At 33.1% G+C, this 56,003-nt stretch carries 62 protein-coding genes and 3 tRNA genes (2 of these 65 running past the window's edge); 40 read left to right on the forward strand and 25 right to left on the reverse strand.

The annotated features are described in order from the left end of the window. The 5 genes from ACZ0AH_RS21400 to ACZ0AH_RS21420 all read left to right on the forward strand — a co-directional run. Positions 1–330, forward strand: partial view of an alpha-amylase family glycosyl hydrolase gene (locus tag ACZ0AH_RS21400; protein WP_463477768.1) — the 3' portion only. The gene continues 1,260 nt to the left of window position 1, outside the view; only the last 330 of its 1,590 coding nucleotides appear in the window; its start codon lies beyond the left edge, outside the window; its stop codon occupies positions 328–330. Between the two features lie 214 nt (positions 331–544). Further along, entirely contained in the window at positions 545–1,222 is a 678-nt protein-coding gene (locus ACZ0AH_RS21405) for a glycerophosphodiester phosphodiesterase (RefSeq protein WP_463477769.1), read from the forward strand. A gap of 84 nt (positions 1,223–1,306) precedes the next feature. Next, the gene (locus tag ACZ0AH_RS21410; RefSeq protein ID WP_463477770.1) at positions 1,307–2,515 is read left to right on the forward strand and encodes a BaiN/RdsA family NAD(P)/FAD-dependent oxidoreductase; all 1,209 of its coding nucleotides are present in this window, start codon (positions 1,307–1,309) and stop codon (positions 2,513–2,515) included. Positions 2,516–2,523: 8 nt separating this feature from the next. Beyond that, positions 2,524–3,096 (forward strand): Crp/Fnr family transcriptional regulator, encoded by a 573-nt coding sequence (locus ACZ0AH_RS21415; protein WP_463477771.1) that lies wholly within the window; start codon positions 2,524–2,526, stop codon positions 3,094–3,096. 60 nt (positions 3,097–3,156) lie between these two features. Further along, a complete protein-coding gene (locus ACZ0AH_RS21420) occupies positions 3,157–3,822 on the forward strand; it encodes an MBL fold metallo-hydrolase (protein ID WP_463477772.1) in 666 nt (221 codons plus the stop codon). Positions 3,823–3,946: 124 nt separating this feature from the next. On the opposite strand, the gene ACZ0AH_RS21425 is transcribed toward ACZ0AH_RS21420, so the two are convergent. Then, complete coding sequence (locus tag ACZ0AH_RS21425) at positions 3,947–4,912, reverse strand: tetratricopeptide repeat protein (RefSeq protein WP_463477773.1); 966 nt, start codon at positions 4,910–4,912, stop codon at positions 3,947–3,949. A gap of 61 nt (positions 4,913–4,973) precedes the next feature. Further along, complete coding sequence (locus tag ACZ0AH_RS21430) at positions 4,974–5,450, reverse strand: TspO/MBR family protein (RefSeq protein WP_463478127.1); 477 nt, start codon at positions 5,448–5,450, stop codon at positions 4,974–4,976. 163 nt (positions 5,451–5,613) lie between these two features. Here ACZ0AH_RS21430 and ACZ0AH_RS21435 point away from each other — a divergent pair, with 163 nt between their 5' ends. From ACZ0AH_RS21435 to ACZ0AH_RS21460, 6 genes are all read left to right on the forward strand, one after another. Further along, a complete protein-coding gene (locus ACZ0AH_RS21435) occupies positions 5,614–6,717 on the forward strand; it encodes a diphosphomevalonate decarboxylase (RefSeq protein WP_463477774.1) in 1,104 nt (367 codons plus the stop codon). A 45-nt stretch (positions 6,718–6,762) separates the two neighbouring features. After that, positions 6,763–7,017: a hypothetical protein gene (locus tag ACZ0AH_RS21440; protein ID WP_463477775.1), complete on the forward strand. Its 255-nt coding sequence runs from the start codon at positions 6,763–6,765 to the stop codon at positions 7,015–7,017. A gap of 159 nt (positions 7,018–7,176) precedes the next feature. Next, on the forward strand, positions 7,177–8,115 hold the full coding sequence (locus tag ACZ0AH_RS21445) for a mevalonate kinase family protein (RefSeq protein WP_463477776.1): 939 nt from the start codon (positions 7,177–7,179) through the stop codon (positions 8,113–8,115). A gap of 72 nt (positions 8,116–8,187) precedes the next feature. Further along, positions 8,188–8,778 carry a DUF502 domain-containing protein gene (locus tag ACZ0AH_RS21450; RefSeq protein ID WP_463477777.1) on the forward strand — a complete coding sequence of 197 codons (591 nt, stop codon included), beginning with the start codon at positions 8,188–8,190 and terminating at the stop codon, positions 8,776–8,778. 64 nt (positions 8,779–8,842) lie between these two features. Then, entirely contained in the window at positions 8,843–9,802 is a 960-nt protein-coding gene (locus ACZ0AH_RS21455; protein ID WP_463477778.1) for a geranylgeranylglycerol-phosphate geranylgeranyltransferase, read from the forward strand. 454 nt (positions 9,803–10,256) lie between these two features. Continuing rightward, entirely contained in the window at positions 10,257–11,165 is a 909-nt protein-coding gene (locus ACZ0AH_RS21460) for a pseudouridine synthase (protein WP_316635176.1), read from the forward strand. Positions 11,166–11,231: 66 nt separating this feature from the next. On the opposite strand, the gene ACZ0AH_RS21465 is transcribed toward ACZ0AH_RS21460, so the two are convergent. Further along, positions 11,232–11,834: a DUF937 domain-containing protein gene (locus ACZ0AH_RS21465; RefSeq protein ID WP_463477779.1), complete on the reverse strand. Its 603-nt coding sequence runs from the start codon at positions 11,832–11,834 to the stop codon at positions 11,232–11,234. A 283-nt stretch (positions 11,835–12,117) separates the two neighbouring features. Continuing rightward, positions 12,118–12,618 (reverse strand): DUF456 domain-containing protein, encoded by a 501-nt coding sequence (locus tag ACZ0AH_RS21470; protein WP_463477780.1) that lies wholly within the window; start codon positions 12,616–12,618, stop codon positions 12,118–12,120. Between the two features lie 46 nt (positions 12,619–12,664). Between ACZ0AH_RS21470 and ACZ0AH_RS21475 the strand changes: the two genes are divergently transcribed. After that, a complete protein-coding gene (locus ACZ0AH_RS21475) occupies positions 12,665–13,048 on the forward strand; it encodes a hypothetical protein (protein ID WP_463477781.1) in 384 nt (127 codons plus the stop codon). Positions 13,049–13,095: 47 nt separating this feature from the next. Next, the gene (locus tag ACZ0AH_RS21480) at positions 13,096–13,581 is read left to right on the forward strand and encodes a hypothetical protein (RefSeq protein WP_463477782.1); all 486 of its coding nucleotides are present in this window, start codon (positions 13,096–13,098) and stop codon (positions 13,579–13,581) included. A gap of 189 nt (positions 13,582–13,770) precedes the next feature. Here the strand turns inward: ACZ0AH_RS21480 and ACZ0AH_RS21485 are convergent, their stop codons facing one another. Both ACZ0AH_RS21485 and ACZ0AH_RS21490 read right to left on the reverse strand, forming a co-directional pair. Then, the gene (locus tag ACZ0AH_RS21485) at positions 13,771–14,874 is read right to left on the reverse strand and encodes a glycosyltransferase family 2 protein (RefSeq protein WP_463477783.1); all 1,104 of its coding nucleotides are present in this window, start codon (positions 14,872–14,874) and stop codon (positions 13,771–13,773) included. Then, positions 14,871–15,797, reverse strand: a complete 927-nt coding sequence (locus tag ACZ0AH_RS21490; protein WP_463477784.1) for a hypothetical protein — start codon at positions 15,795–15,797, stop codon at positions 14,871–14,873. Before ACZ0AH_RS21490 ends, ACZ0AH_RS21485 begins: the two co-directional genes overlap by 4 nt. Before the next feature lie 104 nt (positions 15,798–15,901). On the opposite strand from ACZ0AH_RS21490, the gene ruvC reads away from it, so the two are divergent. The 8 genes from ruvC (at position 15,902) to ACZ0AH_RS21530 (ending at position 21,085) form a co-directional block, all read left to right on the forward strand. Continuing rightward, positions 15,902–16,456, forward strand: a complete 555-nt coding sequence (gene ruvC / locus ACZ0AH_RS21495) for a crossover junction endodeoxyribonuclease RuvC (RefSeq protein ID WP_463477785.1) — start codon at positions 15,902–15,904, stop codon at positions 16,454–16,456. 89 nt (positions 16,457–16,545) lie between these two features. Then, positions 16,546–17,700 carry a radical SAM family heme chaperone HemW gene (gene hemW / locus ACZ0AH_RS21500; RefSeq protein WP_463477786.1) on the forward strand — a complete coding sequence of 385 codons (1,155 nt, stop codon included), beginning with the start codon at positions 16,546–16,548 and terminating at the stop codon, positions 17,698–17,700. A 131-nt stretch (positions 17,701–17,831) separates the two neighbouring features. After that, positions 17,832–18,209, forward strand: coding sequence for a GxxExxY protein (locus tag ACZ0AH_RS21505; protein WP_463477787.1), 378 nt, complete (start codon positions 17,832–17,834; stop codon positions 18,207–18,209). 77 nt (positions 18,210–18,286) lie between these two features. Next, positions 18,287–19,066 carry a cyclase family protein gene (locus tag ACZ0AH_RS21510; RefSeq protein ID WP_463477788.1) on the forward strand — a complete coding sequence of 260 codons (780 nt, stop codon included), beginning with the start codon at positions 18,287–18,289 and terminating at the stop codon, positions 19,064–19,066. Positions 19,067–19,168: 102 nt separating this feature from the next. Continuing rightward, the gene (locus ACZ0AH_RS21515) at positions 19,169–19,567 is read left to right on the forward strand and encodes a GNAT family N-acetyltransferase (protein ID WP_463477789.1); all 399 of its coding nucleotides are present in this window, start codon (positions 19,169–19,171) and stop codon (positions 19,565–19,567) included. Further along, positions 19,567–19,917, forward strand: a complete 351-nt coding sequence (locus ACZ0AH_RS21520) for a DUF4260 domain-containing protein (RefSeq protein WP_463478128.1) — start codon at positions 19,567–19,569, stop codon at positions 19,915–19,917. The genes ACZ0AH_RS21515 and ACZ0AH_RS21520 overlap by 1 nt, the downstream gene beginning before the upstream one ends. Positions 19,918–19,925: 8 nt before the next feature. After that, positions 19,926–20,297, forward strand: a complete 372-nt coding sequence (locus ACZ0AH_RS21525) for an MmcQ/YjbR family DNA-binding protein (protein WP_463477790.1) — start codon at positions 19,926–19,928, stop codon at positions 20,295–20,297. A gap of 71 nt (positions 20,298–20,368) precedes the next feature. Further along, positions 20,369–21,085, forward strand: coding sequence for a PH domain-containing protein (locus tag ACZ0AH_RS21530; RefSeq protein WP_463477791.1), 717 nt, complete (start codon positions 20,369–20,371; stop codon positions 21,083–21,085). A gap of 124 nt (positions 21,086–21,209) precedes the next feature. Here ACZ0AH_RS21530 and ACZ0AH_RS21535 read toward each other — a convergent pair whose 3' ends face one another. The 3 genes from ACZ0AH_RS21535 to ACZ0AH_RS21545 form a co-directional block, all read right to left on the reverse strand. Next, a complete protein-coding gene (locus ACZ0AH_RS21535) occupies positions 21,210–22,310 on the reverse strand; it encodes a DUF4407 domain-containing protein (protein ID WP_463477792.1) in 1,101 nt (366 codons plus the stop codon). Between the two features lie 310 nt (positions 22,311–22,620). Further along, complete coding sequence (gene pckA / locus ACZ0AH_RS21540; RefSeq protein ID WP_463477793.1) at positions 22,621–24,225, reverse strand: phosphoenolpyruvate carboxykinase (ATP); 1,605 nt, start codon at positions 24,223–24,225, stop codon at positions 22,621–22,623. Positions 24,226–24,525: 300 nt separating this feature from the next. After that, positions 24,526–24,912: a DUF423 domain-containing protein gene (locus tag ACZ0AH_RS21545; RefSeq protein ID WP_463477794.1), complete on the reverse strand. Its 387-nt coding sequence runs from the start codon at positions 24,910–24,912 to the stop codon at positions 24,526–24,528. 193 nt (positions 24,913–25,105) lie between these two features. Between ACZ0AH_RS21545 and ACZ0AH_RS21550 the strand changes: the two genes are divergently transcribed. Then, positions 25,106–26,470 (forward strand): saccharopine dehydrogenase family protein, encoded by a 1,365-nt coding sequence (locus tag ACZ0AH_RS21550; protein ID WP_463477795.1) that lies wholly within the window; start codon positions 25,106–25,108, stop codon positions 26,468–26,470. Positions 26,471–26,931: 461 nt separating this feature from the next. Here ACZ0AH_RS21550 and ACZ0AH_RS21555 read toward each other — a convergent pair whose 3' ends face one another. After that, positions 26,932–28,320, reverse strand: coding sequence for a dipeptidase (locus ACZ0AH_RS21555; protein ID WP_463477796.1), 1,389 nt, complete (start codon positions 28,318–28,320; stop codon positions 26,932–26,934). Between the two features lie 109 nt (positions 28,321–28,429). On the opposite strand from ACZ0AH_RS21555, the gene ACZ0AH_RS21560 reads away from it, so the two are divergent. From ACZ0AH_RS21560 to ACZ0AH_RS21570, 3 genes are all read left to right on the forward strand, one after another. After that, positions 28,430–28,511 (forward strand) — tRNA-Leu (locus tag ACZ0AH_RS21560). A 172-nt stretch (positions 28,512–28,683) separates the two neighbouring features. Then, positions 28,684–29,421 carry a hypothetical protein gene (locus tag ACZ0AH_RS21565; RefSeq protein WP_463477797.1) on the forward strand — a complete coding sequence of 246 codons (738 nt, stop codon included), beginning with the start codon at positions 28,684–28,686 and terminating at the stop codon, positions 29,419–29,421. Between the two features lie 30 nt (positions 29,422–29,451). After that, positions 29,452–29,733, forward strand: a complete 282-nt coding sequence (locus tag ACZ0AH_RS21570) for a hypothetical protein (protein ID WP_463477798.1) — start codon at positions 29,452–29,454, stop codon at positions 29,731–29,733. 209 nt (positions 29,734–29,942) lie between these two features. Here ACZ0AH_RS21570 and ACZ0AH_RS21575 read toward each other — a convergent pair whose 3' ends face one another. Next, a complete protein-coding gene (locus ACZ0AH_RS21575; protein ID WP_463477799.1) occupies positions 29,943–30,179 on the reverse strand; it encodes a hypothetical protein in 237 nt (78 codons plus the stop codon). Between the two features lie 86 nt (positions 30,180–30,265). Here ACZ0AH_RS21575 and ACZ0AH_RS21580 point away from each other — a divergent pair, with 86 nt between their 5' ends. From ACZ0AH_RS21580 to ACZ0AH_RS21590, 3 genes are read left to right on the forward strand one after another with little or no spacing between them, the layout of a single operon-like run. Next, the gene (locus tag ACZ0AH_RS21580; protein ID WP_463477800.1) at positions 30,266–30,505 is read left to right on the forward strand and encodes a helix-turn-helix domain-containing protein; all 240 of its coding nucleotides are present in this window, start codon (positions 30,266–30,268) and stop codon (positions 30,503–30,505) included. 21 nt (positions 30,506–30,526) lie between these two features. Next, positions 30,527–31,000 (forward strand): YcxB family protein, encoded by a 474-nt coding sequence (locus tag ACZ0AH_RS21585; protein WP_463477801.1) that lies wholly within the window; start codon positions 30,527–30,529, stop codon positions 30,998–31,000. Positions 31,001–31,042: 42 nt separating this feature from the next. Beyond that, entirely contained in the window at positions 31,043–31,465 is a 423-nt protein-coding gene (locus ACZ0AH_RS21590; RefSeq protein WP_463477802.1) for a hypothetical protein, read from the forward strand. A 186-nt stretch (positions 31,466–31,651) separates the two neighbouring features. Here the strand turns inward: ACZ0AH_RS21590 and ACZ0AH_RS21595 are convergent, their stop codons facing one another. From ACZ0AH_RS21595 to ACZ0AH_RS21620, 6 genes are all read right to left on the reverse strand, one after another. After that, the gene (locus tag ACZ0AH_RS21595; RefSeq protein ID WP_463477803.1) at positions 31,652–32,317 is read right to left on the reverse strand and encodes an HAD family hydrolase; all 666 of its coding nucleotides are present in this window, start codon (positions 32,315–32,317) and stop codon (positions 31,652–31,654) included. Positions 32,318–32,770: 453 nt separating this feature from the next. After that, positions 32,771–32,844: transfer RNA gene (locus tag ACZ0AH_RS21600), tRNA-Asp, on the reverse strand. 558 nt (positions 32,845–33,402) lie between these two features. Beyond that, positions 33,403–33,476 (reverse strand) — tRNA-Asp (locus ACZ0AH_RS21605). An 86-nt stretch (positions 33,477–33,562) separates the two neighbouring features. Next, positions 33,563–34,489, reverse strand: coding sequence for a DUF58 domain-containing protein (locus tag ACZ0AH_RS21610; protein ID WP_463477804.1), 927 nt, complete (start codon positions 34,487–34,489; stop codon positions 33,563–33,565). Between the two features lie 138 nt (positions 34,490–34,627). Beyond that, on the reverse strand, positions 34,628–35,218 hold the full coding sequence (locus ACZ0AH_RS21615) for a hypothetical protein (RefSeq protein ID WP_463477805.1): 591 nt from the start codon (positions 35,216–35,218) through the stop codon (positions 34,628–34,630). A 79-nt stretch (positions 35,219–35,297) separates the two neighbouring features. Then, positions 35,298–35,852: a hypothetical protein gene (locus ACZ0AH_RS21620; RefSeq protein ID WP_463477806.1), complete on the reverse strand. Its 555-nt coding sequence runs from the start codon at positions 35,850–35,852 to the stop codon at positions 35,298–35,300. A 201-nt stretch (positions 35,853–36,053) separates the two neighbouring features. Between ACZ0AH_RS21620 and ACZ0AH_RS21625 the strand changes: the two genes are divergently transcribed. Beyond that, complete coding sequence (locus ACZ0AH_RS21625) at positions 36,054–36,761, forward strand: LytR/AlgR family response regulator transcription factor (RefSeq protein WP_463477807.1); 708 nt, start codon at positions 36,054–36,056, stop codon at positions 36,759–36,761. Beyond that, positions 36,758–38,851, forward strand: coding sequence for a tetratricopeptide repeat-containing sensor histidine kinase (locus tag ACZ0AH_RS21630; RefSeq protein ID WP_463477808.1), 2,094 nt, complete (start codon positions 36,758–36,760; stop codon positions 38,849–38,851). Before ACZ0AH_RS21625 ends, ACZ0AH_RS21630 begins: the two co-directional genes overlap by 4 nt. 230 nt (positions 38,852–39,081) lie before the next feature. On the opposite strand, the gene trxA is transcribed toward ACZ0AH_RS21630, so the two are convergent. Further along, on the reverse strand, positions 39,082–39,426 hold the full coding sequence (gene trxA, locus ACZ0AH_RS21635; RefSeq protein ID WP_463478129.1) for a thioredoxin: 345 nt from the start codon (positions 39,424–39,426) through the stop codon (positions 39,082–39,084). A gap of 233 nt (positions 39,427–39,659) precedes the next feature. Between trxA and ACZ0AH_RS21640 the strand changes: the two genes are divergently transcribed. After that, positions 39,660–42,071, forward strand: a complete 2,412-nt coding sequence (locus ACZ0AH_RS21640; protein ID WP_463477809.1) for an AsmA family protein — start codon at positions 39,660–39,662, stop codon at positions 42,069–42,071. A 100-nt stretch (positions 42,072–42,171) separates the two neighbouring features. On the opposite strand, the gene ACZ0AH_RS21645 is transcribed toward ACZ0AH_RS21640, so the two are convergent. From ACZ0AH_RS21645 to ACZ0AH_RS21655, 3 genes are read right to left on the reverse strand one after another with little or no spacing between them, the layout of a single operon-like run. Continuing rightward, a complete protein-coding gene (locus ACZ0AH_RS21645) occupies positions 42,172–43,236 on the reverse strand; it encodes a hypothetical protein (RefSeq protein WP_463477810.1) in 1,065 nt (354 codons plus the stop codon). Then, on the reverse strand, positions 43,233–44,609 hold the full coding sequence (locus ACZ0AH_RS21650) for a DNA cytosine methyltransferase (protein ID WP_463477811.1): 1,377 nt from the start codon (positions 44,607–44,609) through the stop codon (positions 43,233–43,235). Before ACZ0AH_RS21650 ends, ACZ0AH_RS21645 begins: the two co-directional genes overlap by 4 nt. Positions 44,610–44,611: 2 nt before the next feature. Then, positions 44,612–44,920 carry a helix-turn-helix domain-containing protein gene (locus ACZ0AH_RS21655; RefSeq protein WP_463477812.1) on the reverse strand — a complete coding sequence of 103 codons (309 nt, stop codon included), beginning with the start codon at positions 44,918–44,920 and terminating at the stop codon, positions 44,612–44,614. A 292-nt stretch (positions 44,921–45,212) separates the two neighbouring features. On the opposite strand from ACZ0AH_RS21655, the gene ACZ0AH_RS21660 reads away from it, so the two are divergent. Together ACZ0AH_RS21660 and ACZ0AH_RS21665 are read left to right on the forward strand one after the other, a co-directional pair. Next, positions 45,213–45,644: a very short patch repair endonuclease gene (locus ACZ0AH_RS21660; protein ID WP_463477813.1), complete on the forward strand. Its 432-nt coding sequence runs from the start codon at positions 45,213–45,215 to the stop codon at positions 45,642–45,644. Positions 45,645–45,702: 58 nt separating this feature from the next. Beyond that, positions 45,703–45,942, forward strand: a complete 240-nt coding sequence (locus tag ACZ0AH_RS21665; protein ID WP_463477814.1) for a hypothetical protein — start codon at positions 45,703–45,705, stop codon at positions 45,940–45,942. A gap of 83 nt (positions 45,943–46,025) precedes the next feature. On the opposite strand, the gene ACZ0AH_RS21670 is transcribed toward ACZ0AH_RS21665, so the two are convergent. Then, positions 46,026–46,259, reverse strand: a complete 234-nt coding sequence (locus ACZ0AH_RS21670) for a hypothetical protein (protein ID WP_463477815.1) — start codon at positions 46,257–46,259, stop codon at positions 46,026–46,028. A 486-nt stretch (positions 46,260–46,745) separates the two neighbouring features. On the opposite strand from ACZ0AH_RS21670, the gene ACZ0AH_RS21675 reads away from it, so the two are divergent. Continuing rightward, entirely contained in the window at positions 46,746–47,060 is a 315-nt protein-coding gene (locus ACZ0AH_RS21675; RefSeq protein WP_463477816.1) for an HPF/RaiA family ribosome-associated protein, read from the forward strand. A 74-nt stretch (positions 47,061–47,134) separates the two neighbouring features. On the opposite strand, the gene ACZ0AH_RS21680 is transcribed toward ACZ0AH_RS21675, so the two are convergent. Further along, positions 47,135–47,794 carry a hypothetical protein gene (locus ACZ0AH_RS21680; RefSeq protein WP_463477817.1) on the reverse strand — a complete coding sequence of 220 codons (660 nt, stop codon included), beginning with the start codon at positions 47,792–47,794 and terminating at the stop codon, positions 47,135–47,137. Between the two features lie 338 nt (positions 47,795–48,132). Between ACZ0AH_RS21680 and ACZ0AH_RS21685 the strand changes: the two genes are divergently transcribed. The 5 genes from ACZ0AH_RS21685 to ACZ0AH_RS21705 all read left to right on the forward strand — a co-directional run bounded on the left by ACZ0AH_RS21685 (position 48,133) and on the right by ACZ0AH_RS21705 (position 52,643). Beyond that, positions 48,133–48,624: a nuclear transport factor 2 family protein gene (locus ACZ0AH_RS21685; RefSeq protein WP_463477818.1), complete on the forward strand. Its 492-nt coding sequence runs from the start codon at positions 48,133–48,135 to the stop codon at positions 48,622–48,624. Positions 48,625–48,887: 263 nt separating this feature from the next. Further along, on the forward strand, positions 48,888–50,270 hold the full coding sequence (locus tag ACZ0AH_RS21690; protein ID WP_463477819.1) for an ammonium transporter: 1,383 nt from the start codon (positions 48,888–48,890) through the stop codon (positions 50,268–50,270). A gap of 495 nt (positions 50,271–50,765) precedes the next feature. After that, the gene (trmB, locus tag ACZ0AH_RS21695; protein WP_059114995.1) at positions 50,766–51,443 is read left to right on the forward strand and encodes a tRNA (guanosine(46)-N7)-methyltransferase TrmB; all 678 of its coding nucleotides are present in this window, start codon (positions 50,766–50,768) and stop codon (positions 51,441–51,443) included. Positions 51,444–51,486: 43 nt separating this feature from the next. Continuing rightward, on the forward strand, positions 51,487–52,122 hold the full coding sequence (locus ACZ0AH_RS21700; protein WP_463477820.1) for a LysE family transporter: 636 nt from the start codon (positions 51,487–51,489) through the stop codon (positions 52,120–52,122). 191 nt (positions 52,123–52,313) lie between these two features. Next, positions 52,314–52,643, forward strand: coding sequence for an MGMT family protein (locus ACZ0AH_RS21705; RefSeq protein WP_463477821.1), 330 nt, complete (start codon positions 52,314–52,316; stop codon positions 52,641–52,643). A 211-nt stretch (positions 52,644–52,854) separates the two neighbouring features. Here the strand turns inward: ACZ0AH_RS21705 and ACZ0AH_RS21710 are convergent, their stop codons facing one another. Next, the gene (locus tag ACZ0AH_RS21710; RefSeq protein WP_463477822.1) at positions 52,855–54,180 is read right to left on the reverse strand and encodes a sensor histidine kinase; all 1,326 of its coding nucleotides are present in this window, start codon (positions 54,178–54,180) and stop codon (positions 52,855–52,857) included. A gap of 165 nt (positions 54,181–54,345) precedes the next feature. Beyond that, positions 54,346–55,704, reverse strand: coding sequence for a sigma-54-dependent transcriptional regulator (locus ACZ0AH_RS21715; RefSeq protein WP_463477823.1), 1,359 nt, complete (start codon positions 55,702–55,704; stop codon positions 54,346–54,348). 156 nt (positions 55,705–55,860) lie between these two features. On the opposite strand from ACZ0AH_RS21715, the gene ACZ0AH_RS21720 reads away from it, so the two are divergent. Next, positions 55,861–56,003, forward strand: the start of a protein-coding gene (locus tag ACZ0AH_RS21720) for an efflux RND transporter periplasmic adaptor subunit (protein WP_463477824.1). The gene runs 1,102 nt beyond the window's last position; only the first 143 of its 1,245 coding nucleotides appear in the window; its start codon is at positions 55,861–55,863; the stop codon falls past the right edge of the window.

Consider the following 56,003-nt stretch of genomic DNA (forward strand, 5'->3'; position numbering starts at 1 on the left):
CAGAATAATGCTGAAACACAGAGAATACTTTGGCATTGGCAAAAACTGGGTCAATTCCGAAGAAATCATCCTGCTGTTGGCGCTGGAATACATAATATGATTACTGAAAAACCATATGTTTTTTCGCGAAAATTCAATAAAAATAATTTTTCTGATCAAGTTATAATTGGACTTGATCTTGGAGTTGGAGTAAAAGAACTTCCTGTAGATTCTATTTTCGAAAACGGAACTAAACTAAAAGATGCCTTTTCAGGCAAAGAAACAGAAGTTCAAAACGGAAAAGCAATTATCGATTCTGAATTTGGACTTGTTTTATTGGAGCTTGCATAAAAAGAAAACAGTCGCAGAGTATATTTCACGCAGATTTTAAAAAGATTTTAGCAGATTTACGCAGATAATTTCTAAAATTTAAATCTGCTCAAATCTGCAAAATCTGCGTGAAACAAAATCATTTTAATCCTATAAATCTGTGACTAAACTTTTTTATCTAATCTTTGCAAACCTTGCATAAAACTTTGCGACCTTTGCAGTAAACTCCCAACACATGCTAAAAATAGCACATCGCGGCGCAAAAGGATACGAACCAGAGAATACATTACAGTCTTTCCAGAAAGCACTAGACTTAAATGCTGACGGAATCGAACTCGACGTTCATCTAAGTTCTGACGGACATATAATCGTAATGCACGACGAAACCATCGACAGAACAACGAATGGGAAAGGTTTTGTAAATGCTTTATCTTTGCACGAATTAAAATCGTTTTTGATTGCAGATCAGCTTGAAATTCCAACTTTAATTGAGGTTTTTGATTTAATAGACAAAAAATGTCTGATTAATATCGAGTTGAAAGGTATAGGAACAGCAAGTAAAGTTGTGGCGTTAATTGAAGAATATATTTCGAATAAAAACTGGAATTATGAGCATTTCATTATTTCAAGTTTTGAATGGAATATGTTAGAGGAAGTCCATAATCTAAATTCGAATATTGCAATTGGAGTTTTAACAGAAGAAGATTTAGATACCGCTTTGGCTTTCGCCGAAACAATAAAAGCATACGCTATTAATCCGGATTATCATTTACTGAATCTGGAAAATACCAAAGAAATTCAGGAAAAAGGATTTCAGGTTCTGCCTTGGACAGTAGATTCAGAGGAAGACATTCAAAGAATAAAAAGTTACAACGTAGATGGAATAATTTCTGATTTTCCTGATAAAATATAAAGTTTAAAATAGCCACGAATTCACGAATTTTTTCTCAAAGATTGTCAAAAAAATAATTCGTGAATTCGTGGCAAACCAAATAACATGATTCAAAATTTCGACATAATTATTGTTGGCGGAGGCGCTGCAGGTTTTTTCACGGCGATTAATATTGCAGAAAAAAATCCGAAACTTAAAATTGCCATTTTAGAAAGAGGAAAAGAAGTACTTTCTAAAGTTCGTGTTTCCGGCGGCGGAAGATGCAACGTAACGCACGCTTGTTTTGAACCGAATGAATTGGTTAAATTTTATCCGCGTGGCGAAAAAGAACTTCGCGGACCTTTTCACCAGTTTTGTTCTGGAGATACCATTGAATGGTTCGAAAAGCATGGAGTTGAATTAAAAATTGAAGACGACGGAAGAATGTTCCCGGTTTCGAATTCATCCCAGACCATAATTGATTGTTTCTTAGAAGCAACCGGAAAATTAGGCATAAAAGTTTTAACGGGACAAAGCGTACAATCGATTTTTAAAGCCGAAAATCATTGGAAAATTGACACACAGGATACAAATTATGCTACAGAAAAATTAGTTTTGGCCACAGGAAGTAATCCTAAAATTTGGGAAATGCTGCAAACACAAGGTCATGCGATTGTAAGCCCTGTTCCTTCCCTATTTACTTTCAATATTAAAGATTCGCGTATAAAAGAATTACCGGGAGTTGCTGCACAAGTTACCGTAAATGTAAAAGATACTAAACTAGAATCTACCGGACCTTTACTAATCACACATTGGGGAATGAGTGGCCCGGCGATCCTAAAACTTTCGGCTTGGGGCGCACGTATTTTATTCGATAAAAATTATCAGTTTACCATTTTTGTCAATTGGTTAAATGATGTTGAAACCGAAGATGCAGAAAAAATTCTGAAAGACTTAAAACAGGAACAAGCTAAAAAAGCCGTTTCAAAAAAATCACCTTTTGATTTCCCAAATCGTTTGTGGGAAAGTTTGGTTTTAGCTTCCGGAATTGAAGCCGAAATAAAATGGGCAGATTTATCTAAAATGCAGTTGCAAAATTTAGCTTCTCAACTCACAAAAGCAACATTTCAGGTAAATGGAAAAAGCACGTTTAAAGAAGAATTTGTTACTGCCGGCGGAATAGACTTAAAAGAAATCAACTTTAAAACCATGGAAAGTAAAATTCACGAAAATCTTTATTTTGCGGGAGAAATTGTTAATATTGACGCTATTACCGGAGGTTTTAACTTTCAGAATGCCTGGACAAGCGGGTTTATTTTGGCTAATTCCATTTAGAAAAAATCATGAATGCATCATTAAAAAGACAAATACTTTCGATCGCTTCATTTTCTGAAAAAGAAATCGGAAAAATTGATTCTTATTTTGAATATGAAAAATTTGATGCTAAAACAGAACTTTCTTCTTTTGGAAAAATCAGCAATAAGATTTTCTTTATCGTTGATGGATTAGCCCGCGTTTATTATTTAAAAAACGGAAAAGAAATTACCACTTATTTGAGTTGTAATGAAGGCTTTATTGCTTCTTATTCGAGTTTTATCGATCAAACCTCTTCTTTTGAAAACATACAATGTATCGAAGATTGCGAAGTACTTTCGATACGTTACGAAAAAATGCAATCTTTATATGCTGAGATTCCGAATTGGGAACGTGTAGGCAGAATCCTGGCCGAGCAGAATTATCTTTGCATGGCAGATCGGGTTTTAAAACTTCAAATGATTCCGGCGAAAGAAAAATATTTAACTTTTTTAGACTCGGCTCCAGCCAAAATAATTCAGCGGACACCTTTAATTTATATCGCTTCATTTTTAGGAATTACACCAGAATCTCTGAGCAGAATTCGCCAAAGTATTTCTTAACATTTATCAAGTGGATTGAATAACTGAATTTAAATCTTTGCAAATATAAAATTTGAAAAGATGAAGAATATAGCTAAAGATGTTTATCAAATTCCATTATTTCCCCGCAATGCCATTAATTGTTATGTAATCGAAGATATTCTTATCGATGCCGGAATCAGGAGTTCAAGCAATATCATTTTAAATTCTGTAAAAAACAAAACGATAACCAAACACGTATTGACACACGCTCATGCGGATCATCAGGGAAGCAGTAAAATTATTTGTGAGACGCTCAATATTCCGCTTTGGTGCAGTGAACTGGAAAAACAAGCTGCAGAAAACGGCAATGTCATTTTTGAATACCCAAACCCAAATCATCTTATTTCGAAATTTCAGAAGAATTTCTGGGCAGGAAAAGGACATCCGGTTTCTAATACTTTAAAAGAAGGAGATACTATTGCAGGATTTACTATTATTGAAACTCCCGGACATTCTAGCGGTCATTTGTCTTTTTTCAGGGAATCTGATGGCGTTCTTATTGTTGGAGATGTTATGACCAATATGAATTTATTAACCACAAAAGTTGGCCTTCATGAACCGCCAAATTTGTTTACGACCAATAAGGAATTAAACAGAAATTCTATCAAAAAACTGGCTTCTTTAAAACCGAAAATACTTTGTTTTGGCCATGGTCCTGTTTTAATAAATAACGGAGAATTAGAAAAATTTGTCCGTAGGTTATAAATTTGAATTATTAGCATTAACAAAAACGTTGCTTGCAATTAACCAAAATCAACTGATTTCAAGATGTTTTAATTGGCATGAAAGCTTTTAATCCTTGCAATTTCAAAAATGAAGCAAATCCAAATCAAGAATTACGAACAAAAGCGACCTTCCTTAATTTTTTAAATCGGATAATACAATAAATCAATAAAACCAAAAAAAGAGTCGATACAATAATCAGACTAATAACAACAGTATCTATTTGATATCCTTGTAACCTAAACGAACCTCCTTTTTCCATAAGAAGTTCTGAATTTTGAGTTCCATAATAACTTAACCAATTCTCATAACAAAGTACTATTCTTTTGTTTATCAATTCATTACGAAATCCATATTTCTTTGAAAGTTTATAGATCTCAGAAGTAGACAAATAATCTTTATTAAGTAATGCAATATTTCCTAATTCAAAAAGTAGAACCGAAATAATTTTATCTTTTGGTTTTATAAAAGTAATACGTTCATTTAACTGATAAAATAAAGCCTTATACAATTCCTCAAGTTCCTTTTTAGATAACTTTGTTTTGGGAATTGTTTCTAAACCAAAAGAAGTATTTATTAAAAACGCTCCTGAAACTTCTTTCAGATTCTTGATTTTTGATTCTAATATTTTTAAATGAAGCCATTCTGAACCTTTATGTGACTCGGGGTTTAGTTGAATCGATCTTTTTATCCATTCATACGCTTTTTGATTTTCTCCCATTAACTCATATAACGTTCCAAGATTCGATGCTGTAGAATATCGATTAGGTTTTATCTTTTCAATCTCTAAATATAATTTTAAAGCTTCATTGTATTTTCCACTAATGATTAATACATATCCTTTATCAGATAAATAATCAATATCATTTGTTTTTTTGTATTCATCTTCGAGATCCTGAATTAACTTTGGAAAATTATGCACATTAAATCGATGTCCCTCAGGAATTCGTTCAAATTCATCGTAATAAAGTTCAACTCCATTTTTCAAAACCTTTGTATCTCCATTTAAACACGCAAAAGCTTTAAATGAAAATAAAATCAACACAAAAACAAAAACCTTGAATTTATTCATAAAAGTAAAACGTATTGATTAAACCTGAAACTAAAAAAACCTGAAACCTGAAACAAAATTATTATCGATTCAACCACCAAATACTGGCATTCAAAATTGCTGCAAAAGCAACCCAAGCCATATACGGAATCAATAAATAACCGGCAGTTTTATTGATTTTGTTGAATTTTAAATAGGTTTCATAAATGAACAACCATAAAAGCGCAATTTCGATCAAAGCCAGCATCGGGTTTTTTAATCCGAAGAATAAATAAGACCAAATCGCATTCAATGTCAATTGAATCAAAAAGAATCCAAGTGCTTTTTTTACCTCTTCGTTATGTTCTTTTATTTTATCCCAAACTAATCCTGCTGCAATCGCCATAAAAATATAAAGTATAGTCCAAACGGGCATAAAAATCCAATTGGGTGGATTAAAACTTGGTTTTACAATAGTTGGATACCAGGTTTCAACACTTGGTCTTGTAACAGTACTTGCAGAATATCCTACTGCTAAACAAACGATTAGAGCAATTGCAATTTTGGTTAATTTATTCAATTTCATGATCTTTTTTTTTCAAAAATAGTCAAAAAGAAAGGTTTAACCATATAAGTTATAAAAGTTCATTTTAGTAACCCACTTATAATATCTTATATAAGTTATATCGTGAAAAAATTATCTATTATGGTGAAAAAACTATCTTTGCCAAAATTTATAATTCATGGTTACAGCAACTGATTTTATTCCTAAAAAATATACTTCGACAATTGAAAATGGAAATTTTGAATGGAGCGCTCCAAGCAATATTGCATTAGTAAAATATTGGGGTAAAAAAGACAATCAAATTCCGGCAAACCCTTCGGTTAGTTTTACGCTTAATAATTGCAAAACGATTACTAAATTAGGTTTTTCGAAGCGATACACTTCGGCTCCACTTAGTGAGAGAAATGATATTTTTTCTTTTGATTTACTTTTTGAAGGAAAACCAAAAGAAGATTTCAAACCAAAAATTCAGAAATTTTTAGAAAGAATTGAAGTTTATTTGCCTTTTTTAAAGGATTATCATTTTACGATTGATACACAAAATACATTTCCGCATAGTTCAGGAATTGCTTCTTCGGCTTCGGGAATGGCGGCTTTGGCTATGAATTTTATGAGTTTAGAAAAAGCTTTGAATCCTGAAATGACAGATGAATATTTCTATCAAAAAGCTTCTTTTTTAGCCCGTTTGGGTTCCGGAAGTGCTTGCCGAAGCGTAAAAGGAAATGTAGTGGTTTGGGGAAACCAGGCAAACATTAAAGGAAGTACTGATTTGTATGGAGTTGAATTTCCGTATGCAATTCATGACAATTTCAAGAATTATCAGGACACGATTTTATTGGTTGATAAAGGCGAAAAACAAGTTTCAAGCACTGTTGGGCATGATTTAATGCACAATCATCCTTATGCCGAAAGGCGTTTTGCTCAGGCGCATGAAAATCTGGATCAGTTAATAGCCATTTTTGAAAGCGGAAATTTAGACGAATTCATTAAAGTTGTAGAAAGCGAAGCTTTGACTTTGCACGCTATGATGATGACATCGATGCCGTATTTTATTTTAATGAAACCAAATACTTTGCAAATCATCAATGCAATCTGGAAATTTAGAACTGAAACCCAGATTCCGGTTTGTTTTACGCTTGATGCCGGTGCAAATGTGCATGTTTTATATCCCGAAAACGTTAGCGGAAAAGTATTACAATTTATTCAGGACGAATTAGTTGTATTTTGTCAGAATCGTCAGTACATTTGCGACCAAATTGGAGATGGTGCAATTGCATTATAATTTTGCGTATCTTTATATATTAGAATACCTTTTTTAGTTAAGAATATGAATAGTGCAACTATAAAACTTTACGATTTATTTAGAAAAGAGCTAAATCTTGATGAAGCTAAGGCCAAGGAATTTGTTGAAGCAATCGACAGAACCATTAGTGAAGAAATTAGACAAGACAAAAATGAAATTGCTTCTAAAGATTTTGTAAAAAAAGAAATTACAGATGCAAAAAATGATATGATTAAATGGTTCGTTGGTTTATTTTTTGCTTTAGCTATGATGATTATTGGATTATATATTAAAGGCTAATTAAAAATGAACATAGAATTAGAAAAAATCGAAATAGCTAAATTGATTATGGAATGTGACAACCCTATAATTATAAAAAAAGTTCGAGAGATTCTTGAGAAGGGATTATATAAGAAATCTTCTACCCCAAATAAAATAAAGAAAGACATTAAATAAATTATGAAAGGACCATTATTTTACTCAAAAATATTACTCTTTGGAGAATACGGAATCATCCGTGACTCTAAAGGACTTTCTATTCCTTATAATTTTTATAATGGTGCATTGAAGAAAATCGAAGATCCTTCGGCTGAAGCAATCGCATCAAACGCGAGTTTAAGACGTTACACAACTTATCTTGAAGCTTTACAAAATGAGCAGCCAGAATTGGTTGCTTTTGATTTGTTAACTTTAAAAAATGATGTTGAAACCGGGATGTATTTTGACTCAAGTATTCCGCAAGGTTACGGAGTTGGAAGCAGCGGCGCTCTTGTTGCTGCTATTTACGATAAATATGCTACACACAAAATAACGGTTTTAGAGAATTTAACCCGTGAAAAACTGTTGCAGTTAAAAAATATATTTTCTCAAATGGAGAGTTTTTTCCACGGAAAAAGTTCTGGTTTAGATCCTTTAAACAGTTATTTGAGTATTCCAATTTTAATTAATTCTAAAGATAATATTGAAGCAACCGGAATTCCGACTCAAAGTTTTGACGGAAAAGGTGCTGTATTTTTATTAGATTCCGGAATTGTAGGCGAAACGGCTCCAATGGTCAATATTTTTATGGAAAATCTGAAAGACAAAGGTTTCCGTACGATGCTTAAAAACCAATTCGTAAAATATACAGACGCTTGTGTAGAAAACTTTTTGCATGGCGACATGAAATCTTTGTTTACCAATACTAAAAAGCTGTCAAAAGTCGTTTTAAATAACTTTAAACCAATGATCCCGGAACAATTTCACGGAATCTGGCAAAACGGAATTGATACAAACGATTATTATTTAAAACTTTGTGGTTCTGGCGGCGGCGGATATATTCTTGGTTTTACTGAAGATTTAGAACGTGCTAAAGCGTCTTTGAAAGACTATAAATTAGAAGTAGTTTATCAGTTTTAAAGTTAAATCCCTAAAAGCTTTAGTTATTTGAATACATTTTCCTGAAATCTTAATCCTAAAAAGTTATTGAATATGAAAAGTATTTTTAAAATCATCAAAGCAACTTTTTTAGGAGGAATTTTATTTTTAGCACCATTGATTTTACTTTTGGTTCTTTTGGAAAAAGGCTTTAGTATTATTCAAAAAATAACAAACCCAATTGTAAATCATTTTCCGAAAGTAAAAGTTCTAGGGCTGGCAATTGAAGAAATTACAGCAATATTAATTATTGTGATTATTTGTTTTGCCGCAGGCTTAATCGCTAAAACGACATATGCGCAAAGATTGATTCACAAATTAGAAGAAAGCATTTTAAGTTTTGTTCCTGGTTATTCTTTCATGAAAAGCATGAACGAAAGCATTATGGGTTTTGAATCTAATCAGGATTTAAAAGTCATTTTGGTTCCGACGGATGCAGGTTTGCAATTTGCCTTTTTAGTTGAAGAAATAGACGAAAACAATTTTGCCGTTTTTATTCCGGATGCTCCAAATCCGTGGAGTGGTTCTGTTGTTTTTGTAGAAAAAAAAGACATAAAAGAAGTCAATATGACTCAAAAGCAAGCGTTGGCTTGTATTCGAAAATTAGGTTTTGGTTCGAAAGTATTATTAAAAAATAAACTTTGATCATTCTTCTTTCATCAACAAAAAATCTTAATTTAGGCCCAAATCCAAAAACTTTAATTAAAAAATGTTAAGCAGACAGCACAAGCTTTTAGTCATGAAAATTGTTAGTTTGTTCTCTGTAGTAAGAGGCTATAACATCCCGATTATTGTTTTGGCGCAATATTTATCAGCGATTTTCATACTGGCTCCTGAAAAAAGGGCACTTGACATTTTGCTGGATTTCAACTTATTCCTGATTGTTTTTGCTTCGGCGATTACGATTGCTTCAGGTTATATTATCAATAATTTTTATGATAGTCAGAAAGATTTAATCAACAGACCCAATAAATCAATGCTGGATCGATTGGTAAGTCAAAAAACAAAACTTTCGGTTTATTTTACTTTGAATTTTCTGGCCGTTTTAATGGCATTGATTGTTTCATGGCGTGCTTTTTTATTCTTTTCGGCTTATATTTTCCTGATTTGGTTTTACTCTCATAAAATAAAAAAATATCCAATTGTTGGAAATCTCACAGCGGCTTTTATGGCTGTAATTCCATTTTTTGCTATTCTTTTATACTTTTACAATACGATTTCGTTTGAAGAAATAGAAAATCACATGAGCCATTTTATGGTTATTTCAGCTCACGCAATTTTCTTGTTTTTGTTATTACTAATTAGGGAAATGATAAAAGATCTTGAGAATATAAAAGGTGATTTGGCGAACGATTACAAAACGATTCCGATACTTTATAACGAAACAGTTTCTAAACAAATCATTACTGTTCTAACCTTTTTAACGATTGTTCCGGTTTACTTTCTGATCAATATTTATGATGTTGGGTACATGGACATTTACTTTTATGTGTGTTTTGCCGTTTTGCTGTTTTTCCTGATTTATTTATGGAGATCAAAGTCTAAAGAACAATTCCTGATGTTGCATAACGTACTTAAATTCTTGATTGTTTCGGGCGTTTTTTGCATTGTTTTGATTAATCCAAGCGTTTTATGGCATGGGAAAAATTTGCTTTTAACTTTTAAATAATGGCACGCTGATGACGCGGGTTTAGGCAGATGTGTGCTGATTTTTTAATATTAAAAAGAATTAATTACCACACAGAGATACACAAAGATTTCACAGAGATTCACTGAGTTTTCTTTTCCAATCTTTTGCGTTACTCTGTGAGATCTTTGTGTATCTTTGCGTAATAACTCAATCCAAAATATTTAAAAGAAGCCTTTTGTTTGAAACCAGCTCTGAATAACTTCACTTAACATTTATTTTCATAGGAGTTTGGTGAACTTCGTTTGAAGTGGAAATCCTTTTATTTATTTCTTTAAAAAAATAAAAGATTGAAGCGAAAAGCAGGAAATCTGCCTGAAAAAAAGCCTATTGTGATGCTCCTGCAACCCCAAAAAATAATAGCTATCAATCTAAGAACAATGAACTTAGGATTATTTAGCAAGAATAAACTATCTTTGCACAAATTACAGAATTTATGAACAATAAGGAAGGCAATAATAAAAGAGGCGGTTCTAGACCAAATAGCTCTAGGCCAAACTCTAACAAGCCAAAACCTCCTATGGCGAAGCGCGCTCAAGGGCCAAAAAAAGTGAAACCTGCTGTTAAGGCTGCGGAAGAAGAAAAGGCAGAAAAGATTAAAAAACAAAATCAGGCTCCAAAAAGACAAAAAGCTGCAGACGAAATTCGTTTGAACAAATACATCTCTAATTCTGGAGTTTGTTCGCGTCGTGATGCCGATATATACATTCAGTCCGGGAACGTAAAAGTAAATGGGGTTCCGGTTACTGAAATGGGTTATTTAGTTAAATTAAACGATGTTGTAAACTTTGATGGTGTTGTTTTGACTCCTGAAAAGAAAGAATACATCTTGTTGAACAAACCTAAAAACTTTACTACGGCTCTTGACGAAGGTCAGGAATATCGTAATGTTTTAGAATTGGTTCGTGGTTCTACAACAGCAAAAATTGCTCCGATTGGTCGAATGGACAAAAACACAACTGGTTTATTGTTGTTTACAAACGATACGGATATGATTCGTAAATTTACTTTACCGAGTCAGAAATCATCTAAAATCTATCAGGTTTCATTAGACAAAAACTTGAAATTTGAGGATTTAGAAAAAATTAGCAAAGGTTTGGTTCTTGACGGACACCGCGTTTTTGTTGAGGAAATAAGCTATATTGAAAAAGAAGCGAAAAGCGAAGTTGGGCTTAAATTACGTTCTTCGAATGTAAAAGTGGTTCGTGCAATTTTCGAAAACTTTGATTATGACGTTTTACGTATTGACCGTGTGTCATTTGCCGGGTTGACGAAAAAGAATTTACCTAGAGGTAACTGGCGCTTTTTGACGGAACAAGAAATTATCAATTTGAAAAACGTTTAAGAAACATTTCAAATTTTAATTAAATATAAATCCTGTTTTACTTTTGTAAGATGGGATTTTTTTTATTTAGAAACTGAAAAAATTGTGTCCGAATAAAGTGAAAATTGATCTTCCGATAGATTGGTTTTTGTCTTCTACAGATTCGTAACACGAGAATCCTAGTATGATTTTGATTCCTGGATGAATACTGTTTAAAATATCTCTTTTTTGATCTTCAAGAAGTAATTTTAAACTGTCAAGTAACTGGATATTATTTTTAAGATACGAAACTACAAGTAAAGCTGAAAAATTAAGGATTTCTCTGGCCGTTTCGCTTTTGATACCGACTTCGTTTGAAATCATTTCAGAAATTCTTCCTTTTTTGGCGGTAAAAATTTCTTTAAGTAAAGCGTTTCCTTCAACGCGATAACAATCATCTACTGATAAAATTCTTCCGGAAGTAAAATCAATTTCCTGATAAAAAGTAGAATCTTCTTCAACTAGCGAAATAATTCTTTTATAAAAATCTGACTCTTCGGCTTTATTGTACAAGCCCATTAAAATTGTTCCAATCGAAACATCGATTCCCTTTATTAAAAGTGCATCATTTTCAAAATAAAACTTATTCAACTTTGAAATAACATTAGAAGAAATAAAACGTCTAAGTTCAATTTGTAGGTTTGGAGTCATAGCTTAGTATTTTAAAAAAATTATTTAAACTTGTTCAAAATAACCGATAAAGTGGGGCTTTTTATCGTTTATCAGGATAAAAATATAAAATATATTAACATTTCCAAAAAATAAGTTAAAAGATTACAACAAGAATTTTAGCCTTTTTAACAAAAAAAACTGGAAGTACCAATAAACATAACACTTTCGTTATCAAAACAAACCAAAAATATTTTTTCAAAAAAATAAATGAATTCTTAAAAATATCAAAACATAAGAAAAAGCTTAAATGTATGTTATACAATTAAAACAATAAGTTTCGATATTCCCATGTTGTGTGCAAAAAAATACCTAGAAAAATAATACAAAACATAAAATTTATAAAACTTGAAGCCAAAAAACCCAGCAATGAACCTGTCGCCGCTTTTAGTGCTCTTTGATGATTTTTAGAATCATAAATTATTTCGCCTACAAAGGCTCCAACAAATGGCCCTATAATAACTCCAAAAGGTACAGGAGCTAGAATTCCAACGATTAAACCAATGTTTGTGCCCCAAACTCCGTACGAACTTCCGCCAAATTTTCGGGTTCCTTTTGCCGGAATTATATAATCCAAAATAGTAATAATTACAGTCAATAAAAGTGTAATTCCTAAAACCCAATAATTATTCTCTACGGCTTTTGTTAAATAAAGCAATAATAAACCTACCCAGCAACTTGTTAAACCAGGCAAAACAGGTAAAAAACTGCCAAAAACACCCACAATCATGCATATAAAACCGAGTAATACCAATAATAAATCCATATATTTTTGTAATTTTGCCCCTACAAACCTTCAGTAAAGTTCGTTAATGCGCGTATTTTTTAAATTCCTGCTATTTTCTTTTTTGATCCTCGCGATCAACAATCATACTTATGCGCAAACCAAAAAACTTTCTGTCGACGATCAATTGCTACAGGACAGCATTTATAAAAGTAAGAAGAAAAAAGTATTAAATTTCTCTATGAAAGAATTTGATACGCTTTTCTTCGAATATTTTAGTCGTAAAAATGATCCCAATACTATTTTGACCAAAACTGAGTTTTATAACTATACGGTTCAAATTGCGGCCTTCTCAGACAGACTTGCATCATTATATCCTGATCAAAAGCAAGTTGCTGCAGAAAATAAGGAAAAATGGCTCTCAGAAAGCTATGAAGAATATTTGCAATACAAAGCTTCTCAAAAAAAATAATCGTATTTTTATAGCATAATTAGTTCACCCATTTCAACATCAAAATCTTGAAGCAGTTTTCTCTTTTTTTAATCTTCCTATTTTTCAATTCTTGTCAATATTTTGAGAAGCAGGTTCCGTCTGAAAAAGAATTACTTCAAAAGGAATTAAAATCTATTAACTGGAAAGAAGTTGACGAATATCCATCTGTAGTTGATTGCGAAAAAATTCCCGATAAAAAAATGCGCCAGCAATGTTTTTTTGAAGTAATGGCACAGCTTATTCAGGAAAAACTAGACATCGATACTTTGTCGATATTATATCCTGAACTCGACACAATCGAGGTAAAAGTAACTGTTTTTCCTAATGCGACGATGAAATTCGAACCACAATTCCCTACTGATTCTGTTGCTTATAATACCATCAAAATCGATAGCATTTTACAGGCACGTTTAGTTAATTTCCCGAAAATAAATCCTGCCATAAAACGCGGAGTTCCGGTGAAAACACAATTTATTTTGCCTGTAATTCTTAAAGAAAAAGGCAAAGAATAGTTTTTTTCCTGACCATATAAGTGATATAAGTTCATTTAAACTCGGTTGAAATGACAAAATTGAAAATAAATATTACTCAAAATCCTAAGAAAAAAATCCGCTTAATCCGCGCTTTCGCAAAGCGAATCTGTGTCATCCGCGTGCCATTTTAGCGTTCCAACATAACGAAAGATTATTGGAATTTGGATTTTATACTTTAAACTTTCTCCCCTTCCATTCATAAGAACCAAACAAACTGTACAAAGCCACAGTCGAACTAAAAAACGGATACAATAAACTGCTTAAAAGCAAGCTTTTTATTCTGGATTTGGTTAAAAATCGATTGGTACTATAAAGCAAAATAAAATCGACTACGAACTTTAAAAAAGCAAACAAAACAAAAAAAGGATAAGGCCAAATTCCAAAAAGGAAAAGAAAAAAACCAATTACAAAACTCAGATTCCCGAAAAAAACAATCAATCCTAAAGCCTTACCAAAAACACTTTGATAAGAACTTGTTTTCGCCGCCCAACGCACTCTTTGATAAAATAAAGCTTTCCAGTTTTCGGTTGGTTTTGTACTTACAATCGCTTTTTCCGCTTTTAAATAATGAACTTCATTTGGAAATAGATTCGCCGCTTTTTGCAATAAAAAAACATCATCACCACTGGCAATTTTGTTGTTTCCGCTAAAACCATTTAGTTTTTCGAATACTGATTTGGTGTACGCAAAATTTGCTCCATTACACATAAAAGCTTTCTTAATTCCAAAACTTCCAATTGTTGCGCCTTGCAAACTTGTTAAATCCAATTGCTGAAAATGATGCAAAAAGGATTTTTCACATTCATACGAAACAGCTCCGGCGATCATAGAAACTTTGTTTTCCTGAATATAATTATCAAACGTTAAAAGCCAGTTTTTTGGCACAATACAATCGGCATCAGTTGTAACAACCCAATTGGTTTTTACGTGTTTCATCGCTGTTGAAATAGCATCTTTTTTAGGAGAATTCGAAATGCGAATATTGTTTATTTGTAAAACGTTAATTGTAAAATGTGAAATATGAAACTTTTCTTTAGAATTGTCATCAACCAGAATTATTTCAAATAAATCTTTCGGATAATTGAGCTCTGAGAAACTTTGCAAAAGATTAGGCAAATTATGGGCTTCATTTCTGAACGGAACTATAATCGTAAAACTCGTTTGAGGTTTTAGATCTGTTTTTTGATACTTTTTTACTTTCGTAAAGCCATAAATAAGTAAGAGAATACTAATTAAATAAATGCTTGATATGACAAATAAAACCAAAATCATTCTACCGTTTTTGTCTTGAAATTCAATACATAATAAGCGCCAATAATTACCGGTAAAACCACATTAAGAAACCACATTAATGTGCTTATAAAAACGACGATCCATTCGTTTACGCCTAAAATTCCGAAAAAATAAATCGCTACACTTCCTTTTACCGCAAAGTCTAAAAACTGAAAAGTAGGCAATGAAGAGGCTAAAAAATAAACTACAGCAATTGTAGCAATTAGCGTAAAATAAGGCAAATCGACATCAAAAGCCAAAAACAAAAAATAATATTGATGCGAGAAAACCAAATAACGTAAAGTTCCTAAAAGAATATTTTTTCGATGAATCGGTTTCGGAATTCCGTTAATCTTATGAAGCAATTTTTCGATTGAATATCCTTTGATTTTTATCTTTTTAAAGAGTACAGAAAAAAGAAAAAAGAAAAAAGATATTGCGATTATTCCTAAAACCCATTTCCAATATCCGAGAAATAGTAAGCCAATTGTTCCAAATAAAACAGTCAAAACCATTTGTATTCCGTTGCAGATCAAGTTCAGGAAAACTACTTTTTTAGCATCCGTTTTTGGATAAAACAATGCTTTTCCGGCATATTCTCCTACTCCATTTGGTGTAAAAATTCCTGCCGTTAAAGCTGCAAGAACTTGTTTTGTTGCTTCGCCCAAAGATATTTCATGAATTACTCTGGCTAAATTCTGCCATTTTAAAATCTCAAAATAGCGATTCAGAACACTTAAAAGCAATATAAACCCAATTCCTAAAACCGATTGATTTTTGCGAAATAATGTGCTGAACTTCTGCCAATCAAGTTTGTCATTGTGCGCCAACTGATTATAAATAAAATAAAATGCGCCACCTACAATCAAAAGTTTGACCAGAAGAACTAGGAATTGTTTAGCTTTGTGAGGAATTGAAATCATGCTGCAAAAGTAATCAATTTGAAAATGTGGCAATGAAAATGTGCCAATTTGAAAATTAGAAAATGTGCCAATTTTCTAAACCCGAAACCTGAAACAAAAAACACTTGACAAAAGAACGCATCATATTAGGTATTGACCCCGGAACAACAATCATGGGTTTTGGATTGATTAAAGTCACCAATAAAAAAATGGAGTTTTTGCAGCTTAACGAATTGCAATTGTCCAAATATGACAATCATTACCAAAAACTAAAAATCATTTTTGAGCGAACGATCGAATTAATAGAAACGCATCATCCGGACGAAATCGCGATTGAAGCGCCTTTCTTTGGTAAAAACGTTCAATCGATGCTAAAATTAGGTCGCGCACAAGGAGTTGCAATGGCTGCGGGACTTTCAAGAGATATTCCGATTACAGAATACGAACCCAAAAAGATAAAAATGGCAATTACCGGAAACGGAAATGCCAGCAAAGAACAAGTTGCCAAAATGCTGCAACAACTATTAGGCTTGAAAGAATTGCCTAAAAATCTGGATTCAACTGATGGTTTGGCAGCAGCGGTTTGTCATTTCTTTAATTCAGGAAAAATTGTTGCCGGAAAAAGTTATACGGGCTGGGATGCTTTTGTGAAACAAAATGAAGAACGAGTTAAAAAATAATGTGTCAATTGAGAAAATTTGATAATTAGATAATGCTGTAGACAACGAATAAATTATCTAATTGACACATTATCTAATTATCTATTAAAATGTCAGGAATCTACATTCACATACCATTTTGCAAACAGGCTTGCCACTATTGCGACTTTCATTTTTCGACTTCGATGAAGAAGAAAGACGAGATGGTTTTGGCTTTAGCCAAAGAAATAAGCATGCGCAAAAATGAGTTTGAGCTTCTCGACTCCGCTCGAAATGACAATCAGATTGAAACCATTTATTTTGGTGGCGGAACTCCTTCTGTTTTGTCAAATGAAGAAATAAACTTTTTAATTTCTGAAGTTTATAAAAATTATAAAGTTGTAGAAAATCCCGAAATTACGCTTGAAGCCAATCCGGATGATTTATCTGCTCAAAGACTTTTAGAATTATCTAAAAGCCAAATAAATCGCTTAAGCATTGGTATTCAGTCTTTTTATGAAGACGATTTAAAAATGATGAATCGGGCTCATAATTCGGCGGAAGCCATAAATTGTTTAAGAGAAGCAACTAAATATTTTGATAATATTTCGCTTGATTTAATTTACGGAATTCCGGGGTTAACTGACGAAATGTGGAAACAGAATATTGAAACTGCATTGAGTTTTGGCATTCCGCATATTTCAAGTTATGCTTTGACTGTTGAACCCAAAACAGCTTTAAGAAAACTAATCGATACCGGAAAAATAGCAGAACCACAAGATGAAGTTGCTTCAAACCATTTTATGATTTTGGTTGAAACGCTTCAAAAAAACGGTTTTATTCACTACGAATTATCGAATTTCGGAAAAGAGAATTATTTCTCCAAAAACAATTCGGCGTATTGGTTAGGGAAAAAATATATCGGAATTGGTCCTTCGGCACATAGTTATGATGGTGAAAAAAGAGGTTGGAATGTGGCGAATAATTCGCTTTATCTAAAATCTATTCAGGATAATATTTTACCAATAGAAACTGAAACCCTAACAAAATCAGATCGTTATAACGAATATATTATGACGGGTTTAAGAACAATTTGGGGCGTTTCATTAGACCGAATTGAAACTGAATTTGGCTTGGATTATTTGAATTATCTAAAAAAACAAAGTCAGAAATTCTTAAATGACGATTTGCTTTTTATTGAAAACAATATTTTAAAACCAACCGCAAAAGGAAAATTTTTAACGGATGGAATTGCAAGTGATCTGTTTTACTTAAATTTGGAGTAAGAAGTCCAACCGCAAGGTTCGCTAAGTTTTACGCAAAGCACGCTATTTTATATTTCGAGAGAATAATCCTATAAAAAATGCGAAGATATACTAAATTTGGTTTTTAATAGATAAAACTAAATTAGTTACTCATGTCAGAAAATGAATTATCACGAATTGTATTTAACTGCGCCTTAAAAGTTCATCAAACTTTAGGGCCAGGACTTTTAGAAAGCGCTTATGAAGAATGTCTTTTTTATGAATTAAAAAAGTTAGGTTTAGAAATTGAAAAACAAAAACCTTTACCTTTAATTTACGAAGAAGTAAAATTAGATATTGGTTATCGATTGGACATAATAGTTGAAAATAAATTAATTTTGGAAATAAAATCTGTTGATGCCCTGAATGAAGTCCATTTTGCTCAATTATTAACTTATTTAAAATTAACAAATTGCAAATTAGGTTTATTAATCAATTTCAATGTAGCTTTAATTAAAAATGGAATGCGCAGGGTTGTAAACAAGCTCTAGCTTCTTAATTTAAAAAGACAATTAATAAAACCTTGCGAACTTTGCGTAGAACCTTTGCGACCCTTGCGGTTAGAACTATGATAGCAAAAATCAACAACTTCGAGATAGACTTATCAAAACCCATTGATATTTCGATTCCGTTAACAAATACAGACGAAAATCCGATTGCGTGGTATATTGAAAAACCGGTTATTGAACCTGTGGTTTTTGGCGATTGGATCGGGAAAGTTTCTGAAGGAAAGTCTTCGACCAATTTCAATAATATTTTCTTTAATCCGCACGGACATGGCACGCATACAGAATGTTTGGGTCATATTACCAATGATTTTTATAGTATAAATCAGTCCTTAAAGCAGTTTTTTTTCTTTGCAAAATTGATTACGGTTGAACCGGAAAAAATTGGTGATGATTTGGTGATTACGAAAAAATCAATTGAAAAAGCGTTGAGCACTTCTCCCGAAGCCTCGGGATCGCTCAGTGTGACAACTGAAGGTCTAATTATTAGAACACTTCCCAATCAAAAAGAAAAAAAGTCTCGAAAATACTCGAATACAAATCCACCTTATTTGTCTGAAGAAGCAGCGATTTTTATCCGCGAAAGCGAAATTCAGCATTTATTGATTGATTTACCAAGTGTAGACAAAGAACATGACGAAGGAAAACTATTAGCTCACAAAGCATTTTGGAACGTAAAAGACACTTTAGATTTAAACTCTGATGCGCGATTAAATGCTACAATTACCGAAATGATTTATGTTTCTGATGAAATTGAAGATGGGGATTATATACTAAATCTTCAAATTGCTTCATTTGAAAATGATGCAAGTCCAAGCAAGCCAATACTATATAAAATTTAAGATCTGCCACGAATTACACGAATTTGCACTAATTTCTTATACCCGAACCAAAGAATTAATTCGCGAAAATTCGTGTAATTCTTGGCAAAAAAACAACAGAATATGATTAATGTTTCAACAGATAAAACCAAACTTAACGTTCCGTTCATACAAAACTTTTTAAAAGATATTTATTGGGCTGCCGGAAGAACTATCGAGGAAGTTCAAACTACAATTGATGCTTCGGTTTGTTTTGGAATTTACTTAAATGACAAACAAATTGGTTTTGCCCGCGTCATTACAGATTATGTGGTTTTTGGATATGTAATGGATGTTTTTATTACCGAAGAACATCGAGGAAAAGGATATTCGTCTATTTTAATTGAGGCCATGATGAACGAACCTATTCTAAAAGACCTTAAAATATGGAGATTAGCTACAACAGATGCACACTTTTTATATCGTAAATTTGGTTTTACCGAACTCGAACATCCTGAAAAACTAATGGAGAAAAAATTATGATGAAAACAATACTTAAACTTGAAGAATTAGGATTATTTATCCTCGGAATCTATTTATTCAGCCTTTTGAATTATCAATGGTGGTGGTTTTTAGTTTTAATTTTAGCACCGGATTTTTCAATGATTGGTTTTGCTTTTGGGAATAAAACCGGCGCATTTTTCTACAATTTATTCCATCATAAAGGAATCGCGATTTTACTTTATATAATTGGCTGTTATTTAAAGATTGAAATTATTCAATTAATTGGGATTATTTTATTTTCGCATTCAGCAATGGACCGAATTTTTGGTTATGGCTTAAAATATGAAAGTGGCTTTAAGTACACACATTTAGGTGAAATTAGTAAATAAAAAAGAATATGAATCTGGAAACGTATTACGAATATTGTCTTTCTAAAAAAGGCGTTAGCGAACATTTTCCTTTTGATGAAGACACTTTAGTGTTTAAAGTGGGCGGAAAAATGTTTGCTTTATCTTCCTTATCACAATGGGAAAAGAACGAACAATCGGTGAATTTAAAATGCGATCCGGAACGCGCACAGGAATTAAGAGCGGAATATGACGAGATAAAACCGGGGTTTCATATGAGTAAAGTGCATTGGAATACGATTGCCCTTAACGGAAATTTATCGAACAGTCTCATAAAAGAATTAATCGATCATTCGTATGAATTGGTTTTCAAAAGTTTGACAAAGAAAATTCAAAATGAAATTACTGAATTAGAAAATTAGGCATTACATTTGTAGCGTAAGACAAAAAACTGAACAACTCAATTAATTTGCAACCAAGCAACTTATAGAACATGAAAGAACAATTTAAAAAATTTCTGAACGAAGAACAAGATCCAAAAGCGATTGAAAAAATTACTTCGAAACTCAATGATTTATTGATGAAAAATGAAGAAATTGGATATATCGCCGTACAAAAAAAGCCTGCGATTACTGTTTTTCCGGATAGTATAATTTTAACGAATAAACGTATTATTATTTGCAAACCTAAGAATTTAGGTCTTTCAATGGATTTTACAGATTATACCTGGGATGATATTGCGAGCACTTTTGTAAAGGAAAACATTTTGGGTTCTGAATTTTCATTTGGAACTACAACGGATTTAACTATTTCGATAGATTATATTCCGAAAACTCAGGCAAGAAAAATTTATACGTATGCTAAAGAACAATTAGATTTACTTAAAAATCCAGCTGTTGCAGAAGCTCCGACTGTAGAACCAGTAAAAGTTATTGAAGCAGAAGATGATTTCGAAGACGAAGTTGAAGAAGTTGAAACTGAAGAAGTAACGAATTATGCAGAAATTTTGCCAGCTACAACTCCATCTTACACTGAAACTTATGAGCCAATTCAACAAACTCAACCTTCAACCGTAGATCGTAAATTAAGTGAATTATCTAAAGAAGAACTTTTTGATAAATTACAGAATTATAAAAAACTATTAGACAACGGATTAATCATGCAAGGTGAATACGATGCGTTTAAAAAAGAAATATTGAGTTACATGTAATTTTAGTCGAAAGTCTAAAGTCATAAAGTTTTTCAAGTAAAAAGCCAGAATAGATTTTTCTATTTCTGGCTTTCTTTTTATACAAGTTAAAGTGAATGACTTTAAGACTTTCTAACTTTAAAGACTACAGCGTCGCTTTTTGTTTTTCTACAAAATTATGTGCCTGAAGTTCTAATAACTCCGTTGCTTTTTTACGTTGGAGATCATAAAGGTTTTTATCTTCGGCGATATCTGCATAAACTTTATCGTGCATTTGAGCACTTGTTTTTACTAATAAATCGCGTTGGTATTTATTTTGTGCCAAAGTAGCTTTCATGGCTGTTTCGGCTTCTTCTTGTTTAAAATCAAATTCTCCTTTTGGCGCTAATAACTTTGCAATAATCGGAGATGTTTCAATTGCCAAAAACAACAACATTATAAAAAATGAAGGAAGCCAGGGCAATTTATTGAGTGCATTAATACGCGCCATTAATCCATCAAAACCTTCAATAATAGGTTGTGTTTGTGATACTTTTTTATCTAAGTCTGCCTGAAGCTGCTTTCCTGTTTTTTCTTTCTCGGCAATTTTAGCTTCGTTAGTTGTTTTTAAAGCTTCAAATTCTTTTAAAGTTGCATCGTGCTTTTCGCGTTTTTCTTTATAAACCGGACCTTTTCCGAGTTTTTTTGTTCCTGTTGTTCCTTCGGCTTCAGTAATATAAGTAGAATAAAGTGCGTTTACTTCTTTTTCTTTTTTCAGAATATCCGCTTTTAAAGCTGCAATCTCAGCCTTATTTTTATCCAAATCTGATTTGAAATAATTACCAACTTGTTTTTTATTGGCCAATTCCATTTCATTTTTTTCTTTTAATAAAACGGTATTGATTTCTTTTTCGAAAATTTTAATTTCTAATGGTTTCGAAATTACAATGGCAATAATAATAGCCAGCATAATTCTGGGAGTCGCTTGCAGAAATTCATCCATAAAACGATCTCTTTTTTTAATTGTCGAAACAATAAATCGATCCAGATTAAAGATTAATAAACTCCATACAAATCCAAAAATAAGAGCTGGATAAATAGAGTCAAAAACAGTAAAAAGCGCATAAGCACTCGCTAAAAAAGCCATAACTGCGGTGAAGAAAACGGTGGCACCAATACCAACATATTTGGTTTGCTCGCCTTCTGAGCAGCCTTCGAGTAAGTCCCGATCTGCTCCAGAACAAAGGATGAAAAATTGTTTTAACATGATTGATGATTTTTGATTGTGATTGATAGGGCAAATTTAACGCCAAAAATTTAATTTTGAGGTAAATAGTTGATTTGTTTTTAGTTGAGCTTTAAATAATCTTATCTATTATAGTTTATTTTGCATTATTATTCTCTTATAAAATGAGCTGAAAAACGTTTGTCACACTGAGCGATCCAGAGGCTTCGGGAGAAGTGCTTGCGGGGCTTCGACTTCGCTCAGCCTGACATTCTTTGATCAATTTCATTATAAAAACAAAAAAGCTGTTCATCACTGAACAGCTTTTCTTAATTTGAATTAGTAACTTCCCTTATTCTGTAATCGGTGCGCCAGCCAAAATTTCGGCATTGGCAAATTCTTCAAATTTGGCAAAATTAGCTTTGAATTTCTGAGCTAATTCTATTGCTTTTTTATCGTATAACTCAGGATCTTCCCAAGTATTTCTCGGATTTAAAATTTCGTTTGGAACATTCGGGCAAGATTGTGGTTTTGCAATTCCAAATACTGCATGATTTTCAAACTCAACATTATCCAGTTCTCCGTTTAATGCAGCGGTAATCATGGCACGAGTATATTTTAGTTTCATACGGCTTCCTGTTCCGTAAGCTCCACCTGTCCAGCCCGTGTTGATTAACCAAACTTTTACATCTGCATCTTTCATCTTTTTAGTCAGCATTTCGGCATAACGAGTTGGATGCAAAGGCATGAATGGCGCACCAAAACAAGCCGAAAAGTTAGGTTGTGGTTCTGTTACCCCTGCTTCAGTTCCTGCTACTTTTGCGGTATATCCTGAGATAAAATGGTAAGCGGCTTGTCCCGGAGTTAGTTTTGAGATTGGAGGCAAAATTCCGAAAGAATCTGCCGTTAAGAAAAATATATTTTTAGGATTATGGCCAATAGAACCTGGCTGAATATTATCGATATGTGTGATTGGGTAACTTACACGAGTATTTTGTGTAATCGAAACATCATCATAATCAACTTCATTTGTTCCCGGTTTAAAAACTACATTTTCTAAAAGCGCTCCTTTTTTGATGGCTCTAAAAATGTCCGGTTCGTTTTCTTCGGTTAAATTAATCACTTTCGCATAACAACCGCCTTCGAAGTTAAAAACTGTGTTTTCTGCCGTCCAACCGTGTTCATCATCTCCAATTAACTTACGTTCAGGATCTGCTGATAAAGTTGTTTTTCCTGTTCCTGATAATCCAAAGAAAATCGCTGTATCTCCATCTTCACCAACATTGGCGCTGCAATGCATTGGTAATGTATTTTTGAAAACCGGCAAAATGAAATTCAAAGCAGAGAATATTCCTTTTTTCATTTCTCCTGTATATCCGGTTCCTCCAATAAGAGCTATTTTTTTAGTAAAATCTAAAATAGCAAAATTAGACTGTCGCGTTCCGTCTACAGCAGGATCTGCCATAAAACTTGGCGCACAAACTACAGTCCATTCCGGAGTAAAATTTGCCAGTTCTGATTCTTCCGGACGAAGAAACATATTGTAACAAAACAAATTTGACCACGCAGTTTCTGTTACCACACGAACATTCAGTCTATAATTTGTATCAGAACAAACATAAGAATCACGAACAAAAACTTCCTTATTTGATAAAAACTGTGTTACCTTATTGTATAATTTTTCAAAAGCATCCGGTGCAAAAGGAATATTTACATTTCCCCACCAAACTTGATCCTCAGTAATATTGTCTTTTACAATAAAACGATCCTGAGGAGAACGACCTGTAAATTCGCCCGTATCAATTGCCAATGCTCCCGTAGAGTTCTCAACACCTTGGCCTGATTGCAAAGTGATCGCATGCAATTCATCTGCAGATAATTGGTAGCGAACTTTTGCATTTTCAATTCCTAATTCTTTCAACGAAATCGATTGCGAGAAAAGTGTGTTAGTGTCCATAAATTTTAAGTTGTGTGTGATATTAAAATAGAATGCAAAATTAGAGATTTATTATTAATTCTGTAAAAAAAATTAAATTTCACTTTTATTACTATTAAAAAAGCAAAATTTTATCCTTTAAATCAGCAAAACAAAAAATAAATGCTTCTAATTTATTTTCTTATAATCCTAAAAATGAATTTGTTATATTTTTTTCTGATTAAAGTAAAAAACAACATAAATTCACATAAATAAGATTATATGTTATTTATGAGACAAAATTAAAGATTAATTTTTAGATAGAATTTTTTATTCGGGATTTTATGATTTTCTCCTCAAAATCGTAACAAATAATGTTAGCCAGGCAATAATTAACAACAATCCACCCAAAGGAGTTGCGAATACGATAATTTTGAAATCAAAAATAGTAAGGCTTTTCGTAGCTAATAAATAGATTGAACCACTAAACAGAAGTACACCTGCAACAACTAAATTATAAATTGTTTTTAAGGTTTTCTCAGCAAGCTCTTTTCTTGTTGAAAGAAAGAATAAAAAGAAAGCATGATACATTTGATAACGAACCCCAACTTCAAAAGTATTTAATTCTTCTACAGATAAATATTTTTTTAATAAATGAGCTCCAAAAGCGCCTAAAATAATAGCAATCATTCCAATAAAAGCTCCTGTTAAAACTATTCTTCTTTTCATATTTTTTATTCTTTCAAATTTTAAACAAAAATACTTTAATACTAATTAAAAAGCATTTTACTTTATCAAAATCTTTTTTCAGCAAATGAATTAACAAGTTATAAGTTTCAAACCGAAAAAATAAATTAATTTTCTGAAATTAAAATTGTTATATTTATAACAATTAAATATATTTGTGTTAAATATTTACAATATGAGAAGCGTTTTAATAATTGGAGCCGGTAGATCTGCATCATCACTGATACGTTATTTACTGTCTAAATCAGAAACTGAAAATTTACATCTTATCGTTGCTGATTTATCTTTGGCTTTGGCCGAAAAAAAGACGCAGAAACATCCAAATGCGACTCCAATTGCTTTAAATATTTTTGATACCGAAGAAAGAAAAGCAGCCATAGCAAACGCGTCTATTGTAATTTCGATGCTTCCGGCCCATTTACATATCGAGATTGCAAAAGATTGTCTTCAGTTTAAAAAACACCTTGTCACAGCATCATATATAAGTGATGCTATGAAGGAACTGGACGAAGAAGCGAAGAAAAACAATTTGATTTTCATGAATGAGATTGGTCTAGATCCCGGAATTGATCATATGAGCGCCATGAAAGTTATTGATGAAATCAGGGAAAAAGGCGGCAATATGCTGCTTTTTGAATCGTTTTGCGGCGGATTAGTCGCTCCGGAATCTGACAATAATTTATGGAATTACAAATTTACCTGGGCTCCAAGAAATGTCGTTCTCGCGGGACAAGGCGGGGCAGCAAAATTTGTTCAGGAAGGTACTTATAAATATATTCCGTACGGAACCGTTTTTCGCAGAACGGAATTTCTGGAAGTTGAAGGTTACGGAAAATTTGAAGCCTATTCTAATCGGGATTCTCTTAAATACAGATCGATTTATGGTTTAGATGATATTCTGACTTTATATAGAGGAACAATTCGAAGAGTGGGTTTCTCGAAAGCATGGAATATGTTTGTGCAATTAGGCATGACTGACGATAGTTATATCATGGAAGGTTCTGAAAGCATGAGTTATCGTGAGTTCGTGAATTCTTTCTTGCCGTATCATCCAACAGATTCTGTAGAAATTAAAACCAGATTGATTTTAAAAATTGATCAGGACGATATTATGTGGGATAAACTTCTGGAACTGGATTTATTTAATCCGGACAAAAAAGTGAATTTGCCCAATGCAACTCCGGCTCAAATATTAGAAAAGATATTATCAGATAGTTGGTCTTTAGAACCTGACGATAAAGATATGATTGTAATGTACCATAAATTCGGATATGAATTAAATGGTAAAAAGGCGCAAATAGACTCAAAAATGGTTTGTATTGGCGACGATCAAACGTATACTGCTATGGCAAAAACGGTGGGATTACCGGTTGCGATGGCAACATTATTGATTTTGAATGGAAAAATTACAACTCCCGGCGTTCAGCTTCCGATTAAGAAAGAAGTTTATCTGCCAATTTTAAAAGAGTTAGAAGAATATGGGGTAATTTTTAACGAACAGGTTATGCCCTATTTTGGATACAATCCGGATTTATTCTAGATCGGGGTTATTTTTTTTTAGAATTTTTTTTTAGTTTTTTATTTTATCCGCTTCTTTTACGAGAAGCGGATTTTTTTCTTTAAGGAAACAAAGTTACTGAGTGACAAAGGTTTTAGCTGGGCCTTAAATGGCTTTAGCCAAATAAATTCTTAGGCGTTTATAAATATTTCGGCTAAACCCAATTCGTTTTCTCTAAAAATCCCCCCTAGTTAAAACTAGGGGCTATTCAATTTCAATGTCAAAATATTTGTTTTTTTAACCTAAAAACCTTTGAACCTTTTCTCCTCGTTAGGGATAGGAGCGATATCCTTTTTGTTTTTTTAAAACAAAAAGATATAGCGGATAGCCCGTACACGGCGGCGGATAACGCCTATAAAAAAATCCGCTCATTTCTGAACGGATTTCATATTATTTGAGATTCATCTTTGTCAAAGTTTAAAACTTTGACAAAGAGCTAAACCTTACTTACTTAATTCCACAAAATACTTGTAAAACAACGGAATAGTTTCGATTCCTTTTAAGTAATTGAAGATTCCGAAGTGTTCGTTTGGTGAGTGAATCGCATCAGAATCCAAACCAAATCCCATCAAAATCGTTTTGCTTTTTAGCTCTTTTTCGAACAAAGCTACAATTGGAATACTTCCGCCTGAACGAACCGGAATTGCCGGAACTCCAAAAGTTTCAGTATACGCTTTGTTTGCTGCCTGATAACCAATACTGTCAATTGGCGTAACATAACCCTGACCTCCGTGGTGTGGCGTTACTTTTACGGTAACTCCTGCCGGTGCAATACTTAGGAAATGTTTCGTGAAAAGATCTGTGATTTCATGCCAATCCTGATTTGGAACCAAACGCATTGAGATTTTAGCAAAAGCTTTGCTCGCAATAACGGTTTTTGCTCCTTCGCCTTGATATCCGCCCCAGATTCCGTTTACGTCTAATGTTGGTCGAATCGAGTTGCGTTCGTTGGTTACATATCCTTTTTCGCCATAAACATCATTTAAGTCTAAGGCTTTTTTATATTTTTCTAAGCTAAAAGGCGCTTTTGCCATTTCGGCTCTTTCTTCAAAAGATAATTCCTGTACTTTATCGTAGAAACCCGGAATGGTAATATGATTGTCTTCGTCGTGCATTGAAGCGATCATTTTTGCCAAAACATTGATTGGGTTCGCTACTGCTCCACCATATAATCCTGAGTGTAAATCGCGGTTTGGACCTGTAACTTCGACCTCAACATAACTCAAACCACGTAAACCTGTCGTGATCGACGGCTGTTGGTTAGAGATCATTCCGGTATCTGAAATAAGGATTACGTCATTTTTCAGTTTTTCCTGATTGCGTTCTACGAACCACGCCAAACTTGCCGAACCTACTTCTTCTTCGCCTTCGATCATGAATTTTACGTTGCAAGGCAAATTATTGGTTTGCACCATGTATTCAAGCGCTTTTACGTGCATGTACATTTGCCCTTTGTCATCACATGCTCCACGCGCGAAAATTGCGCCTTCCGGGTGAATTTCGGTATTTTTAATAACGGGTTCGAATGGTGGTGATGTCCATAATTCGATTGGATCTGGCGGTTGAACATCATAATGACCGTAAACCAAAACGGTAGGTAAATTTGGGTCGATTATTTTTTCTCCATAGATGATTGGATAGCCCGGAGTATCGCAAATTTCGACTAAATCGCAGCCTGCTTTTGATAAACTTTCTTTTACGGCCTCGGCAGTATCGATAACATCTTGCGAATATGCAGTGTCGGCACTTACCGACGGAATTTTTAATAATTCGATCAACTCCTTGATAAAGCGATCTTTATGTTGTTGAACGTACGACTTAATATTTTCCATTTAAATAATTTTTATAGAAATTCAAAAATACAAAAAATAGAATTAATATTTTTTTTCAAAAAATGCTTTGAAATTTAGAAGTTATGATTATCTTTGCACCCACAATTGAGCGGATATGGTGAAATTGGTAGACATGCCAGACTTAGGATCTGGTGCCGCAAGGCGTGTAGGTTCGAGTCCTATTATCCGCACTGAAAAAAGCTTCTGAGAAATCAGAAGCTTTTTTGTTTTTACATCTATTTTCATCTTGACTTTTAAAAAACTTCTAAATCTTATAGTCAAAAAAGTATTGTAAATATTATTTCAACCAATTAAGAGGATTCTTTCTATATTTGATAATTCCATATTTAAAAATTAAAAATCATGATAAGAGAAAAGGTTTATAAAGACATTAATAATACTCTAGATAAACATTCAAGATTTGAAAGCTCAGACTTTAAAATAGAACCTAATAAGGACAAATCAAGTTCATATACTTTGCTAACTATTACATATAGTATGGAATCAAAGTACAAAATTATTTTTCAAATTCCAACTTCAAAAACTAATGATAAAGAAGGCTATAGTGCATATTATGCTATTTCCGGAAGCGTTTGTCCTGGTCCATTAGCATATGAAGAAAATTTTTCTTTTAAAGGAGATACAGGAATTTTTACACAAATTACAACTTGGCTAAACTGCATCTGGGAAGAACTCTCTTCAAACCCAATAGTAAAGAAAGTAGAATTTCAACAGCAACAGATTGAGGAAATATTTGAAAGATTTGAATCAATAAAAGATGAATATTTTTCAGAAGACGAAGCAAAAGAATTGCGTAAAAAACTTGATAAATTAGAAGAAACTCTAAAAGAGCAAATTAAGCAAAATCAAGATAACAAAAAGGAATTTGAAAGGGAATTTGAAAATCTTCATAATGACATTGACACTTTAAAACAAACCATACATTCATTTAACAAAAAAGGATGGTTAAAAAGTTTTACAACTAAGGTATTCAAGTGGACAAAAGATTCTGAAAACCGCACACTACTAAAAGACGGCTACAAAGTAATTCGTGAATTTTTACCCGAAGATATTAAAGGTAATCTTCCTGATTTAGAATAAAATAAAAACAAAACTTTAACCTAAAAAATAATGAAACAAAATCCGTACTTATATGATGGCAGTTCTGTAAACGAAATCCTGAACAAACCTATTAGAATTGAAATTGGAAAAATAAACTGGGAAAATTGGAAACTTGGCGAGGTTGATGAAATTCTTGAAGGTAAATTTATAAAATGTAATTTAGCTATTAACTATCCTCACAAACCGTCTGATTTTATATTTCAAAGTCTTACCGGAAAAATATCTGATATTTCAATAGGAGTAATTGTCTCTGTAGAAATATTAAAGAATCAAAATGATAATCAACTCTAAACATACAGAGATATTAAAAAAATATTTCTACACTTATTCCCTTTTTTCAGGCTTTTGCAAAAACACAAAGTAACCCCAATATTGTCATTTCGACCGAAGGGAGAAATCACACTAGAAACTCCACACAGAATATCGTCAATCTTTGTCGAATTACTCGTGTGATTTCTCCCTTCGGTCGAAATGACAAGCGGTGCGTAAAATAAAAACGTTTAAGATTCAATCTCCAAATAAGGATCTAAAACTTCGGCTAATTTATTGAGCCAATAAAAATTATCTTCGAGATTGTTGAATTCTGTTTCTACGGTTTCGCAGCCTCTCATGGCGCATAAGGAAAGAACATAATTTACTTGTCGGATTGTTTTTGCTAGTTCTTTAGAATCTATTGTATTTTTAAAAAAATCTGTTAGTCTGGCTTCGACTTCTTTTGAAAGGCTTTCCGTAGTCATTGTCTTATTTTTTTGATGAGTCAAATATAGTAAATTACACCCATGTATGGGTGTAATTGAAAAATAAATCTTATCACTTTTGAAATATGAATATTTCAGAAGAAACTTTTATTGCAAATCTTGGAATTCACATTAGACAATTACGTGAAAAGAAAGGCATGTCTCAACAAGATTTAGCTGACGATTGCGGTATTACCCAAAATCAAGTTGGCAGAATAGAAAGATCTGAAATAAATACTACTGTAAAAACCCTTGTGAGAATTGCCTCTGCTTTAGATGTTGAACCTAAAGAATTGTTTGATTTTCCTTTAAATAAAAAACCTTAAATTCAATTTCACTAACCTTCAATGATTAAAACAAAAAAATTTCAACTTACCAAAAAAGAATATTTATCATTCATTATTAGAATTTTATTAAAAAAGAAATGGTGGCTTTATGCATTTATGCTTATGCTTTCTGTTGCAATTCTTTGCAAGGACAACAAAGATTCTTCTGATGTTTTTGTAATTATCTTTGGTTTTCTGTATCCGCTACTTACATTATTTCAATATTGGAGATTTGCAAATTCAAAAGAAAATAACATTTTTTTCAGTGAAACACAACATGAAATTTTCGCTGATAAAATTATTTCGCACTCAGGAGAAACATCTGAGAGTACATATGGTGCACAGCATTTTATAAAAGCATTCGAACTAAAAGATCTTTACCTTTTATATATTTCAAAAAGCCAATCTTTATTTTTTCCAAAACGAGTTTTTGAAACTCCGGAAGATGAAAATTGGTTTAGAAATGAAGTGTTTTTAAAGATTAAAAACAGATAAATTTCGGCTAATGCTTTTCTCATCAAAACATATACTTATAAAATGAAATTATCCAAAGTCAAAAAAATAGAACTCTTTATTATTTCAGCATTAAGCATTCTTGTTTTATGCAGTTTTGTAAATTTCAGAAGCCTCCACGCAAAATTCTACAACAAAACAGGAGAAAATCTCGACTCATTAGTAATAGCCGGAACTTTTATTGGTCACCTGGAAAGCAATAGTTCAACAGAATATATTGATTTTAAAAATTTCCTTTTTGATGGTAGTTTACCATACGAGCGAATTAGCGGAATAATAAACAATAAAAGATTAAATCAATTTAATTGGAGTTGGTGCGGCACAGAAAGAGAAAGAAAGTCTAAAGGTTCTTATATTTTTGATATAAAAAAAGGAGCAGATGAAAAAGGCAATATTTGTTTGTTTTTAGTTGAGCATAATAAAAAAATCTTTTGGGAAGAAGAATAATCCCTTCTAGTTTGTCATTTCGAGCTAAGGGAGAAATCCTCGCGAGAAGCTCGACAAAGATTGGAATCTCGTTGCGGAGTTACTTGCGAGGATTTCTCGTTCCTCGAAATGACAAGCCGTGTGTAAAAAAAACCTTTGTCAAAGTTTTAAACTTTCACAAAGGTCTCTCAGTTTTGGAATTTGGATTTAGAAATTGGAATTTAATAATTCAATTACTTTATCAACATTTATTTCGCTATAATCATTTATATAAAAACTACATGACGGAAGCTGTTCTTTTGTATGTGTACTCAATACGCCAACTACTTTCATTCCTGCATTTAAACCCGCTGTAACGCCCGAAAAAGAATCTTCGAAAACCACACAATCAGACGGAGAAACGCCAACACGTTTGGCAGATTCCAGATAAACTTCGGGATTTGGTTTATGAAATGTTACGTCTTCGCTAGACATCATAGAATCCATTTTGTCAGCGATATTTAAAACACTTATAATCAAATCAAGATTCGCGCGTGGCGCCGATGTTGCAACAGCCGTTTTAAAACCACGGGATTTTAATTCGTTTAAAAATTCCAAATAATGCGGAATGGTTTCGACTTTATCTTTATAAATCTCGCGAAACATTCCTTCTTTTTCGTCTTCGAGCTTTGTAAGTTCTTCTCCCGCAATTGGACGCTTGAAGAAATGTGTCATGATATAACTATTATGTTTTCCGTACATATGCTCTTCAAATTCCTGCTCCGAATGAGGAATTTGATATTTATCGAAAAATGCCTCGAAAGCCTTCACATGATGCGGATTCGTGTGACAAATTACACCATCCATATCAAAAATTACACATTGCTGCTTCATTGTATATTTTATTTTTAACGGTGCAAGATACTTCTTTTCTACGGAGCCGCGCGAAGGTTTTTTTAATCGCGCAATCCCGATAGCAATCCGGAGCCAAGGCGCAAGTTTTTTTACTCTCGCAGATTTGGCAGATTATACGGTTATTTATTTTCTTATTTAAAAATCCAATCTGCTCAATCTGCCAAATCTGCGAGAGACAAACCCTCTAAATCTTATCAATATGTGGCTTTAAAAATAAAAATCTTTGCAACTCTGCTCTGACCACCAAACCACAACCAATAACATTCGCCCAATATAAACCATCTAATGCGGCTCTCCAGATTGAAATCTTGGGCTATGCTGAAATACAAAAACATAAAGTTCGCAAAGCTTAATTAAAACTTTGCGAACTTTGCGGTTAAATATAAAAAAACAAAAAAGCCTTTCCGTTAAGAAAGGCTTCTTCCAATATTGCGGTCTGGACGGGACTCGAACCCGCGACCCCATGCGTGACAGGCATGTATTCTAACCAACTGAACTACCAAACCAACTGCGTTATTGTGAGTGCAAAAATACAATAGAACTTTGATTCTGCAAGGGTTTTTGCGAATAAAAATTGAGAAAATTTTAAAAAGCTAAATTCCAATCTTTTATCCCAAAGCATCGGGACCAAATTTCCATTAAATGCGCAGATCTTTGTCAAAGTTTCGAACTTTGACAAAGATTTTTCATACAGAAATATCATCATCTTACTAAACATAGCCCGTGGTTTCAACCACGGGGTCACAATCATGATCACAATCCGCATCCCCGTGGTTGAAACCACGGGCTATGTTTAAATCCAATTCAATAAATCATTATAACCACAAAAGTTCGCAAAGCTATGAATAAACTTTGCGAACCTTTGCGTAAATCTTAGCGCTCTTTGCGGTAAACTCGATATGTCTTAAATCAAAAAAGCCATCCACAAAAGTGGAAAGCTTTTCATTGGTCTAACTACTAAACCAGCTACGAGTTACAAAGTCGTAGCAAACAACACAACTAATCTTAGATACCGTATTTGGGCAAAAAAGCCTTTCTGTTAAGAAAGGCTTCTCCCAATATTGCGGTCTGGACGGGACTCGAACCCGCGACCCCATGCGTGACAGGCATGTATTCTAACCAACTGAACTACCAAACCTCTGCGTTATTGCGGTTGCAAAGATAGTACAGAATTTCATTTCTGCAAGTGTTTTCATAAAAAAAATCGAATAAATTTTCAATTCGTTAGCCAAAGTTTTGTTTTTCAACTAAATATGTAGTCAATATTTTTTCAAAATTATCGCCAACATTTACCGGAACGTACTTAATTTGGTTCTTTGCACACGTTAAAGCTAATTTTTTAAAGTATTCTTCGGCTCGTTTTTCGTATTCAACTTTAACATTATCGGCAAAAATTGATACTTCTTCGCCTGATTCTAAGTCAATGAACTTTCTTGGTGTGTTATCAAAATCAAATTTTAGTTCTGTTTCATTGTCTACAACATGAAATAAAACTACTTTATGTTTGTTGTGTTTAAGATGCTGTAATGCATTAAAAAGTTTTTCGTCGTCTTCTGACTGAAACATATCTGTAAACAAAATAATCATCGAACGACGGTGCATTTTTTCTGCAATTTGATGCAAATACGTGATTGTATCGGTGCTTTTTTTGACTTTTGGCTGTTCTAACAATTGTTCCAGTTTATTAAGCAGCATTCTATGATGGCGATCGCTTCCTTTTTCTGGAGCATAATATTCATAACTGTCCGAGAAAACGCTTAATCCAACGGCATCACGTTGTTTCTTTAGGATATTCATTAAAACTGCCGAGGCTAAAACCGCAAAACCAATCTTTTTTTCATAGAAAGGCTGACCTGATTTTAGTTCCGGATAATGCATTGACGACGAATTATCGACAATAAGATGACAGCGTAAATTGGTTTCTTCTTCAAAACGTTTGGTGTACAAACGATCTGTTTTGGCAAATAATTTCCAGTCAATGTGCTTGGTACTTTCTCCGGCATTGTAGACTTTATGCTCCGAAAACTCTGCCGAAAAGCCATGAAACGGACTTTTATGCATTCCGGATATAAAACCTTCTACAACCTGATTGGCCAGCATTTCGAGGTGCTGAAAACTGGATACTTTCTCTATTTCCGATTCGATCTTCATCTTTCAAATGTATTAAAAGATTAAATCATTTAAAAGTAAAAAAGAGCTGTTCTTCAAAACCTGGCATTCTAAAATAAGTAAGATAGGCTTGACTTCCGCCAAACCTATCCTAACTAATTCAAAACTATTTAAAAAAAACTACTCCGTTCTTTGAAATTTAAAACTAATATCTCCTGCATAATAGGTATTACGCGCATTAGTTGGGAAAATAGTTTCTGTAGCCGTACTCGATATATAGGCATATCCAGTAATGGTGATATTTCCGGCTACGATAGGGTAAGTAGTTGCAGATCCGTCAGTTTTTGTTCTGTTTATCCAGTCATCGCTATTAACGGTCAGGAAATATTCTTTGTCTTTAGTAAGGAGAATAGGCACAATGGTTTTTTCGAAAGACATATTTGCCACAGAAATATTCATTGTTTCAGATTTAATAACTGTTTTGGTCGCGGCATCCCATAAAGTAATTCTTAAAGCGGTGTTTACATCCGGAATTTTTGCAAAAAACGAACTTATTTGGCCTGTAACAGTTGGTTTAAAACTAAAACCATATTCATAAATACCTGCATTTTTTTGTTCGACTGCTTTTTGGCTAAAGCCTGATGCGGCCATGTATAAATCTAGAGGGTTTTCGTAATCATAAGTAACCTTATCCTTGTCGTCATCATTGTTGCAGGCAATTGCTAAAAGTGCAACTGATAAAATGATAAAAATGTTTTTTAAAGCTTTCATAATAATTGTAATTAACTGGTTATTTATTGGATTTAATCAACTTATTGGTTTGATTTATATGTTGGTTTCTTTTAGAATGTTATTGCTGAATATTAAAATGCGCACAAACTTCTTCGTAGCTCATTTTAGAATAATCTGTTTTTGCAGTTTTAGATGTCGCAGCAGCAACTCCGCCAGGAATCAAAATATATCTCCAGCTAAGTGATGTTGGAAGATTTACAGTTCCTCCCTGATCATGTCTAAATCTGAATAATTTGATTTTCTTTAGCGTAGAAATAGCCGTAATTGTATTCACAAATCCGCCAGCTGTAGATGTATAAGGCACTGTATAAGTTCCTGACCCAAAAGACACATAAACCAATATGGTTCCTTTTGAAAGAATATCATCTGATAATTGTGGTGCATTAATCGTTGTAGACATTCCAGAAGTTCCGTCAACTGTTTCTGCAACTGCTGCCGGAGCCGTTAACCATGCGCTATAAATAACATTTGCTGTTCCGGCTGCTCCCGCTGGTCCTGCCGCTCCATCAACTCCGTTTGTTCCGTTAGTTCCGTCGGCTCCGTCATCACTGCTGCATGAAATTGTAAAAATAGCAACTAATAAAAGGGTAAAAATGATTTTGAAAGTTTTCATAAATAATTTAGTTTTAAAATTTAAATAGTTCGTTTTTAATTCAATAGCTTTATTTTTGTAAAAGTCACAGCAGAAAAAAAAGATTGTTTATTTTTATCTCCTGAATTATTACACGACAAATTTGCAGCAATAAAACAGGCCGAAAAACCACTAATAGACAAACAACATTTTAAATAGACAGACGACATAAAATCACTTTCAATGACCAAAAAATACACTTGTATTATTATAGATGATGACGAAATAGACAGACTTACGGTATTATCGTTTGCCAAAAAGTTTCCCATTCTGGACATTTTGGGCGTTTTTGAATCGGCTGAAGATGCGGTTTCGTTTATCGAAAAAGAAAAAGTCGATATCTTATTTTTGGATATTGATATGCCAGGTTTAAACGGAATTGAGTTTAGAAAAAAAGCGCTCGAGATTCCAGTTTGCATTTTTATAACTGCACATCCGGAACATGCCGTAGAAAGTTTTGAAATAGAAACACTCGATTTTATCGTAAAACCATTAAAACTCGATCGCTTTGCACAATCAGTAAGCCGGATTGAAGAATTTATGGAAATAAAACTCAAAGCTTCTCTTTTTGAAGCCAGTATTGGCGGTGATACCATTTATATAAAAGAAGGTCACGAACAAACGAAAGTCAAATTGCACGAAATTTTATATCTCGAAGCTTTAAAAGATTATACTTTGATTATTACCGATAAAAAAAGACATTGCGTTTTATCGAGTATCGGAAATCTTTTGAAAGAAGATCACTTTCAGTCTTTTATCAGAATTCACAGAAGTTTCGCCGTTCAGAAGCAATTTATTCAGAAAATAAATTCAACCGAAATTATTTTAAACAATAATATTACCATTCCGGTTGGAAGAAGTTATAAAGAAAACCTAAACTTCATTGCATGAAAAATTTAGGATTCTTGTTTTTGCATTTCATAACATTTTCTGTTTTTGCGCAACAGGAACCTAATTTAGCACGATATCAAACTCAGAATGAAAAACTTCAGGTCTGGCTAAAATATACAAATGAAGTTTTAGATGCAGACGATTTTCCTAAACTCCTTATCGCCGCACAAAAAGGAATTGAACTTTCTAAAGATCAGCTTGCCTACAAATCAAGATTTTATTTCTTAAAAGGAAATGCGTACGAATTTAATAACAATCAGAATAAAAAAGCTTGTGTTAATTATGAACTCGCCTTAAAATATGCACAAAAGGCGCGACATCTTAAAAACGAAACTTCTACCTTAATGCGCCTTAGTTATGCTTATTATGCGCTTAATGAAACCTTAAAACGAAAACAATTAATAACCTATATTAAAAAGGTTGTTGACACTACAAAAAGCACGTATACAAAATCTGTCCTTTACGGAAGTTTAGGCGAATATTATCTTGATAATGCTGAATATGAAACTTTTATTGGTTATCAGCTTAAAGCGATTAATTATAAAAAACTGCTTAAAAAAGCCGTTGCCAACGATGAAACAATTGGCGTTTCATACAGTCAGATTGCAGCCGCTTACACTAAAATGAAGCAATATAATAAGGCAATCGAATATTTAAATTACGCACAGCCATTTATAAAAACTTCTCCTTATATCAGTGCTTTTTCCTGCAATTATTATCTGCAGTGTTTTGTTCCTTTAAAAAATATCGACAGCGTTCAAAAATATTATAAACTAATCTATACCTACCCTTCTAAAAAAGATTCCTTATTTCTTAATTTAAGTTTTGCCAACCGGAGCGTTTCCGAATATTATGCAAATGAAGGCAGAACAAATACCGCATTTAGTTATGCAGAAAAAGCGGTTTCATTTGCGCAAAAATCGAATGATGACGATATAATTATGGAAGCAAATACCATAATGGGACGGGTTTTGTATGAAAAAGGAGATTATAAAAAAGCAATTGAAACACTCAAAAAAGCTTCAGAAAATGCTTTGACCTACGACAAGGAATCCTTTGTAAATATTAATAAAAAACTATCTCAAAGTTATGCCGCATTAGGACTTTGGAAAGAAGCTTTTCATTACAACGAAATCTACACCAAGTATAATGACGAAATGATGCAGGAATCGGCCAAGAAAAACATTGCAAATGCCGAAGCCCGTTATCAAAACAAAACAAAAGGACAGGAAATAAAAGTTCTTTCAACCCAAAACACAATCAAAAACATTCAGATTGCTGAAGCCAAAAAGCAACGAATCTTTCTTATTGGCGGACTAGCACTTGTTGGAATTATTCTGTTATTGTTATTCAATCAGAGCCGAAACAGAAAGAAAACCAATCAGAAATTACAGCTTTTAAATCAGGAATTAGACGAAGCCAATAAAACAAAAGCGCGATTTTTTGGTATTTTAAATCACGATTTAAGAAGTCCGGTTTCTAATTTAATCCATTTTTTACACCTTCAAAAAGAAAGTCCGGAACTTATAGACGAAGCCACAGCTTTGCGAATGCAGACCAAAGTGATTACCGGAGCCGAAAATTTATTATCATCTATGGAAGATATTTTATTGTGGAGCAAAGGACAAATGGATAATTTTAAACCGCATCTTCAAAAAACAGCTATTTCGGTTTTATTTGAAGAATCTCAAAAGCATTTTGCAAGCGTCGAAAACGTAAAAATATCATTTGAAGATCCTGAAAATATCATTTTAAATACCGATGAAAATTACCTGAAAACCATCATTAGAAACCTTACCGGAAACGCCATAAAAGCACTTGAAAAAACGCAAAACGCAAAAATAACCTGGACAGCCTGGCAGGAAAACAAGCAAACTTATCTCTCGATTACAGATAACGGATCGGGCGGAACTCAGGAACAATTTAAAGCTTTATACGACGATTCTCAAGTTATCGGCATCAAATCAGGATTAGGATTACACCTAATTCGGGATTTGGCAACAGCCATAAATTGCAAAATCGAAGTCAGTTCAAAACCGGATTCAGGAACCACTTTTATTTTAAAGTTTGCCACAAATTTCACAAATTAGCACGAATTAAAGTGCTTTAAAATTCCGTTTAATTTTTTTGCCACAGATTAAAAGGATTTCGTAATCTGTGACAGCCTTTTAAGCAATATCAAAATAAATAATTCGCAGAAATTTGTGAAATTTGTGGCAAGAAAAAATCCCTTTTAATCTATATATCTGTCGCAAAAAACCACAAATAAAAAAGGCTTGACTTTCGCCAAACCTTTTTTATATAAATCATAATCTTACGATTACAATAAAGCGTCTAAACTATCAGCGTAAGTTTGTTTAGGAGCAACTCCTACTTGTTTACCTACAACTTCACCGTTATGAAAAACCAAAACGGTTGGTATGTTACGCACACCGTATTTTGCAGCGAATTCCTGGTTTGCATCTACATCTACCTTACCAACAACTACTTTACCTGCGTACTCGTTGCTTAGTTCGTCAATGATTGGACCAACCATTCTACAAGGACCACACCATGCTGCCCAAAAATCTACCATTACCGGTTTATCTGATTTTAAAACTACTTCATCAAAAGTAGCATCTGTTATTGCTAATGCCATAATAATTTTATTTAAGTTATCCCTAATGTTGTTCAAGGGAACAATTTTTAATGTGTTTGAAACTTGAGTACAAATTTAGAAATTAAAAACCAATCAAACACCATTCGCAAATTAGTTTTGACTATAAATGTATTGTCATTTGCTATACAATTAACCAGTCTTTTACGCACAAACCTTTGCAGAGTAATAAATTGAGAATCAAAATTTTAATATCACAGCAAATTTTGTCTTATCTTTAATGATTGAGAAAATTCGTTCAGATGAAAGCCACATTCCATAAAATAAAAAACTTTTTGCTATCAGATGGTTTTAAAAAATATGCCAAACGTTTTGGTTTTTTCATCTTGGGACTTATTGCATTGCTGTTAATTGCGTGCGGCGGATTGTCTTTTTATTTTAATCGGAATAAAACCGAAATCATCGCCAAAATCAACACAAAAATCAATGAGAATATCAACGGAAAATTTCATATTGGCGATTTTCAATATAAATTCCTGACTGGTTTTCCTAATTTTACTTTAGCCTTAAAAGATGTCGAAATCAAAGACAATCAATGGCAAACGCACAAACATACTTTATTGAAAGCCAAAGAAATTGAAGCACGTTTAAACGTTTGGAGTTTATTGCAAAACGAAATCAACATTCATAAAATCCTCATCAACGACGCTAATATTTATGTTTATAAAGCCGAAAATGGCTATTCGAACGCTGATATTTTTAAACCAAAAAAGAAAAAATCTCCCGAAGACAAAGAAAATCGGGAAACCACAATTGACCAAATCGACCTCAACAATGTTCATTTTATTTTAGACAACCGAATTGGGCATAAATTGTTTGATTTTGATGTCGCAACCCTGCAATCAAAAGTAGATTATTACGGAGATGATTGGCAAACTTATGTTTTTCTGGACACGCAAATAGCAAGTTTAGCTTTTAATACCGTGCACGGAAGTTTTGCAAAACAAAAAGAACTTAAAGGAACTTTTGCCGTTTCGTATTCTTCCGAAAAAGAAAAAATTGATGTTGTTACCAAAGGCCTGAAAATAGGAACAGATTCTTTTGATATTACCGCTTTTTTCAATTTAGCCAAAGGAAATGCCCTTTTCGGAATCAATATCGGAACTACTATTTTATGGCAAAATGCATCCAATTTATTATCGGCAAACATTAGTTCTAAGCTTAACCGATTTGATTTGAAAAAAGAAATCGACGTTAATTGCGATATAAAAGGCGATTTTAATGCCGAAGGAGATCCCAGAATTGTAGTTCAGGCCATTATTAAAAACAACGAACTCAGTATTCCGGACGGATTAATTACCGATTGCAATTTTAAAGGCATTTTTACCAATAATTTTAAACCGAAAGAAGGTTATAATGACGCTAATTCGGCAGTTATATTAACTCATTTTGATGGAAATTACGAAGGTGTTCCGCTTAAAATTCCGCAATTGGCGATTAATAATCTCGAAAAACCCTTGGCAACCGGTTATGTAAGTTCTGATTTTGATGTTACTAAACTAAACGAAGCAAGCAACGACAAATGGATTCAGTTTACCGAAGGTCACGCCACGGCAAACTTAAAATTTCAGTTTGATATTGTTAATTTATACATCACCAAACCTCGATTTATTGGTAATGTAAACGTTCAGGATGTATCTTTTCATTTTATTCCGAAAAACCTTCATGCCGAAAAAATCAACGTTCAGCTCGACTTTACCGAAAAAGCATTATTAATCAAAAAAATCGCTTACAAACACAATAAAAACATCATTTATCTTGAAGGCAAAATCGACAATTTCCTGAATTTATATTATGACGCACCAGAAAAAATGGTCGTAAACTGGGATATTTATTGTCCGAATATCGACTTGAAACAATTTCTAGGCGTTTTAGCCAATACTCAAAAAAAGAAAGTTTCAGCCAAAAAAGCCACAATGTCCGAGCAATTACGAAATGCCATCGAAAAATGCGTAGTCGATATCAACATCAAAGCCGACAAAATAAACTACAATAAATTGACAGCAACCAACACAAAAGCCGAAATCCAGATGATCGATTCCAGGCTTATTATCAAAAACGGTTCGCTGCAAACTTCCGGCGGAAGCATCAATTTTAGCACTGTTGTCGAACCAAATGGCAAGAACTTTAATTTCACTTCAAACGCGCAGGTAAATCGGGTTGATATTGCGAGTTTTTTACGATCCTTCAACAACTTCGGAATCCAGTCTTTTAGTCCAAATAATATCAAAGGAAAACTTAGCAGCAAAGCAAATGTTTCGGGTTTAATAAATAGCAATGGCGAATTAATTACCAATTCTATGCACGGAAAACTTGATTTTAATGTTGTTCAGGGCGCGCTTTTAAACTTTGAACCCATTATGAAAATTGGCAAATTTGCGTTTCCGTTTCGCGATGTGCAAAACATAACGTTCAGCGATTTATCCGGAAACCTAAACATGCGCGGAGAACAAATCGACGTTAATAATCTAACCATTAGTTCCAGCGTTCTCAATCTGGATGCCGAAGGTATTTATTCCTTTGGCCGAGGCACCAATCTCGCCCTCACAATCCCGCTCCGAAATTCTAAAAACGACGCCAAACTTGCCACCCAAGCCGAACGCGACGCCGTTCGTCGACCGCGGAATTGTCCTGCATTTGGTTGCGCTGGATGATAAAGGAAAAATGAAAATTAAATGGGGGAAGAAGGGGAAAGAGAAATAAGGTTCTTGCAAATTTCTCACTCAATCTTATATTCTCAAGGAACAAAAACATCTATTTCCTTGCAATTATTTCAATTAATATTTGTTTAATATTTAAATGTTTGGCATCTATTATCTTCTTTGAATGTTCAGAAACTAATTCAATCCAATCCGATATTTTTTTGCTTTCTGTTGTTTTTATTCCCCAATATTCTGAAAGTTCAATTGAAGAGGTTTGCATTAATGTTTCAATTGTGAAATCTAAATTTTCAAATAATGTTAAAAATATTCTTGGAATATTTTCATAAGATTTCGTTTTAACGATAATTTTACCTTTTCCACCAGCAGTAAATATATCTCGAACATTTGGACAAACAACACCTTCACGAGTTACGAGCCAAATTGCTAATCTCCCAAATTTATCATTATTATTACTAAATAACTCAGGAAAATAAACCATTGATTTATTTTTTAATTCTTGTTTTTCTCTTATAGAAAGATTATTCCAGATCTTTATTACCAAATTGGTTGGTTTACTATTTTCTTGGTCAATCCACCAAAGTTCTTCTCCTGGTCTCAGCTTACTTTTATAATATTCAACAATGTAACGAAGTGGGTTTTCTTTTTTTCTTAATACATCATACGGAGTTTTTATTTTATCAAAAATTGTTTTCCCAACAGCCAAATTCATGTCAATTAAGTATCGCGGTGAATGAGTTACAACAACTTCAGATAAGCACTCTTCATATGGTCTGCATCTAAATTCTATAGGATTTGCTAATTTTGCAAAAAGCATAAATATTCTTTCAACATCTTCAACTCTTGTACTTTCTAAAACACTATTCCCAGTTGTTTTCCAATGATTTTGAGTCGTAGTTTTTACTTCGATTCCATAATATTTTTGAGCAATAATGTCTGGAAATTTTTGACCTCCAATTAATTCTATTGAATTTTCGAAAACTGTACCAATTGCCAAGTCAGTCATAACATCACGGACATAAGGCTCAAGTTTATTCCCACTAAGTGTGGAAATTATTTGTGGAGATTTGATTGCGTGAATATTTAATTCTTGTAGTGTTGAATTTAATAAAATATCAAATTCTTTTTTATTTGGTTCTGAATTTGCCGAAATTATCATATTTCTTTTTTAAAGTATAAATCCCAAACATCTTCAATCCTTTTCGCTAAATTATATGCAAGAAGTGGTGGAACCGCATTTCCTATTATTTTATAAGCTTGTGATGGACTAACTAAATAAGAACCTTTTCTTCCATTTATACTCTCTATTACAAAATCATAATCTGGTGGGAACGTTTGGATTAAGGCACATTCTCTAGGAGTTAATCGTCTTTCTTTCAATCCCTTTGAGAGTTCGTTGTCAATTTTCCCTCCATTTTCTTTTGACAGTCTTCTAAATTCAATATTTCCATGATGTTCCGCACGAATTGTTGGACTAATGCTATTTAATTTAATTTCTGTCTGCCCTTGACAATGTGCTCCCATATATTTCGCCTTTGAGTAAAATTTTTGAGATAAATCAGTTGTATTTTCAGGTTCTTCTAGCAAACTGAATATTTCATTTAATTCAACAAACTTTTTCAAGTGTTCGCCTTTTGCTGTATATGCGTGTGTTGGTTTTGGATATGGATTATATTCATCGGAAATTGTTTCTTTTTGTAATTCCGCTAATGCTGATTTTGTCAATTCAGATTTTTTAATACCAATGAAGATAACTCTTTCTCTAGATTGAGGAATACCATAATTTGCTGAATGTAAAACTCTTGGATTTAAAACTATATAACCATTTTCTCCAGCTGATGAGAAATCGTTTTGAATTATCTCCTTTACGTTTTCAAGATTTACCAATCCTTTTACGTTTTCTGCAATAAATATTTTAGGTTTTGTAATTTCGATTACTTGCTTCATCCACATATAAAGTTGTCCACGAGTTTCTTCCGTTGGAGTTACTTCATCTATTAATTTTCCTTTATGGTTTTTATGCGAATTAAATCCGTTTCGTTTTCCAGCGATGCTAAAGTCTTGACAAGGAAATCCACCAGTTACAACATCAATGTTCTTTGGAAAAACATCATCTCCGCTTTGATGAAGTTTAACTAAATCAACTATACTTTGTGTGAAAAATAAGTCCGCATCTCTTCCTTTTTTCATAAAATGATTTACCCAAGCATTTCTCGCATCATTCAAAATGTCATTAGCAAAAACTGTCTTAAACTTCGTTTTCTTAAGCTGAACAAAGCCATTGTTAAGTTTTTTATCAATAAAATTAGGAGTTAACTTTTCATTTATTGATGATTTCAAAACAGAAAACCCCCCTTCAAAGCCTAAATCCATTCCTCCACAACCGGAAAAAAGAGATAAAACATTTAATGTTTCTTTCTTTTTTGATTTTACTTCATTTCTTTTTTGGCTTGGATTTACATAATATTTAAAATCTAATTGTGGTTCTTCAAGAACATCTACCTCCATTCTTTCTGAATACTTTGCTTTCATGATTAGATTTTTATTGGGTGTGATTTGATATATTCGATTTTTTCTTCTGCCACTTTTAAAACTCTACTGGCGCAATCTTCATAAGCAATTTCATAAGCAATTTTGTCACTCATAAATTGAACTAATAATTCTTGTTTGTCAAGCTGCAAAATGTCGGCAATTTTCAAAATTAAATCTTTAGTTGGTTTACGTTCGTTGCGTTCAATTTTACTTAAAATTGCTTGATCAACGTTAGCATAAGCCGAAACTTGGCGAAGTAATAGACCAAGAGTTTCTCTTTTTGTTCGTATAATTTGTCCTACTGTTTTCATTTGATAATTTACACTTGACAATAATTGTCAAATATAATCTATATTTTGGGAGTAATCTAAAGCGAAACTTTCTGTTTTCAACAAAAGAATGTTGATATTTTCTGTTGAAAATATTATGACTTGAAACAAAACAATAAATTCGGCACTTAATTATATTTTTTTTCTTTTAAAAGTAATTCAAAATGAAGTAATTATGAATTAGTAAATGCAAATTATAAAACATATAGCTCAATAAATATAAATCAAGAGCATTGTTAATTATTTAAATTTAAAATTTTTAATAATTATTTATATGGATTGTTTTACACCGGAAAAACGTTCTAAAGTAATGAGTATGATTCGTAGCTCAAATACCAAGGACGAAGTTCGTTTAGCAAAGGCGTTATGGCATCTAGGTTATAGATATAGAAAAAACAACAAAACAGTTTTTGGCAAACCTGATTTGACTTTCAAACAATTAAAAATTGCGATTTTTGTAGATTCAGAATTCTTCCACGGAAAAAACTGGGAAACATGTAAAAAACCAAAAACCAATACTGAATTCTGGATTAAAAAAATCGAACGAAATATACAAAGAGACATAGAAGTCAACGTCCATTTAGAATCTCAAAACTGGAAAATTCTGCGCTTTTGGAGCACCGATATAAAAAAGAATTTAGACTTCTGTATTCTCGAAATCCAAAAAGCAATAAATGAAAGACAAATAAGTTTATCTAAATTATAAATTATTTATAAAGTAGTTTTGTTTTTTCCTCAACAAAAACAATATTAAAAAAATAAAAATGGATAAAATTAATTTTCAAAACAGAAAATTTAAGTTACGAGAAATTGAATTACCTGAAATTGGAAATGTATTAATTTCTACTACTTCATTAAATGAATTATTATTAAATGAAGATGAAAACTATGTTTCTCACGAAGCTAATGCAATAGACGAAAACATATTTTATTTTGTCGATAATAAAGAAATTGAACTTTCGGATATGGAATTATTAGATTTAATACTTAAAGAAGTAAAATGATTTTTTAAATAGTTAATCTTCATAGTAAATAAAAAAAGCCACTTCTTCCAGTGGCTTTTCCATTAATATCAAATTCTAAAACTTTATTCCGCATCCAAATAAGGATTTAAAATTTCGGCTAATTCATTGAGCCAATAAAAACCATCTTCAACTGATCTTGTGTCGATTTGCAGGGTTTCGCATTCTCGCATTAAAGACATCGCGAGAAGATAATTTACTCTTCGGATTGCTTTTGCGAAACTTTTAGGATCGGTTGCATGGTTGAAAAATTCGTTTAACCGCAATTCTGTTTCTTTTGAAAGGGTGTTTACACTCATAATCTCGAAATTTAGGAAATATAAAACCCGTATGGGTTAGCTGTCCTACGCCTTCGAGAACGCGTTGTGGTTGTTTCCAATACCGCCAGCGTACCATACGGGCAAAAAGTTTTGTTGTGTTCATAATCTCGATGTTTAGGACTGCAAAGATACCAAAAAACGTGGGGTTTCGGCATTGATTAAAAAAGTTGTGAATAATTAATTTTTCTATTATTGTGGGGCTTCTCCCGAAGCCTCGGGACGCTCAGTCTGACAAAATATTTCGCTTAACCTGACAAAATACAAATAAAAAAATCAGTTTTTATCCGCGTTTTCACGAAGTGAATCCGTTAAATCCGCGTTCCATAATAACATTTCGAAATCGGCCAAGTCTAAGAAAAATAGCCTTTAAGTTTTCCAATATTTTTTCATAATGTTTTATTAACTCACTTGGCTTTTCATCTTAAATAAAATAGCTTTGAGAATAATCATTAAATATAAAACCATATGAAAATTCAAATCAATACAGACAAGAACATCGAAGGACACGAAAGATTAGAAGCTTATTTTTCTGGAGAATTAGAAAAAGGCTTAACGCGTTTTGAAGAAAAAATAACCCGAGTTGAAGTACATTTTGGAGATGAAAATGGAGAGAAATTCAGCCTTAACGATAAAAAATGTGTAATCGAAGTTCGTACTGCAAAACTACAGCCTCTTACGGTAACAGAACACGCCGATACTATAGAAAAAGCTTTTAGCGGCGCTTTAGCAAAAGCAAAAAAATCATTGACTACTACTTTCGAAAAAATGAATGCTCATTAAAAATAGATGATAAGGTTCAAAGGGACAAAGGTGCTAAGTTTTTTCTGCTCCTTTGTCCCTTTGTAACTTCCTCTTTAAGATTTCGGCAACGGAGCTCCAACTGCAATATCGCAACGATGTCCGGTTTGTCCGTGTGGCGGATTCATTCCTTCGGCAGTTGCAACCGGTTTCTCTGTACTTAATAAAGCAGGAACCGCGTTTGTGTTTGCTGGTGGCGGAGTTACGGTAAACGATTGAGAAGCACTTCCGCTTTGTGCCACGGCAGGTTTTGCTGCTACTGGCGAATTTAAAGGTGCTCCAACCGGAATATCACATCTGTGTCCGGGTTGCCCGTGCGACGGATTCATTCCTTTCCCCACTTTTACAGGAGCCGCAACAGTTGTTGTAACTACATTTTGCTGATTCGGCTTTACCTGAACCGTTTGCGCTGGTTGTGCTGTCGCAGTTTGGCCTTGTACAGGCGAATTTAATGGCGCACCAACCGCAATATCACATCTGTGTCCGGGTTGTCCGTGCGCAGGATTTAATCCTTTTGTTTCGCTTAATACCGTATTTGGATTTGAAGCAGAAGCTGGCATTTGAACTACCGACTTCGCTTTTGCCGTATCTTTTACCAATCCTAATTTTACTAATTCAGATGTTGGTGTATTTTCCTGTGGCTCTAATTCCTTTTTGCAAGAAGTAAAAAGTAGTGAAGTAAGAACTAACGAACTGATGAGTATTTTTGGATTCATGATTGTAGATTTTAAAAGCTTCCAAATATACTAATTAAACCCTATAAGTGATATACGAGAATTTAAGTTTAACATGTGTTTGTTTCGCGCAATCCCGATGGCTATCGGGAGCAGAGGCGCAAAGTTTTTTGTTTCACGCAGATTATGCAGATTTGAGCAGATTTTTTTTTAATTAAATCACTTGAAAAAAATCATCTGCGCATATCTGCTTAAATCTTTTTAAAATCTGCGTGAAATAATTTACAGGGGAAAAAACTTTGCGCCTCTCTCTCCATACCTATCGGGATTGCGCGATTAATTATATTATTTCTTAACTTTAAATCCAAAACACACTTCACATGAAAAAATCAATTTTACTTTTATTATTCGCTGCCACTTTCGCAAACGCGCAAACTTCTCAAAAAGACAAAATCAATCAAACCGTTGATGCCTGGCACAAAGCTGCTGCCGATGTAAAATTTGACGAATATTTTAATCTAATGGCCGATGATGCGATTTTCATCGGAACTGACGCAACTGAAAACTGGAATAAAAAAGATTTTAAAGTTTGGGCAAAACCTTTTTTCGACAAAGGAACAACCTGGAATTTTACGGCTCTGGAACGTCATGTGTTTTTTGATAAAACAGGTAAAATTGCATGGTTTGACGAATTGCTGAATACGCAGATGAAAATCTGTCGCGGATCTGGTGTTTTGGTAAAAGTGGGGAACGAATGGAAAATTCAGCATTATGTACTGTCAATGACAATTCCGAATGATGATATTGATGCTGTCATTAAAGTAAAAACACCTATCGAAGACGTTTTGATTGAGAAGCTTCAAAAAAAATAAAACAATTTCTAGGTTTCTTATTATAATCCTAACTTTTATAGTGCTTTACAGAATGTTTTGCTAATTTAATTATAATACAATTGACAATATTGGCCCTGATTTAGAAGTCTAAAATAAGATTGTATCAAAAAAACAGATCGAATTTTACAAAATTGACTAAAATAAAACAACAGCCTCTATTTTTATAGCCCTAAAAATCAAAATCTTTATTTTTTTTTAACTTTGACCCCAAAAAAAATAGGGTTCTATAAAGTATTTGAAAAATGAAAATAGAAAAACGCTGGATCATTTCCTTTATTATTATAAGTGTTGTTTGTGTTACTGGCGCATTTTGGCCAACGGTTACTCAAAATAGTTACGTATTGTCTGAATTTGGCACAACAGATCATATCGTGCCAGCCGATGTTGCCTGGATGTTAACTTCGTGCTGTCTGGTTTTGATCATGACACCGGGATTATCCTTTTTCTATGGAGGAATGGTAGGCCGAAAAAATGTTATTTCGACCATGCTGCAAAGTTTTATTTGTTTGGGCGTTGTAACGCTTTTATGGGTTGTTGTTGGTTTTAGTTTAGCCTTTGGTGATCCTGTAGGTTTTGGCTCAGGAAACCATTTTTATAGCTTTTTTGGAAATCCAACCACATTTGCTTTTATGGATTATGTGGGCGTTTTGCCTCATAAAAAATTGGCAAGTACAATTCCGTTTATGTTATTTGCTTTGTTCCAAATGAAATTTGCGATTATTGCTCCGGCAATTATTACAGGTTCATTTGCAGAACGCGTTCGCTTTATATCGTATTTATTATTCATCAGTTTGTTTACCATTTTTATTTATGCGCCATTGTGCCATTCGGTTTGGTATCCAACTGGGGTTTTAGGAAGTTATTTTGGCGTAAAAGATTTCGCCGGAGGAACTGTAGTGCATATGAGTTCCGGATTTGCTGCTTTGGCGGGAGTTATTGTTTTAGGAAAAAGAAAAAACAGCGATCATATACCAACCAATATTCCGTTTGTATTATTAGGAACGGGAATGTTATGGTTTGGATGGTTTGGTTTCAACGCCGGATCTGCGCTTGCGGCTAACGGAACGGCTGCAATGGCTTTTGCAACGACTACAACATCATCGGCTGCAGCCATGTTAACCTGGGTTTTCTTTGACCGAATGAACGGAAGAAAAGTTTCGGCTCTTGGAGCTTGTATTGGAGCTGTTGTAGGTCTTGTTGCCATAACCCCAGCTGCAGGATTTGTATCGGTTCCTGAAAGTATGTTTTTCGGGTTTGTTACTGCTTTGGTTTCAAACTCTGTTGTAAACTGTCGTTTCTCAAAAAGATTTGATGACACATTAGACGTTTTTGCCTGTCACGGTGTTGGTGGAATTATGGGAATGATTCTGACTGCGATTTTCGCTCACGGCGAAGATGCCAGTTTATTACACGGAGGATGGAATGTTTTTGGTCATCATATGATGGCATTGGTTTTGGTTTCGATCTTTACTTTCTTCGGCGCTTATTTCTTGTTTAAAGTGACGAATTTCATTATTCCGTTGCGTGTTTCTGAAGAAAATGAACATATTGGTTTGGATTTATCGCAACACGACGAAACGCTTGATCCAAAATTAAAACCTATTACTGAGGCGCATTACGGGTAAAAAGTTTGCCACAGATACACAGATTAAAATGATTTTTCTAAACTGTTTCAAAAATATAGTTTGCCACGAATTACACTAATTTTCACTAATTTTTTTCAATTAATTGTAAATATGAATGTGTAGTCCCTAAGGGACAATGTTTGGCGTGGTAACTATTGTTTTCTACCAACATTTAACTCCTAACGGAGTATAACTCCTAGAGATTATATATTGGTAAAAAATAAGCCCGTCAGCAAATATTATCCCCTAGGGACTACACTCATTAGATAATCTAAATTTTAAAAATCTTTTTAATCTGTGGCAAAAGAAAAAATAGTTGCCACGACTTCACAAATTAATTTAAGCGGAATAGATGAAAAAAATTAGCGCTAATTTGTGTAATTTGTGGCAAAAGAAAATATTCTTCATCAAAATTGGTGGCAAAAAACTTTAAAACCTAATTCGGCTATTTTCATTCGTTTATATTCCTTAATTTTGCTGAAAATTTTTGTAAAAGTGGGAAGTAAAAATAAACTAAAAAGATTCAGGGAAAACGAAACATTTCAAAACGTTTTTCAACCAACCAGAGAAGAAGTTGTAGGCGATTTAATGCCTTTAAAAGGAAAATGGAATTCTGATTTCTTTAAAAACGACAATCCATTAGTTTTAGAATTAGGATGTGGAAAAGGAGAATATTCTGTTGGATTAGCAGAAAGATATCCAAACAAAAATTTTATCGGAATTGATATTAAAGGTGCCCGTTTTTGGAGAGGTGCTAAAACCGCAGTAGAAACCGGACTTCATAATGTTGCTTTTATTCGTACTCAAATCGAATTAATCGACCATATTTTTAATGAAAATGAAGTAGATGAAATCTGGATTACGTTTCCGGATCCGCAAATCAAATACAAAAGAACAAAACACAGAATGACAAACTCTGAGTTTTTGAAATTGTATAAAAAAATCCTTAAAAAAGATGGTGTTGTAAACCTAAAAACCGACAGCGAATTTATGCACGGTTATACCCTTGGATTGCTTCATGGCGAAGGGCATGAGGTTTTATATGCAAACCATAATGTATATACAAACGAAGGAAGTCCGGAGGAAGTTACTGCTTTTCAGACTTTTTATGAGAAACAATATTTAGAAATTAACAAGGCAATTACGTATATTCGCTTTAAAATTAAGGACTAAATTTAAATCTTAAACCGAATTTTCAACCCCATTAAACAACTGAATGGCATTACTTACCCCATTACTTTCAGGTTTTCTTGCCGCTTTCATTGGGATTATTCCGCCTGGTTTAATCAACATGACAGCCGCAAAAGTAAATTTGAAAGAAGGAAAAAAGAACGCCTTATGGTTTGTTGCCGGTGCTGTTTTGGTAATCCTTCTTCAGGTTTCTCTGGCCGTTTTATTTGCGCAGGTAATTGATAATCGCCCGGATGTTGTAACCTTATTACGCGAGGTTGGATTTGTAATTTTCTCCATCTTAACGATTTATTTTTTGTTTATTGCAAAAGAACCAAAAGCCAAAAAATCGAAGATTAAAAAGAGCAGCAAAAAAAGCCGTTTCTTTTTAGGAATGCTGCTTTCGGGATTAAACTTCTTCCCTATTCCATATTATGTGGTTGTGAGCGTTACGTTGGCTTCGTACCATCTTTTTGCATTCGAAAACAACATTATTTTTACTTTTGTATTCGGATCTGTTTTGGGTTCATTTGCTGCTTTATACAGCTATATTGGTTTCTTTGGAAGAATAGAAAAGAAAACCGATTACGTTATGCGAAACATGAATACTATTATAGGAAGCATTACAGGATTAATTGCTGTGGTAACACTTTTTAATATTTTGAATTACTATTTCGGATAAAAAATATATGCCACAGATTTCACAGATTAAAGTGATTTTATCTTTGTCTGTGAATTTTAAATTCTCGCAGATTTTGCAGATCTAACAGATTTTTTTTTAAATTTTTAATCTGCTAAAATCTGTAAAATCTGCGTGAAACCAATTTTGAGAAATCATTTTAAGCTTTGAAATCTGTGGCAAAAAACTAAATTATGGCTGAAGATAATTTTTTTGAAAGAGTTTACGCTATTGCAAGACAAATTCCATACGGAAAAGTAACTTCTTATGGCGCAATCGCAAAAGCTTTAGGAACTGCCCGTTCTGCCCGAATGGTGGGCTGGGCAATGAATGCCTGTCATAATATGGATGATGTTCCTGCGCACAGAGTTGTAAACCGAAAAGGACTTTTGACCGGAAAACACCATTTTGAAGGAACTAATTTAATGCAGCAACTTCTGGAAAACGAAGGTATTGTTGTAGAAAACAATCAAATTATAGACTTAGAAAAACACTTTTGGACACCAGAAGTTTCTACCATATAAGTTATATAAGTTCATTTTAAAATAAGTAACCACAATCTTGTCATCCTGAGCGGAGTCGAAGGAACACGAGTAGCTCGACAAAGATTGAAGACTTGCTATATAGAGTTTCTTACGCTACTTCGACTCCGCTCAGTATGACAAGATCATGATGAACCTTTGAACTTAATCTTTGTCAAAGTTTGAAACTTTGACAAAGATGACGCAGACAATATCAAATCAAACAAATAACAAAACTAGTCCTGTCTTCATCAGTTTGGTAACTCAGATAACCGCCGTGTGCTTCTATAATATTTTTAGAAAGCGTTAAACCAATTCCGGCGCCATCTTTTCGGGTGGTAAAAAACGGGAGAAATACTTTATCCCTAATTTCGGCATCAATTCCTTTTCCGTTATCGGAAATAACAATAAAAAATCGATTGTTTTCGGTATAACTGGACAAAAACATTTTCTTTTCGCTCTTTTCTTTCAGGGCATGAATACTGTTGGTAATCAAATTAATGATAACTTGTTCCATTTGATTTTTATCAATCAGGATTGAACGAGAGCTGTTAATTTCGTTAATCAATTCAATGTTTTCTGCTTTTAAGATTGGATTCATGATTCTCAAACAATCATTAAAAAGTGCATTTATTGGAGTCATTTCCTTATTTGGAGTTGGAAGCATGGCCAGTTTTCGGTAGTTTTCGACAAAAAACTGCAAATGATCGCTTCGGTTTATTATTGTCGAAATACTGCTTTTAATATCGTCAAAATCATCTTCTTCAAGCTTTTCCTGATCTACAATTTGAAGTAAATTCTGCGAAAGCGCACGAATTGGCGTTAATGAATTCATTAATTCGTGCGAAATAATCTTCATCAGATTAATCCAGGCTTCTTTTTCCTTTTTCTCAATTACACGCTGAATACTATCCAATAAAATGATAAAATATTCCTTATTGTAGGTTTTAGTAATGGAAGTCTGCAGCATATAAGTCTGTAAATCCTGTTCTTCAATTTTGATGGAAATTGCCGATTTTAATTCTGAGAAATTCGTTTTCTCAATTTCGTCGCAAAGTGATGGCAAATAATTTTTAAGGTATTTCCAATTGCTAACTTTTGGAACTTTAAATAGATTTGAAAAACAATCGTTCATAACAAAAATATCCCATTCGTCATTTTCTTTTTCTAAAATTAAAGTGGCAGTATCAATACTGTTCAAAATCGAACGGTAAATAAGTTCTTTGGATGTTTCTTCTTGTTTTTGAATTTTTAAAGCATCGTACAACAGATATAAACTCTTAAAATTGCCCTTTTTATTCTCTTCGGGAAAGCTTGTTGTAAAGTCATTTTGCAATATCGAAAGCAAAGTTTTATCATAAAACAGCAATCTGTTTTTAACGAAGAAATACATTTCGAACAACATTATAATCACAAAAAATCCTGTCAAAATTGCATTGTAATAAAACATTTTGTAGAGCAGTAAAATACAGAAAAAAAAGAGTGCCATAACAAATAAGACTCTCACAAATAAGGCGTTATAGAACTTCCAGTTTTTCATTATTTTATTTTTTTATTGCCAAAAATGATTGCTATGCTTGATATAATTCTCTCGCAGATTTAGCAGATTAATTAAAATCATTTTTATCTGTAGAATCTGCGAGAGACTAATTTAAGGATCATTTTAATTCTTTATCCCGATAACTTTCGCGAATGGCAACTTGTTTTATGAGTTTTTCAAATTATATTTTTCAATTCTTCTGTATAATGCAGCTCTGGACAAACCGAGTTCTTCGGCAGCTTTACTGATGTTTCCGTTGTGTTTGAACAATGTTTTTTCGATGGCATTTTTCTCCATTTCAGATAAAGCATTTTCATCGTTTTCCTGAACATCTTCAAAATTAAGAATATCCAAATCGTGTACGGAAATCGTATTATTATCGGCTAAAATTAAAGCGCGTTCAATTTTATTTTCCATTTCACGGATATTTCCTTTCCACGGATATTTTTCTAAATATGGCGCTACATTTTCTTCAAAATGCCATCCCGAAGCTTCGGGACCATGATTGTATTTTTCAGAAATCTGATCGAGAATAAAATGCGCCATCGGAACAATATCATCTTTTCGTTCGCGTAAAGACGGCAAATTGATTTCCATTGTATTAATTCTGTACAGTAAATCTTCGCGGAATGTTTTGTTTTTTACTTCGGCTTTAATATCGCTGTTTGTTGCCGCAATAATTCTAACATTGAGTGGTCTTGCTTTACTTTCTCCCAAGCGCGTTACGGTTTTCGTTTGCAAAACATGCAGTAATTTAGCTTGTAGATGAAGCGGAATATTTCCAATTTCGTCGAGAAAAATAGTTCCGTTTGATGCCATTTCGAATCTTCCGGGAGTATCAATTTTGGCATCTGTAAAAGCGCCTTTTGCATAACCAAAAAGTTCACTTTCGAATAAATTATCACTTAAAGAACCTAAATCCACATGAACAAAAGGATATTTTTTTCGTTTTGAATTTTGATGTATAAACTCGGCAAAAACATATTTCCCGGTTCCGTTTTCTCCTAAAATCAAAACATTTGCGTCTGTTTTTGCTACTCTTTCTGCAATAGAATAAGCTTGTTTTATTTTTTGCGAAGTTCCAACAAAATATTTTTTCTCTGTTTTTTCTGCTACGACTTTTTTAACGTTTTTTCTGCTTTCGGCGACAGCCTTATCAATTGTTTCAAGTAATTTTTCGTTGTGCCAGGGTTTTAAAACATAATCAAAAGCACCTATTTTAATGCCTTCAACTGCAGTTTCAATTTTACCAAAAGCAGTCATCAAAATCACAATTGTCTGTGGCGAAAGTGTTTTAATTTCTTTAAGCCAATGAATTCCTTCGCGTCCATCTTCAAACCCAATCCTATAATTCATGTCTAATAAAACCACATTTATATCATTTTCGCTTAAAATAGAAATGATTTTTTTTGGGCTATTTGTTGTAAAAATGGTTTCAAAATGTTTTTTGAGAATCATTTTTGCCGAAAAAAGAATTTCTTCCTGATCGTCAACGATTAATATTTGGGCTTGTTTTTTTCGCATGGTGTTTTTTTGTCCGATTTTGAACGGTCAACTGTTCATTATCGAACACTTGTTTTTTAGATGTTTTTTTGAAGCCTCTTTAAAATCAATACTTTACAAATGATAAATTTTATGGCACAATATTTCCCTATTGATTATCAGTAAAATATTAAAAAAATGGACAAGGTAATTCCTCGTAAAAATAGAAAATTTAGATATCTCACAATAGCAATTGCTGTTTTTTTAGTTTTGGCAATCATTATCTTCTTTTCTTTTAACACTAAAAGAAGTTTAAATGTAAAAGCCGATGAACTTTCCGT

This window comes from Flavobacterium sp. AC105 (assembly GCF_979258495.1).

Bases quoted from the DNA above. Each gene is read 5' to 3' on its own strand.
- ACZ0AH_RS21550 (WP_463477795.1), top strand. From the start codon at position 25,106: ATGAGAAGCGTTTTAATAATTGGAGCCGGTAGATCTGCATCATCACTG.
- ACZ0AH_RS21460 (WP_316635176.1), top strand. From the start codon at position 10,257: ATGAACAATAAGGAAGGCAATAATAAAAGAGGCGGTTCTAGACCAAAT.
- ACZ0AH_RS21610 (WP_463477804.1), bottom strand. From the start codon at position 34,489: ATGAAGATCGAATCGGAAATAGAGAAAGTATCCAGTTTTCAGCACCTC.
- ACZ0AH_RS21505 (WP_463477787.1), top strand. From the start codon at position 17,832: ATGTCAGAAAATGAATTATCACGAATTGTATTTAACTGCGCCTTAAAA.
- ACZ0AH_RS21575 (WP_463477799.1), bottom strand. From the start codon at position 30,179: ATGACTACGGAAAGCCTTTCAAAAGAAGTCGAAGCCAGACTAACAGAT.
- ACZ0AH_RS21410 (WP_463477770.1), top strand. From the start codon at position 1,307: ATGATTCAAAATTTCGACATAATTATTGTTGGCGGAGGCGCTGCAGGT.
- ACZ0AH_RS21710 (WP_463477822.1), bottom strand. From the start codon at position 54,180: ATGAAAAACTGGAAGTTCTATAACGCCTTATTTGTGAGAGTCTTATTT.
- ACZ0AH_RS21650 (WP_463477811.1), bottom strand. From the start codon at position 44,609: ATGAAAGCAAAGTATTCAGAAAGAATGGAGGTAGATGTTCTTGAAGAA.
- ACZ0AH_RS21420 (WP_463477772.1), top strand. From the start codon at position 3,157: ATGAAGAATATAGCTAAAGATGTTTATCAAATTCCATTATTTCCCCGC.
- ACZ0AH_RS21700 (WP_463477820.1), top strand. From the start codon at position 51,487: ATGGCATTACTTACCCCATTACTTTCAGGTTTTCTTGCCGCTTTCATT.
- ACZ0AH_RS21525 (WP_463477790.1), top strand. From the start codon at position 19,926: ATGAATCTGGAAACGTATTACGAATATTGTCTTTCTAAAAAAGGCGTT.
- pckA (WP_463477793.1), bottom strand. From the start codon at position 24,225: ATGGACACTAACACACTTTTCTCGCAATCGATTTCGTTGAAAGAATTA.
- ACZ0AH_RS21625 (WP_463477807.1), top strand. From the start codon at position 36,054: ATGACCAAAAAATACACTTGTATTATTATAGATGATGACGAAATAGAC.
- ACZ0AH_RS21515 (WP_463477789.1), top strand. From the start codon at position 19,169: ATGATTAATGTTTCAACAGATAAAACCAAACTTAACGTTCCGTTCATA.
- ACZ0AH_RS21715 (WP_463477823.1), bottom strand. From the start codon at position 55,704: ATGCGAAAAAAACAAGCCCAAATATTAATCGTTGACGATCAGGAAGAA.
- ACZ0AH_RS21675 (WP_463477816.1), top strand. From the start codon at position 46,746: ATGAAAATTCAAATCAATACAGACAAGAACATCGAAGGACACGAAAGA.
- ACZ0AH_RS21445 (WP_463477776.1), top strand. From the start codon at position 7,177: ATGAAAGGACCATTATTTTACTCAAAAATATTACTCTTTGGAGAATAC.
- ACZ0AH_RS21530 (WP_463477791.1), top strand. From the start codon at position 20,369: ATGAAAGAACAATTTAAAAAATTTCTGAACGAAGAACAAGATCCAAAA.
- ACZ0AH_RS21615 (WP_463477805.1), bottom strand. From the start codon at position 35,218: ATGAAAGCTTTAAAAAACATTTTTATCATTTTATCAGTTGCACTTTTA.
- ACZ0AH_RS21690 (WP_463477819.1), top strand. From the start codon at position 48,888: ATGAAAATAGAAAAACGCTGGATCATTTCCTTTATTATTATAAGTGTT.
- ACZ0AH_RS21555 (WP_463477796.1), bottom strand. From the start codon at position 28,320: ATGGAAAATATTAAGTCGTACGTTCAACAACATAAAGATCGCTTTATC.
- ACZ0AH_RS21685 (WP_463477818.1), top strand. From the start codon at position 48,133: ATGAAAAAATCAATTTTACTTTTATTATTCGCTGCCACTTTCGCAAAC.
- ACZ0AH_RS21670 (WP_463477815.1), bottom strand. From the start codon at position 46,259: ATGAGTGTAAACACCCTTTCAAAAGAAACAGAATTGCGGTTAAACGAA.
- ACZ0AH_RS21450 (WP_463477777.1), top strand. From the start codon at position 8,188: ATGAAAAGTATTTTTAAAATCATCAAAGCAACTTTTTTAGGAGGAATT.
- hemW (WP_463477786.1), top strand. From the start codon at position 16,546: ATGTCAGGAATCTACATTCACATACCATTTTGCAAACAGGCTTGCCAC.
- ACZ0AH_RS21570 (WP_463477798.1), top strand. From the start codon at position 29,452: ATGAAACAAAATCCGTACTTATATGATGGCAGTTCTGTAAACGAAATC.
- ACZ0AH_RS21545 (WP_463477794.1), bottom strand. From the start codon at position 24,912: ATGAAAAGAAGAATAGTTTTAACAGGAGCTTTTATTGGAATGATTGCT.
- ACZ0AH_RS21640 (WP_463477809.1), top strand. From the start codon at position 39,660: ATGAAAGCCACATTCCATAAAATAAAAAACTTTTTGCTATCAGATGGT.
- ACZ0AH_RS21705 (WP_463477821.1), top strand. From the start codon at position 52,314: ATGGCTGAAGATAATTTTTTTGAAAGAGTTTACGCTATTGCAAGACAA.
- ACZ0AH_RS21655 (WP_463477812.1), bottom strand. From the start codon at position 44,920: ATGAAAACAGTAGGACAAATTATACGAACAAAAAGAGAAACTCTTGGT.
- ACZ0AH_RS21490 (WP_463477784.1), bottom strand. From the start codon at position 15,797: ATGATTTCAATTCCTCACAAAGCTAAACAATTCCTAGTTCTTCTGGTC.
- ACZ0AH_RS21680 (WP_463477817.1), bottom strand. From the start codon at position 47,794: ATGAATCCAAAAATACTCATCAGTTCGTTAGTTCTTACTTCACTACTT.
- ACZ0AH_RS21440 (WP_463477775.1), top strand. From the start codon at position 6,763: ATGAATAGTGCAACTATAAAACTTTACGATTTATTTAGAAAAGAGCTA.
- ACZ0AH_RS21535 (WP_463477792.1), bottom strand. From the start codon at position 22,310: ATGTTAAAACAATTTTTCATCCTTTGTTCTGGAGCAGATCGGGACTTA.
- ACZ0AH_RS21520 (WP_463478128.1), top strand. From the start codon at position 19,567: ATGAAAACAATACTTAAACTTGAAGAATTAGGATTATTTATCCTCGGA.
- ACZ0AH_RS21595 (WP_463477803.1), bottom strand. From the start codon at position 32,317: ATGAAGCAGCAATGTGTAATTTTTGATATGGATGGTGTAATTTGTCAC.
- ACZ0AH_RS21455 (WP_463477778.1), top strand. From the start codon at position 8,843: ATGTTAAGCAGACAGCACAAGCTTTTAGTCATGAAAATTGTTAGTTTG.
- ACZ0AH_RS21620 (WP_463477806.1), bottom strand. From the start codon at position 35,852: ATGAAAACTTTCAAAATCATTTTTACCCTTTTATTAGTTGCTATTTTT.
- ACZ0AH_RS21585 (WP_463477801.1), top strand. From the start codon at position 30,527: ATGATTAAAACAAAAAAATTTCAACTTACCAAAAAAGAATATTTATCA.
- ACZ0AH_RS21470 (WP_463477780.1), bottom strand. From the start codon at position 12,618: ATGGATTTATTATTGGTATTACTCGGTTTTATATGCATGATTGTGGGT.
- ACZ0AH_RS21630 (WP_463477808.1), top strand. From the start codon at position 36,758: ATGAAAAATTTAGGATTCTTGTTTTTGCATTTCATAACATTTTCTGTT.
- ACZ0AH_RS21565 (WP_463477797.1), top strand. From the start codon at position 28,684: ATGATAAGAGAAAAGGTTTATAAAGACATTAATAATACTCTAGATAAA.
- ACZ0AH_RS21435 (WP_463477774.1), top strand. From the start codon at position 5,614: ATGGTTACAGCAACTGATTTTATTCCTAAAAAATATACTTCGACAATT.
- ACZ0AH_RS21645 (WP_463477810.1), bottom strand. From the start codon at position 43,236: ATGATAATTTCGGCAAATTCAGAACCAAATAAAAAAGAATTTGATATT.
- ACZ0AH_RS21510 (WP_463477788.1), top strand. From the start codon at position 18,287: ATGATAGCAAAAATCAACAACTTCGAGATAGACTTATCAAAACCCATT.
- ACZ0AH_RS21415 (WP_463477771.1), top strand. From the start codon at position 2,524: ATGAATGCATCATTAAAAAGACAAATACTTTCGATCGCTTCATTTTCT.
- ACZ0AH_RS21475 (WP_463477781.1), top strand. From the start codon at position 12,665: ATGCGCGTATTTTTTAAATTCCTGCTATTTTCTTTTTTGATCCTCGCG.
- ACZ0AH_RS21580 (WP_463477800.1), top strand. From the start codon at position 30,266: ATGAATATTTCAGAAGAAACTTTTATTGCAAATCTTGGAATTCACATT.
- ACZ0AH_RS21425 (WP_463477773.1), bottom strand. From the start codon at position 4,912: ATGAATAAATTCAAGGTTTTTGTTTTTGTGTTGATTTTATTTTCATTT.
- ACZ0AH_RS21660 (WP_463477813.1), top strand. From the start codon at position 45,213: ATGGATTGTTTTACACCGGAAAAACGTTCTAAAGTAATGAGTATGATT.
- ACZ0AH_RS21485 (WP_463477783.1), bottom strand. From the start codon at position 14,874: ATGATTTTGGTTTTATTTGTCATATCAAGCATTTATTTAATTAGTATT.
- ACZ0AH_RS21465 (WP_463477779.1), bottom strand. From the start codon at position 11,834: ATGACTCCAAACCTACAAATTGAACTTAGACGTTTTATTTCTTCTAAT.
- ACZ0AH_RS21665 (WP_463477814.1), top strand. From the start codon at position 45,703: ATGGATAAAATTAATTTTCAAAACAGAAAATTTAAGTTACGAGAAATT.
- ACZ0AH_RS21405 (WP_463477769.1), top strand. From the start codon at position 545: ATGCTAAAAATAGCACATCGCGGCGCAAAAGGATACGAACCAGAGAAT.
- ACZ0AH_RS21590 (WP_463477802.1), top strand. From the start codon at position 31,043: ATGAAATTATCCAAAGTCAAAAAAATAGAACTCTTTATTATTTCAGCA.